Origin of the sequence: Paraburkholderia sp. WS6, from assembly GCF_030464835.1 — a bacterium.
GTDB classification, from domain to species: domain Bacteria; phylum Pseudomonadota; class Gammaproteobacteria; order Burkholderiales; family Burkholderiaceae; genus Paraburkholderia; species Paraburkholderia madseniana.
The window spans coordinates 229,742-287,412 of record NZ_JALQCK010000005.1; the positions used below are offsets into that span (position 1 = coordinate 229,742).

Below are 57,671 nucleotides of genomic sequence, written 5' to 3' on the forward strand. Positions count from 1 at the left end.
TCTTCTGCCGACAACTCGCGCACCAACTCGGCCGTGACCTTGCGGCCATCTTCGAGCTTGCCCTTCGGCGAGCGAATCCATTGCCACACTTGCGAGCGCGAAATCTCCGCGGTGGCGGCGTCTTCCATCAGGTTGTGAATCGGCACGCAGCCATTGCCCGCGAGCCACGAACCCAGGTAGTGAATGCCGACGTTAATGTTGTTGCGCAAACCGCCTTCGGTGATCGGCGCTTCCGGGCGGAAGTCCGTCAGGTCGGCCGCCGTGACGAGCACGTCGTCGCGTTGCTTGCCGATCTGATTCGGCTTGTCGCCGAGCACCTTGACGAATTCTTCCATCGCGATCGGCACGAGGCCCGGATGCGCGACCCAGCCACCGTCGTAACCGTCGCCGGCATCGCGCGCCTTGTCCGAGCGCACACCACCCATTGCCTTGTCGTTCGCGGCCGGATCGTTCTTGATCGGGATCAGCGCGCTCATGCCGCCGATTGCCGGCGCGTTGCGGCGATGGCAGGTCTTCAGCAACAGCAGCGCGTACGCACGCATGAACGGCGAGGTCATCGTAATCTGCGAACGGTCGGCGAGACAGAAATCGCGGTCGTTCTTGAACTTCTTGATCGCCGAGAAGATGTAGTCCCAGCGGCCGGCGTTCAGACCCGAGCTGTGTTCGCGCAACTCGTACAGGATCTCGTCCATTTCGAACGCGGCGACGATCGTCTCGATCAGCACAGTCGCGCGAATCGTGCCGCGCGGCACGCCGACGGCTTCCTGTGCGGCGAGGAAGATGTCGTTCCACAGGCGCGCTTCCAGATGGCTCTCCATCTTCGGCAGATAGAAGTAGGGCGCCGTGCCGCGCGCAACCTGTTCCTTCGCGTTGTGAACCATGAAGAGCGCGAAATCGAAGATGCCGCCACAGACGCGCTTGCCGTCCACCGTCACGTGCTTTTCGTCCAGATGCCAGCCGCGCGGACGCACGATCAGCGTGGCGATCTTGTCGTTCAGCGTGTACGACTTGCCGTTCTGTTCGAGCGAAATCGTGCGGCGCACTGCGTCCTTCAGATTGATGTGGCCGGTAATCTGGTTATCCCAGCTCGGCGCATTCGAATCTTCGAAGTCGGTCATGTACGAATCCGCGCCCGAATTCAGCGCGTTGATGATCATCTTGCGCTCGACCGGTCCGGTGATTTCCACGCGGCGGCATTGCAGATCTTGCGGCAGCGGCGCGATCTTCCAGTCGCCTTCGCGCACGCTTTTCGTTTCGGCGAGGAAGTCGGGGCGCTCGCCGGCATCGAGACGTTTGGTGCGTTCCACACGCGCCTGCAGCAGTTGCTGGCGGCGCGGTTCAAACGTGCGATGCAGCGCGGCGACGAGTTCGAGCGCTTCGCGGGTGAGGATCGCTTCATAGCCCGGCTTGATCTCAGCCGTGATTTCCATGCCCTGCGGCAGCGACAGCGATGATTGCGATGACAGCGGATTCGCCATGGTTTCTCCTTGGTCGGTCAGATTGCAAAGGTGCAAATGTTGAGATGCGGTTGAATTGCGTCGCGCGATCCTGGTGGTAGCCGTCATGCGCCAGGGCTGTGGCGTGTGCGGCTGCCACCGGGATCGCCGGTGTTGCCCGTGCCGCTATTGCGGCCGGGCGACGCGAGGGACTTCAGAAACGCGAGCAGATCGTTCATGCCTCCGCCCACGCCATGCGGCATGACGCCCAGTTCTTCGGCTGGTGCGTTTTGCCGGTTAAGCCAGAAAGTTGTGAAGCCGAACCAGCCCGCGCCTGCCACGTCCCAGCCGTTCGACGACACGAAGACGATCTCGCGCGGCTCTGCGTTGAAGGCTTGTGTGCCGAGCGTGTAGGCTGCGGGCGAGGGTTTGTAGGCGCGTACGGTGTCGACGGACAGGACATGGTCGAACAGGCGCGTCATGCCGGCGCTCTTCACGGCGATGTCGAGCATTTGCGGATTGCCGTTCGAGAGGATCGCGAGACCGGGCCTTGTTGAACTTGCGCTTGCCCCGGCTTTGCCGCCCGCAGGCGCGGATGCGGACCCGGACGACGCCGAAGGCGCGTCGCGCAACTGGCGCAGCGCGGGCACGGCATCGGGAAAGGCGGACAGGCACGCATATTCGTCCATCAGACGCTTCTCTGCCGCGCGTCCCAGCGTCAGATGCAGTTTCTTGGCGGCGAAGCGCAAGGCGTCGAGCGTGATGTCCCAGAACGGCCGGTAATGTGCGCCGGGCGCACCCGCAGGATCGGCGAGCGTGCGCAACTGCGTATATTCGATCTGTTTCTGGCGCCACAACTGCGAGAGCGCGTCGCCGTGGCCCGGGAACATCTGCTCCGCGGCAGCGATCACCGAATGCACGTCGAAAAGCGTGCCGTACGCGTCGAAAATCACTGCTTTGGGGAAGGGTGTCGTTGTGGCCGACATTGCCGTGCACTCCTATCAGAGGTCAGGATGGATTGTATTAGTGATGCTCCACGCTAAAAAAGAGGCTAAACATCACTTGATCTTTTACTTTCATGCACCTAATCTGACGCGCACCGACCACTTTCCCGCACGACGCTCCCAAGGGGACTTCCTTCGAGGCGTCGCGGCTCCGCTCCCTATGGATCGTTTCAAGCAGATCGAGACTTTCGTTACCGTTGCGGCCAAGGGCAGCCTGTCCGCCGCGGCGCTTGCTGAGGGCGTCGCACCCGCGATCATCGGCCGCCGCATCGATGCGCTCGAAGAGCGTCTCGGCGTCAAGCTGCTGGTGCGCACCACGCGCAAGATCACGCTGACCTTCGAAGGCTCGGCTTTTCTCGAAGATTGCCAGCGCGTCATCCACGACATGCAGAACGCCGAGGCCAGTGTGTCGGCGGGCGGCGTAAAGGCGAGCGGCCATTTGCGGCTGTCGGCGCCGGCCGGGTTCGGGCGCCGGCATGTTGCGCCGCTGGTGCCGGCCTTCACCGTCGCGCATCCGGATGTATCCATTACGCTCGACCTGTCTGACCGGTTGGTCGATCTCGTCAACGAGGGCTTCGACTGCGCCGTGCGCCTCGGCGAATTGCCGGATTCGTCGCTGGTGTCGCTCAAGCTCGGTGAGAACCGCCGCGTGTGCGTGGCTTCGCCGTCGTATCTGAGCCGGCGCGGTTCGCCGCATACGCTGGCCGATCTCGCGCATCACAACTGCCTCGCGCTCGGCGCGAGCGCCAACCAGCAGCGCGGCTGGATGTTCCAGCAGGGCGACAAGGTCGTGTCGATCAAGGTGTCCGGCACGATGGAATGCTCGGACGGCGCCGTGCTGCACGAGTGGTGCCTCGAGGGTTACGGGCTCGCATGGCGTTCGTGGTGGGAGGTCGGCACGGATATCGCGGCCGGCCGGCTGGTGAGCGTGCTCGACGAGTTCGCCGCGCCGCCGATCGGCATCCATGCGGTTTTTCCGCAGCGCCGGCATTTGCCGCTGCGGGTCCGGCTGTTTCTGGATTTTCTCAAGCATACGTACGGCCATCCTGATTACTGGGGCGAGGGCGGCTGAGTTGCGGCTGCGGCCCGGTGACCGGCGACCGGCGCAACGATCCGTATGCCGTCCTGCACAACCGCCACACACGACTCCCACGCGGACCGGCGCAGCGGGTTTCCGATATGCGGACAGACCCGCACGACGGCCTTGACCGCGTTTCTGCGACCTACAATCGATTGAAGCGGCTTTCAAGCCGCGCCTCGTGGGACGCTGACGCCGCACTGCATGCAGCCGGCGACGGAGGGCATCATGTTCAGGCACATCCTGGTTCCGACCGATGGTTCAGACCTGTCACGCAAAGCGATAGACGGCGCCATCGATCTCGCGCAGGCCGTCGGCGCTCGCGTTACTGCCTACGCGTGTCTGCCGCAATATCCGTACTCGCCGTTCTCCGACGTGGTGATCGAGCCGCCGGTCGAGTTTCTGCAGCGCAGCGAGCGTGAAGCGCAGGTGCACCTGAGAGAAGTGGAGTTGGCCGCGCGCCGCGTCGGCGTCGCGTTCGACAGTCGTACCAGCGTGCATCCGGCGCCGTACCTCGGCATCATCGAAGCGGCCGAGCAGGGCGGCTGCGACGTGATTTTCATGGCGTCGCATGGGCGGCGCGGTCTCGGTAGTTTGCTGATCGGCAGCGAGACGCAGCGGGTCCTGACGCATACGAAGATCCCGGTCATCGTGTACCGCTGAGGTGCGCACTCGCGATTCCCGTCGCGGGAAAAAACGGCATAGCAAAAAAAACGCGCCGACGATGAGGCCGGCGCGTCCTATGCTCGCCGCACAATGCGTTGTGCTGGCTTTGTTTGCACTACCGCCATCTCTCCCAGATTCCAGCCATCAGGGCAGACCGGCGTGCTTCGGCCCTGATGGCTGCTCCTCCCTGACAGCGGCTCTCTAACGGAGCCGCTTTCTTTCTGCCTTGCCGTTCCCGCGATCAGACCACAGGGTACTTAAGCGACCTTCTTGTCGAAGAACTGTTCGTCTTCCGTCGAACCGTGCAGCGCGGTCGTCGATGCATCGCGCTCGACCGTTTGCGTCACGGCGTCGAAGTAGCCGGTGCCGACTTCGCGCTGGTGCTTGACCGCGGTGAAACCCTTTTCGGCCGCAGCGAATTCAGCCTGCTGCATTTCGACGAAGGCGGTCATCTGGTTGCGGGCATAGCCGTGCGCCAGGTTGAACATCGAGTAGTTCAGCGCGTGGAAGCCGGCCAGCGTGATGAACTGGAACTTGTAGCCCATTGCGCCGAGTTCGCGCTGGAACTTGGCGATGGTTGCGTCGTCCAGGTTCTTCTTCCAGTTGAACGACGGCGAGCAGTTGTACGACAGCAGTTGATCCGGGAATTCCTTGTGGATCGCGTCGGCGAATTTCTTCGCGAACTCGAGGTCCGGCTTGCCGGTTTCGCACCAGATCATGTCGGCGTACGGTGCGTAGGCGAGGCCACGCGAGATCGCCTGTTCCAGACCCGGCTTCGTACGATAGAAACCTTCCACCGTGCGTTCGCCCGTCAGGAACGGCTTGTCGTTGTCATCCACGTCGGACGTGATCAGGTCGGCGGCTTCCGCGTCGGTGCGAGCCAGCAGCACGGTCGACGTGCCCGAGACGTCGGCGGCCAGACGCGCGGCGGTCAGCTTGGCGATGTTTTCGCGGGTCGGCACGAGCACCTTGCCGCCCATGTGACCGCACTTCTTCACCGAAGCGAGCTGGTCCTCGAAGTGCACGCCTGCGGCGCCTGCTTCGATCATGGCCTTCATCAGTTCGAATGCGTTCAGCACGCCGCCGAAACCGGCTTCCGCGTCGGCCACGATTGGGGCGAAGTAGTCGATATAGCCTTCGTCGCCCGGATTCTTGCCTTCCGACCACTGGATCTGGTCAGCGCGCGTCAGCGTGTTGTTGATGCGCTTCACGACGAGCGGCACCGAGTTCGCCGGGTACAGCGACTGGTCCGGGTACATTTCGCCGGCCACGTTCGCATCGCCCGCCACTTGCCAGCCCGACAGGTAGATCGCCTTCAGGCCGGCCTTGACCTGTTGCATCGCCTGGTTGCCGGTCAGCGCGCCGAGCGAGTTCACGAACGGCTCGTTGTTGACGCTCTCCCACAGCTTTTCCGCGCCGCGCTTGGCAAGCGTGTGCTCCACTTGCAGCGAGCCGCGCAGACGGATCACGTCTTCGGCCGTGTACGTACGCTTCACGCCTTTCCAGCGCGGATCGGTTTCCCATTGCTGTTGGAGTTGCTTGGCTTGTTGTTCGCGCGACATGGTGTGCTCCTTGGTTGCCTGTAATGAATGGATAGGTGACTCTGTCGACCAGAGTTGGCGCTTTAGCGCTTACTCTGGTCCCATGCAAGAAACTTGCGGTCTTCGTCGAAGCGGCAGGCCGTTTGAGGCGTTTCGTTTCGTGAAGTCTTATATAAGAGTCTAGGCAAATCGATCGCCGCGCAATAGCCGCCAAGGAGCGTTTTTCGAATATTTATTTTTGTTAAAAATCAAATGCTTGCATCACGCGTTTCGCATTAAGAAACGTCTTTTTCCATCTTGCAATAGGCCCTGTTGTGCCTTGCAGCACGATTTTTTACGACGCAAAAAAATTTTCCACATCGTGAAATTTCGCCGGTGCCCAAAGTGTGGACGAAAAAAAACCGGTGCCTGAGCACCGGTTTCTTTCGACTGACGGATGGCGCGGGGCCGTCCGGGTCTTTTCAGGCTGCCTTACGCGCTAAACGAGCCACGTAAGTAGGCTTGCCTGATGACTGCCAAGCAGTCGCTGCTTAGCTGCCGCGACGCGCCGTACGCGGGCCGTCGCTGCGGCGTGCGCCGTAGCCACCGTCACGCGAACCGCCGCCGAAGCCGCCTTCACGCGAACCGCCGCCAGCCGACTTGCCAGCCCAGCCGCCGCCATTGCCGCTACCGCTGCGCGAACCGCCGCCGTTACCAGCCGGCTTGCCTGCGCCGCTGCCGCTACCGAAGCGACGGCCACCGCCGTTGCCACCGCCCGGACGGCCACGGCCGCCAAAGCCAGGACGGCCACCGCCCGACGGAGCCGATTTACGCGGCTCGAAGCCTTCGACGACGTTGACCGGCAGCGGGGTGCGCACGAAACGCTCGATGCGCTTCAGCGCGCCTTGTTCCGCATGGTGCACGAGGCTCACTGCGATACCCGAGCGGCCAGCACGGCCGGTACGGCCGATACGGTGCACGTAGTCTTCAGCGAACTTCGGCAGGTCGTAGTTGAACACGTGCGTGATGCCCGGGATGTCGATACCGCGAGCGGCGACGTCCGTTGCCACCAGCACGCGCACACGGCGCTCGCGCAGAGCCTTGATCGTGCGGTTACGTGCGCCTTGCGGCAGATCGCCGTGGAGCGCTGCCGATTCGAAACCGGCGTCTGCCAGACGGCCAGCCAGTTGGTCAGCGTCCATCTTGGTCGCCGTGAAGACGATAGCCTGGTCGAGGCCCTCGTCGCGCAGCAGATGGTCGAGCAGACGATCCTTGTGATCGCGGTCGTCAACGTAGTGGACGGTTTGCGCGATGTTGGTGCGTTGTTCGAGGCGTTGAACGATCTCGATGCGTTCCGGATCCTTCAGCAGGCGGCCGGTCAGCGAGCTGATCTTGCCGTCGAGCGTAGCCGAGAACAGCATGGTTTGACGCGAAGCCGGCGTAGCGGCGACGATCGTTTCGATGTCTTCGATGAAGCCCATGTCCAGCATGCGGTCGGCTTCGTCGAGCACGAGGATCTGCAGTTGCGACAGATCGATACGGCCGCGTTCCAGGTGGTCGATCAAACGGCCCGGCGTAGCAACCAGGATTTCCGGGTTCTTTGCCAGCAGCATCAATTGTTGACCGTAAGCGACGCCGCCCAGAATGCTGACGGTGCGCAGACGCTTGAGGTGCTTGCCGTACGTGGCAGCGGCGGTGGTGACCTGCATCGCGAGTTCGCGGGTCGGCGTCAGAACCAGCATGGTCGGACGGGCAACCGGTTGCGGACGGCGCGTGCGGGCACCGTCAGCCGGACGCGGTTCACGCGGCTGGCTGGCTTGTGCTTTTTGCAGTTGCGAAAAACGTTCGATGGCGGGCAGCATGAACGCGGCGGTCTTGCCCGAACCGGTCGGGCTCGAGACCATCAGATCGCGGCCGGCGATGCCAGCGGGGATCGCGCGTTGCTGAACCGGAGTCGGGTTTTGATAACCAGCGGCGGTCAGGGCGGAGACGACATCCGCGGAGAGACCGAGCGACGCGAACGACGGGCCGGTCGGCGCTGCGGCTTCTGCGGCGACAGCTTCCGGAGCGGCAACAACTGCGGCTTGTGCGGGAGCGTCGGCGAAACCGAGAGCTTGATCGGCGATGGCGTTCAACGGGCTGCTGGGGGTATTGCTCGAAGTCATGAGAATCCTTGGTACACAGGGAATTAAAACGTCGGCGCCAATCGGCATACCCAAGTCGTCGGATTCAGCGAGCAAAGAAGCAGCGAGCAAATCGAAAAACGGGGGCAGCTCGCGACAATGAAGGCGAGCTTTTCGTTAGAAGCTGTATCGGATGCGACATGCCAACACGGCGTGCCGCCAGCCTGGGACATGATCGCCCGTAGGGGGCTAGGCAGGAGGGGACAGGTTCTAAACTGGATTGGAGCTAAACGCTACGAGGCGCTGCGCCGCAAAGGCCGCTAGAGGAAAGCCGGGCAAAGCAGTGAAGCGCAGGCAGCATTGTATAGGGTTTTGTTGCACTGCGCCACTGTTAGGAAGTTTCCTGGCGGAAAACTTTCGTTTGGCTGCCCGAATAGGCTTAAGGAGTCGGCCCGCTGGGCCTACACCTAAGGACTTGGCCGCGGGGCTGCCGCGGCCTGCCGTTCCGACGGCGGATTTAGCCGCAGGGTCAGATTCAGGCGGCGGTGCCGCTCTTGAGGGCTTCGATCAGTTCGACGTATTGCTGCTTTGCGGCGTCCGGCGCGGTGCCTTTGAGCGCGGCCCACGCATCGTACTTGTATTTGCCGACGATATCGGTGAAACCGGGTTTGTCGCCGTGGACGTCGCCGTCGATGGCCTGTTTGTAGAGGGCATAAAGGCGCAGAAGGGTAAGGTTGCCCGGACGCTCGGGCAGTTGCTTGGCATCTTCCTGAGCCTGGACGAATTGCGCGTTGATGTCTGTCATGGTGGTTTTTGCCCGGCTGGCGGGGTTGGTTCTGGCTGGGCCGATGATCATAGCAACTGCATGCGGCGGCGGGGCCGAGGGCTTATTCCAAACATTCTTGCCCGCCCGGCAGGCACACCCAAAACCGCATCTGCACGCGCCGTGCCGATTACAATACGGTCCATGACTCAAACTGTGCTTCTTGCTCTCGATACCTCGACCGAATTCTGCTCGGTAGCGCTCCTGTCCGCCGTCGGCGGCGCGGCGAGCCAGACAGCGGACCAAGGCAACGCCGAACCACGGATCTGGATGCGCCACGAGCAAACCGGCGCAGTCTCCAGCACGCGCCTCTTGCCCGCCATTCGCGAACTTTTCGACGAAGCCGGCCTGAAACTGGCGGACTGCCACGCCATTGCTTTCGGCTCCGGCCCCGGCTCATTCACAGGTCTTCGCACCGCGACCGGCGTTGCTCAGGGCCTCGCATTCGGCCTGAACCTGCCGGTCGTGCCGGTCAGCACGCTGCTGGCCTGCGCGGAAAGCGCAAGGCTGCGCGATCCGTCGGCGACCCGCGTGCTCGCCGCGCTCGACGCCCGGATGGACGAAATCTATTGGGCCGACTACGCCTGGGACGCCGCCCTTGGCGAATGGCGCACGCTACAGGCGGCTTCGCTCGACGCGCCGGAACGGCTCGTGTTGCCCGACGTCCCCTTCACCCTGGCGGGCAATGCTGCTGCGGCCTTCGGCGCGCGGCTGCCCGCTGTCGCGGCTGCGCGAACCGTCGACGGCGAAGCACTGCCGCATGCTGTGCCGCTCGCGCACGCGGCGTTGCGCGCGTTTCGCGCCGGCCGCACCGTGCCCGCGGATCAGGCCGCGCCGGAATACATTCGCGACAAGGTTGCCCAGACTACGGCGGAACGCGTCGCTGAAAAAGCCGCCAAGGCCGAGCAAGCTGCGAGGGTGGCGCATGAAGCGGATCAAGGTGAGGGCCGGCAATGAGCGGGGTGTTGCTGGCGGACCGTTATATGTCGCCGATGACCGAAGCCGATCTGGACGAGGTCGCTGCCATCGAAAAGATTGCCTACGAATTCCCCTGGAGTCGCGGCAATTTCGGCGACTCGCTGCGCAACGGCTACTTCGGCATCTGCATGCGTCACGTAACCGGCTCGCTGATCGGCTATTGCGTGCTGATGCCGGTGGTCGATGAAATGCATCTGCTCAATTTGTGCGTGACGCCCGCCGCGCAAGGTGCCGGCGCCGGGCTCGCGCTGCTGCGTGAGGCGGTGCGCGTTACGCGCGCCGAAAAACTCGACGGGCTGTTGCTCGAAGTGCGGCCCTCGAATCACCGGGCGATCCGGCTTTACGAGCGCTTCGGCTTTGCGTCGATCGGCCGGCGCAAAAACTATTATCCGGCGCGGCATCGCAGCCGGGAGGACGCCATCGTGATGCGTTTCTCGTTTGCCACGGAGGGCGCAGATGGCGCTGCATGAATCGGTACTGGAAGAGTTCGGGCTCGCGCCGCTGTGGGTGCGTCGCGGGATGTCGGCGGCGCAGGAACCCGCAGTCGAAGCCGGTGCCGAGCAGGGCGGTGCTGGGTCGGCGGACCAGATAGCGCGTCGCGACGATTCGCGGATGGCGGGGGGTGAACCATCGTCGTCCACGCTCGCTCAGGATGGCTGGGACGCTGCGCAGCCCGCGATGCGAACCGGCGAAGCTCGACAAGGCGAGCGCCTTGCTCCCCCGGCGGAGGAGCCGCAGCGACGCATGCAGGCGCCGGCCGTAGCGCGGCAGCCATCGCAGCAGGCTCGTACACCCGAGCCGCCGGCGTTCGACGCTCCACCCGACGACGATTTCGCATGGTTCGACGATCAGCCGGCCCACGCTCCCGTTGAAGCGCGCCGCGAGGCGCCCGAGCCCTCATCGATCCAGACGCTCGACTGGGACGCGTTGAGCCAGCAGGTCGCCGCGTGTGAACGCTGCCGCCTGTGCGAGAAACGCACGAACACGGTATTCGGCGTCGGCGATCGCAACGCCGACTGGATGCTGATCGGCGAAGCGCCGGGTGAGAACGAGGATCGCCTGGGCGAGCCGTTCGTCGGCCAGGCGGGCAAGCTGCTCGACAATATGCTGCGTTCGCTGACGCTCGCGCGCGACAGCAACGTCTATATCGCCAACGTAATCAAGTGCCGCCCGCCGGGTAACCGCAATCCCGAGCCGGACGAAGTCGCGCGTTGCGAGCCTTACTTGCAACGCCAGGTCGCGCTGGTCAAGCCGAAAGTGATCGTCGCGCTCGGCCGTTTCGCCGCCCAAAGTCTGCTCAGGACCGAAGCGAGCATTTCGTCGCTGCGCGGCCGCGTGCACGAATACGAAGGCGTGCCGGTCATCGTCACCTATCACCCTGCGTACCTGCTGCGCAGCCTGCCCGACAAGGCGAAGGCTTGGGCGGACCTGTGCCTCGCGCGCGACACGTGGCTCGCGGCGGGCGGCGTGCCGTCCAACGCGGCAAAGTGACGGACGCGAACGGACCGGCGGCGCGCTTCGCCGCCGCACCCGCACCCGGCACATCCGCGGCGGTCCTCGGGAACCTGCTCGATACATTGCGCGAACCGGCCGTGCGCGATCTCGCGTGGCTGCTGCTGAGCGCCGATTTGTTGCGCGCGCAACCACCGGTAGGTGCGCTTGCCAGTCCTTTCGACACGCAACAGGAAGCTGACGCAACCGTCGACTGGTTACGCGCGCTGGACGCCGATCCGGCCGACCTGCACCGCGATCTCGCCGCGACGCGTATCACGCGTCTTGGCCGCTACGCCGAACGGCTGCTCGGATGGTTCCTGCAACATGGACCGGCGGCGCGGCTGGTCGCGGCCGGCGTGCCGTTGCGACGCTCGGGCGTCACGCTCGGTGAATGCGATTTTCTCGTGCAGAAGCAGCAGGGCACGCGTCTGCATTGGGAGCTGGCGGTGAAGTGCTATCTGCATGCGGGCGAAAGCCGTGCGCAGTTGACCACGCAGTCGGTGGCGCGCCTGGCCGACTACGTCGGCCCGAATCTCAAAGACCGCTTCGATCTGAAGCTCGCGCATGTGCTGAATCATCAACTGCCGTTGAGCGCACGGGAAGAGTTCGCATCGGTCGGTCATGCAGGGCCGTGGACGCCGCAGATGTTCATCAAAGGCTGGCTGTTCTATCGTGCTGGCGAGACGCCGGTCGATCCTGCGGAGCTCGATCCGTCGCATGGACGTGGCTGGTGGGTGACCCGCAGCGAATGGACAGACTTTGCCGAGGCGCATGCGCAAATGTGGCGTGTGTTGCCACGGTTGGAATGGCTCGCGCCGCGGCGGCATAAAGAGAGTGAAGCCCAGGCCGCAGGGTTTGCTTTCGTCGCTCAACAGATGCTTGCTGAACAGACATCACATCAGCATGGACCAACGATGGTCGCGGCGTTCGCCAGCGACGGCGTGGGCACGGTTGCAGAACTTTCGCGCGGCTTCATCGTGCCGGACGATTGGCCAGAACAGGCGCAGATCTACGCGCGGAAGTAGCATAGCCATGCGCGCCCCTGTCTCAACCCCTCACCACCACCGATAAAAATGATGAACCGGCCCGACGCCGCTACCGACGTCCAGCCGGTCGCTCGCCTGCAACGCGCCGGTCAGATAGAGCTTGGCGTCGGCGACCGCGCTCGCCAGATCGGCGCGCTGCGGAATCAGTGCAGCAATCGCCGACGACAACGTGCAGCCCGTCCCATGCGTATTCTTCACCGGCACGCGCGGGCCGCCCAGGCGCAGCGTGCCGCTGTCCTCTACGAGCCAGTCCGGACTGTCCGCCGCGCTCAAATGGCCGCCCTTCATCAGCACCGCCCGCGCGCCAAGCGCACGCAACGCTTCGCCTTGTTCGACCATGCCGGCTTCGTCGGTGGCAGCTTGCACGCCTAGCAGGGCCGCGGCTTCCGGCAGATTCGGCGTCAGCAGATCGGCGAGCGGCAGCAACTCGTCGCGCACCGCAGCGACCGCATCCGGCAGCAGCAGCGCGTGATTGCTCTTCGAAATCATCACGGTGTCGAGCACGACGTGCTTCGGCTTGTGCCGCCGCAACGCATCGGCGACCGCACGCGCGATGCCTGCATTCGCCAGCATGCCGATCTTCACGGCATCGATACGGATGTCGTCGAACACCGCATCGAGTTGCGCGGTAATGAAGGCGGGCTCCGGCGCATGAATCGCCGTGACGCCACGCGTGTTCTGCGCGGTGAGCGCGGTGATCACGCTTGCGCCGTAAGCGCCGAGCGCCGAGAAAGCCTTCAGATCGGCTTGAATGCCGGCGCCGCCGCCGGAATCGGAACCGGCGATCGTCAGCACATTGGGAATGGGTTGAGTCATGGCAAAGCGAGGAAAGGGGGAAGGCGCGGGCACTACTAAGAACAGTGCCCGCCGCGGGTCAGTGCTTGACTTCGCCGATCAGCGCAACCGAGTCGAACGCGCGCTGATTCGCCTGGTGGCGGCGCATCACGAACCACATCATCACGCAGACGAAGGTGCCGAATAGCACGATCACCGCCGTGACCGGCACGTCGAGCCACACCAGCACGGCGTACAGGCACAGCATCACGAGCACCGAGAGATTTTCGTTGAAGTTCTGCACGGCGATCGAGTGCCCCGCCGACAGCAGCACGTGGCCACGATGCTGGAGCAACGCATTCATCGGTACGACGAAAAAGCCCGACAGGCCGCCGACGACCATCAGGAAGATATACGCGACTATCAGATAGCCCGGCACATGCACGCGGCCGAAATACAGGCCCCAATGCGTGGGGAAGAGATCGCGTGTATAGAAGGCCATCAGCATGACAGCGATGCCCATCATGATGCCGACCGGAAGCACCGACAGCGACTTCCTCAACGGCACGCGCGAGGCTGCGTAAATCGCACCGACCGCCACACCCACTGCAACCACCGCCTGCAGAATCGCGGCTTCCGAAAGCGACATGTTCAGCGACACCTCGGCCCACTTCAGCACGATGAATTGCAGCGTCGCGCCGGCGCCCCAAAAAAGCGTGGTGACGGCGAGCGAGATCTGGCCGAGCTTGTCGCGCCACAGCACGAGAAAGCAGTCGGCGAAATCGGTGACCAGCTTGATCGGCCCGCGTTCCTGTTTCGGATAGCGCGCGCCGGTGTCGGGAATGCGCAGATTGAAGAGCGCCGCGATCACGTAGATGGCCATGATCACCAGCATCGCCGCTTCAGCGGGCGTGTTGACCGTGGGGATGTGGTGCCTGAGGATCGGTGCGGCAATGTGCGGGCTGATGAGCGCGCCGCCAAGCACGGTGCCGAGAATGATCGAACCGACCGTGGTGCCTTCGATCCAGCCGTTCGCGGCGACCAGCCGCTCAGGCGGCAGCAGTTCGGTGAGAATCCCGTACTTGGCCGGCGAGTAGGCCGCCGCGCCAAAGCCGACGATGCCATAGGCGAGCAACGGATGCGCGCCCACCAGCATCGTGATGCAACCGACTACTTTGATGGTATTGGTGACGAACATCACCTGTCCCTTTGGACGGGAGTCGGCGAAGGCACCCACGAAGGCGGCCAGAACGACGTACGACAGCACAAAGAACAACTTGAGCAGCGGCGTCATCCAGTTCGGGGCGTGAAGATCTTTCAGCAGTGCGATAGCAGCGATCAGAAGCGCATTGTCGGCCAGCGACGAAAAAAACTGCGCGGCCATGATGGTGTAAAAACCTTTTTTCATCTGATGCGATGCTGTCCTCGCTGCGGTCTGTCCGCCCCGGCCGTGTGCAAAGCGTCCGGGCTTATACCGTTCGAAATGGGTTGTGCGCACGGCTTTATATCATGAAAATAGCTGGATTCGGACTAGCAGAATCCTTGATCGCACCGCCCAGCGGGCTGCCGAGCACTGAAAACGCCCTGTAAGCTCCTGATTCGCAAGCGTCTTTACGAAAATTACCCATGCCGCGCCCCCTCTCAGCCACGATTCACACTGCCGCACTCGCCAATAACCTCGCCGTCGCCCGGCGCTACGCACCAAAATCCAAGATCTGGGCCGTGGTTAAGGCAAACGCCTATGGGCACGGCCTCGCGCGTGCTTTTCCCGGCTTGCGCGCAACCGACGGCTTTGGTCTTCTCGACCTCGAAGAAGCGGTGAAGTTGCGTGAATTGGGCTGGGCCGGCCCGATTCTGCTGCTCGAAGGCTTTTTTCGTCCGACCGATATCGACGTGATCGACCGCTACAGCCTGACCACGGCGCTGCACTCGGACGAACAGCTACGCATGCTCGAAATGGCGCGCCTGTCCAAGCCCGTCAATATCCAGCTCAAGATGAACACCGGCATGAACCGCCTCGGTTACACGGTGGAAAAATTCCGCTCCGCGTGGGAGCGCGCGCGGGCCTGCCAGGGCGTCGGCCAGATCACGTTGATGACCCATTTCTCGGACGCGGACGGCGAACGCGGCGTCGCCCATCAGCTCGAAGCGTTCGAGCGCGGCGCGCAAGGCATTGCCGGCGCGCGCAGCCTGTCGAATTCGGCGGCCACGTTGTGGCATCCCGAAGCCCACTTCGACTGGGTCCGCCCGGGCATCATCATGTACGGCGCGTCGCCCTCGGGCGTGACGGCCGCGATCGCCGGCACTGGCCTGCAACCGGCCATGACGCTCGCCTCCGAACTGATCGCCGTGCAGACGCTCGCCGAAGGTCATACGGTCGGTTATGGTTCGGCGTTCAAGGCGCGCGGCGCGATGCGCATCGGTGTGGTGGCCTGCGGTTACGCGGACGGTTATCCGCGGGTCGCGCCGGAAGGCACGCCGGTGATCGTCGACGGCGTGCGTACGCGGATCGTCGGACGGGTGTCGATGGACATGTTGACTGTCGACCTGACGCCAATCCCGACCGCCAACGTCGGCTCGCGCGTCGAGCTGTGGGGCACGTCACTACCGATCGACGACGTTGCCCAGGCGTGCGGGACGATCGGCTACGAGCTGATGTGCGCGGTGGCGCCGCGCGTGCCGGTGCGCGCGGAGTAAGGCGGCACTGACGTGCGGGCCGCCGTGCTGGCATGCTGGCCAGCCGTGCTGGCGGTCTCAATGACGCTGCAAAGACAATCCCAAAGACGGTCGCAGTGAGGTCCCCGGCGAGCTGGAGCTGCTCAGCGAGGACCCCAGCGAGCGCATCAATCCAAAGAACAGCAACACAGGCAAGGGCGCGTGGCTAAACAGAAGACGTTGTACATCTGCAGTGAATGTGGCGGGCAGTCGCCGAAGTGGGCCGGGCAGTGCCCGTCATGCAACGCGTGGAACACGCTGGTGGAATCGGTCGCGGAGGCGCCGTCCACGCATCGCTTCCAGTCGCTCGCGAAGAGCGCGCCGGTGCGGCGTCTCGCCGATATCGACGCGTCCGACGTGCCGCGCTTTTCGACCGGCGTCAGCGAGTTCGACCGTGTGCTGGGCGGCGGTCTCGTGCCGGGCGGCGTGGTGCTGATCGGCGGCGATCCGGGTATCGGCAAATCGACGCTGCTGCTGCAGTCGCTCGCGGAAATTGCAGCGGACAAACGCGCGCTTTATATCAGCGGCGAAGAATCGGCCGCGCAGATTGCGTTGCGTGCGCAACGACTTTCGTTGCTGGAGCCCGGCTCGAAGGCGAGCGAGCTGCAACTGCTGGCGGAAATCCAGCTCGAGAAAATTCAGGCAACCATCGCCGAGCAGCGGCCGGACGTCGCGGTGATCGACTCGATTCAAACCGTTTATTCCGACGCGCTGACCTCAGCGCCGGGTTCGGTCGCGCAGGTGCGCGAGTGCGCGGCGCAATTGACGCGCATCGCCAAACAGTCGGGCACCACGATCATCATGGTCGGCCACGTGACCAAGGAAGGTGCGCTCGCCGGGCCGCGCGTGCTCGAGCACATCGTCGATACGGTGCTGTACTTCGAGGGCGACACGCATTCGTCGTTCCGGTTGGTGCGGGCGATCAAGAACCGCTTCGGCGCGGTCAACGAACTGGGCGTGTTCGCGATGACCGAGCGCGGTCTGCGCGGCGTGGCCAATCCGTCGGCGTTGTTTCTGTCGCAGCACGAGCAATCCGTGCCGGGGTCGTGCGTGCTGGTGACGCAGGAAGGCACGCGGCCACTGCTGGTCGAAGTGCAGGCGCTGGTGGATGCGGCCAACGCGCCGAATCCGCGGCGCCTGGCGGTGGGGCTGGAACAGAACCGCCTCGCGATGTTGCTGGCGGTGCTGCACCGGCACGCCGGCATCGCCTGTTTCGACCAGGACGTGTTCCTGAACGCGGTGGGCGGCGTCAAGATCACCGAGCCCGCCGCCGACCTCGCCGTGCTGCTCGCGATTCATTCTTCGATGCGCAACAAGCCGCTGCCCAAGGGGCTGGTCGTATTCGGCGAAGTGGGCCTCGCCGGCGAAATCCGGCCGTCGCCGCGCGGTCAGGATCGTCTTAAGGAAGCGGCCAAACTGGGCTTTTCGGTCGCGGTCATTCCGAAGGCCAATGCACCGAAACAGCCGATTGAAGGCTTACAAGTTGTTGCGGCGGAACGGATCGAACAGGCCATCGATCGGGTCCGCACGCTTGACTAGACGGGGTTCCGGCGCCTGCGGGCGCCTGTCCGTCCGTAATGGCCAGTAAATATCTCCATATTGGCTGTAACCTACCCGACATTCCTTTTTCCTAAGCTGGCAGGGTATTGCATCCCTTCTGATGCCCGAAAAAGGATCGCGCCTTGAAACAGTCATACGAAACCACGGCCGAGCGGCCCATGCAGGTGCGCGGCTGCCGCGTCTCCGAGCCGATTCGCCAGCCTTGGGGTGGTGCCTGCCGGATTGTCGAGTGGATCGACACGACCGGGCAGATTTCGCGCCGGGTGGTGGCCGAAGATGTTACCGCCGCCGAAGTGCGCGCAACGATCAACCGTCACGTGGAAGGCCGCAAGCATGTCCTGTACGACGACGAAAAAACGCCGCGCCAGGTTTTGCCGCGTCAAACGGCGGTGCGGCGCTGAGGTTTTGCACGGCGGGGTAGCGCTTAACCGTTCTGGCCTTCGGTCATCGCCGCGTACGCCTCGCGGTTGAACAGCGGATGCTGCGCGGCTTCCGCCGGCGTCAGCACCGGCGAGACGCAGCAGTCCAGCGATTCCAGCAGCAACACCCATTCCTCCAGCGGCCGCTTGACGATCAGCTCGGCCAACTCCTGCGTCAGCGCGGCGGCGTCCGGGCCGCCGATTGCCTGGCCGAGGCTCCAGTGCCGCGTCGCCCATTCGGGCCGGTCCAGCGCCATGCACAGCGTTTCCCAGAATTTCAGCTCGAGCGCGCCGACCGCGAGCCAGCGATTGTCGAGCGTCCGATACAGGTTGTAGCAGGGCACGCCGCCGTTCAGCAGACTGGCGCCGGCCGCAGGCGCGGCGCCCTCATTGGCGAGCGCCACTTGCGCGACGACGTTGTGCGCATAGGTGGCGTGCGTCATCGATACGTCGACGAAGCGGCCTTCGCCGCCACGCGACACATGCCATAGCGCGGCGAGAATCTGCGTCACCGCGCTCAACGCGCCGCCAAGCAGGTCGGCAATCTGGAAATTCGGCAGGATCGGTGTGCCGTCGCGGCTCGCCAACTGATCGAGCACGCCCGCGTAGCCGATGTAGTTCAGATCGTGACCGGCATGGTCGACAAACGGACCGCTGGCGCCGTAACCGCTGATCGCGCAGTACACCAGCCTCGGATTGAGCGCGCGCAGGGTTTCGTAGCCGACGCCGAGGCGCTCCATCACGCCGGGCCGGAAACTTTCGATCAGCACATCCGCTTCGGCCGCCAGCGCGCGCAAGACATTGCGTCCCGCATCCGATTTGAGGTCGAGGCGCGTCTCGCGCTTGCCGCGATTCACCAGCCGGTAAAACGCGCCGGGGCGGCCTGCCACGCGGTCGCCGGACGACTGCATCATCGTGCGGGTGGGGTCGCCTGCGCCGGGCGCTTCGATCTTCAGCACGTCGGCGCCGAGTTCCGCTAGCCGCAACGCGGCGACCGGACCCGGCAGCAGGCGCGTCAGGTCCAGCACGCGCAGCCCTTGCAGCGGAGCAGGTGCTGCCGCGGATGACGGCGCAACCGATGGCGCGGCTGAAGCAGCAGATGACGACTCAGTTGAAGACGCAGATGTGGACGCAGACGAGCTCACGGGTGACAAGGGCTACCTCCGATCGATGCCGGCGCGGACCGCGAACAGCCTGCCGCTAGCCGATTTGTTCGAGTTCCTCATGAGTCTCGAGCCATTCGGCTTCGAGCGTTTCGAGGCGCGCGTTCACATCTGCCTGACGGCGGATCGCCTCCGTCAGTTTGCTCTTCTGCTCGGGCTCGTAACTGGCCGGATCGACGACGAACGCATCTAGCGTCGCCTTTTCCGCGTTGAGCGCGTCCATTTCCTTTTCGATCTTCGTGATGCGGCTTTGCAGCGGCTTTTTCAGGTGCGCGAGCTTCTGACGCGTTTCCGCTTCCAGACGGCGTTGCTCCTTGCGATTGACGCCGCCGTCTGTGCTATCCGCACCGTTCGATGCCGTGCCCGCCTTGAGCGCCGCGCGCTGGTCGGCGGCATGTTGCAGCAGCCAGTCGCGGTAGTCGTCGAGATCGCCGTCGAACTCTTGCAGACGATGCTTGGCGACCAGCATGAACACGTCGGTGGTGGCGCGCAGCAGATGCCGGTCGTGCGACACCAGAATCAGCGTGCCCTCGAATTGCGCGAGCGCCATGGTCAGCGCGTGACGCGTTTCGAGATCCAGGTGGTTGGTCGGCTCGTCGAGCAACAACAGATTCGGCTTTTGCCAGATGATCAGCGCGAGCGCCAAACGGGCTTTTTCGCCGCCCGAGAAGGGCGCGATTTTCGCGGTCGCCATCTCGCCGGAAAAGTTGAAACTGCCGAGGAAGTCGCGCAATTCCTGTTCGCGCGTATCCGGTGCGAGACGCGCCAGATGCTGTAGCGGCGTGTCGTCCGGACGCAGCGTTTCGAGCTGATGCTGCGCGAAGTAGCCGATGCGCAGGCCTTTGCCTTCGCGCACATGGCCGCCGAGCGCTTCGAGCGTGCCGGCGAGCGTCTTGATCAGCGTGGATTTGCCCTGACCGTTCGCGCCGAGCAGGCCGATGCGCTGACCGTTCTGGATCGACAGCATCACATGGTCGACGATGGGAATTTCGCCATCTTCACCGCGATAGCCGCAGCGCACGTCTTCCATCACCATCATCGGATTCGGTGCGGAATCGGGCGTGCGGAATTCGAACGTGAATGGCGAGGACGCATGCGCCGGCGCGATCATCTCCATCTTTTCGAGCGCCTTCACGCGGCTTTGCGCCTGCCGTGCCTTGGTGGCCTGCGCCTTGAAACGATTGATGTAGCTCTGCAGATGTTCGACCGTGCGCTGTTGTTTCTCATACGCGCTTTGCTGCAAGGCGATCTGTTGCGCGCGCAGGATTTCGAACTGCGAGTAGTTGCCGCCATAACGCTTGATCTGCTGATGCTCCAGATGCAGCGTGACGTTGCAGACAGAATCGAGAAATTCGCGGTCGTGCGAGATCACGATCAGCGTGCCCGGATAACGGTGCAGCCAGTCTTCGAGCCAGACGATCGCGTCGAGATCCAGGTGATTGGTTGGTTCGTCGAGCAGCAGCAGGTCGGAGCGGCACATCAGCGCCTGCGCCAGATTCAGCCGCATGCGCCAGCCGCCCGAAAAGCTGCTGACCGGTTCGCGCGTTTGTTCGAGCGTGAAGCCGAGGCCGAGCAGCAAGGCCTCGGCGCGGGCGGGCGCGGTGTAGCCGTCGGCGTCCGCGAACGCGGCGTGCGCTTCGCCTTCCGCGGCGCCGTCATGCGCGGCGGAGGCTTCGGCGATGCACGCTTCAATCGCACGCAGGGCAGCGTCGCCGTCGAGCGTGTAGGCGAGGGCGGTCTTGTCCGCGGCGGGCGTTTCCTGCGCCACGTGGGCGATCTGCCAGTTCGGCGGGATAGAGAAATCGCCGCCGTCGGCGTGCAGTTCGCCGAGCAGAACGGCAAACAGCGTCGACTTGCCCGCGCCGTTCGCCCCCACCAGGCCGGCTTTCTCGCCGGGGTTGAGGGTGAACGTGGTGTTTTCGAAGAGCGGCTTGGTGCCGCGCGCGAGGCTGAACTGGTTAAAGCGGATCACGAAGAGGCCGACTGAAGAAAAACGCTATTTTAGACTGCCGGGGCTGACACCGGGCGGAGACCCAGGATCGGCCATTCGGCCGACTGTACCGGCGCGGCTTTTGGCATAGACTGACGGCTTTCAGGGGGAGAGCATATGACATCGATTTATTCGTTTTCCGCACGTACGCTTGGCGGCGAGGAAGTGAGCCTCGAGCGCTATCAGGGCAAGGTCTTGCTGATCGTCAATACGGCGAGCGAATGCGGCTTCACGCCGCAGTACGCGGGTCTGCAGAAGGTTTATGACACTTACGCAGCGCGCGGCCTCGCGGTGCTCGGTTTTCCGTGCAATCAGTTCGGCAAGCAGGAACCGGGTGATGCTACGCAGATCGGCAGTTTCTGCGAAAAGAATTACGGCGTGACCTTTCCGATGTTCGACAAGATCGATGTGAACGGCGCCAATGCGCATCCGCTGTTCCGCTATCTGACGGGCGAGGCGCCGGGCTTGCTGGGGCTCGAAGCGATCAAATGGAACTTCACCAAGTTCCTGATCGGCCGCGACGGCAACGTGGTGAAGCGCTATGCGCCGCTGACCAAGCCCGAGGCGATTGTCGAGGATATCGAAAAGCAGTTGTAACGCGCGGCGCGGTAGCAGGGGCGCTACAGGATCGGCGAGAACAACCGCGCCACGTGCATCAACACGCGCCGCAGCGCGCTCGCGTTGCGGTACTCGGTGCGGTCGATTTCGAGCGATTCCGCGAAGTCTTTGAGCAGCATTGCTTCGACATCTCTCGCGAAGCCGCGGTCCACGGTCAGCACCATGATCTCGAAGTTCAACCGGAACGAGCGGTTGTCGAGATTGGCGCTGCCGATGGCCGCCGCCGCGCTGTCGATCAGCACGACCTTCTGATGCAGGAAGCCCGGCTGGTAGCGGAAGATCCGGATGCCCGCGCGCAGCGAGTCGTACGCATACAGTTTCGAGGCGGCGAACACCACGCGGTGATCGCGCCGGCACGGAATCAGAATACGCACATCCACGCCGCGTAGCACGGCCAGTCGCAACGCGGCGAATACGGCTTCGTCGGGGATGAGATAAGGCGTGGTGATCCAGATCCGCTCGCGTGCCGCATTGATCGCCTCGACGAAGAAGAGCGAGCAGGTCTCCTGTTTGTCGGCGGGACCGCTCGGTACGACGAGGCAGTGCATACCCTCGTCGGCTGGCTGGAAAGCCGGCATGGCGAACTCGGGTAACTGCTGGGTCGCCCAGTGCCAGTCCTCGGTGAATACGAACTGGATGCTGGCGACAGCCGGGCCGCGCACTTCGATATGCGTATCGCGCCATGGCGACAGGGGTGGCTTGCTGCCGAGATATTCGACACCGACGTTGTGTCCGCCGACAAACGCGCGCTCACCGTCCACCGAGACGATCTTGCGGTGATTGCGGAAGTTCAACTGCAAGCGGTTCACAAAGCGGCGATTGGTGGCGAACGGGTGCGTCTCCACGCCGGCCGCGCGCAGCGCCGCCACGTAGCGGTGGGGCAGATCGAAACTGCCGATGCTGTCGTACAGGAAATAGACGCGCACGCCTTGCTGCGCTTTCGCGATCAATGCGTCTTTAAGCAGTTCGCCGAGCGCGTCGTCACGCACGATAAAGAACTGCACGATAACGTAATTGCGTGCACCTTCGATCGCCTCAAAGATCGCCTCGAAAGTGGCGGCACCGTTTACCAGCGTGCGCACGGAATTGCCGGGCAGGAACGGCATGCCACCCAGGCGCGTGAGCGAATGCACGAGTCTCGTGCCAAGTTCCTTGGTAGGCAGCCCTGCGGAGGAGGCTTGCGTATCCCATATCTGAGGATGCGCGCGCGTGCGCAGCAATTCGTTTTCGATGCGGCGAGCGTCCGCGTAACCCTGGAATTTGCTGCGGCCGAGGAACAGGTACGGCACCACCGTCAGATACGGCATGGCGACCAGCGACACGGCCCATGCGATCGCGCCTTGCGATGTGCGGGTGTTCAGAATCGCGTGGCAGGCAGCAATCACGCCGAGAACATGGGCGAGGGCGACCAGCGGGCCGACGTGAAGCAGGTCGAATTCCATAGGCGGGCGAAGGGTTGGCAAGGCGCCGCCGCTGCTGCCTGACGGCGCAGCGTGTGGCTGACCGCGCCCATCTTACCGAACGTGCGTGCGTTGGGGGGGCGTGACGGTCCAGCTTCCTCAGGGATTCCGCGAATGCGGGGTGTGCGGGCGGGGGAGAGACGGGTGGCGCTGGCGTGTGCGGGCGGTGAGAGACGGGCGGTGCTGGCGTGTGCGCTATGAGCTGCGACACGCGCGGCAGGCAATGAACGTCTGCCGCGCGTGTCACGCAATAAAGCGGTCCGGTGGTCCTGCAATCGACAACCGGTGGTCCAGCAACCGGCGATCCGGCGATCCGGCGATAAAACGTTATACCGGCAGATCCGCGGCCTGAATCAGGAACACGTTGTCGTCGCCGGCGCTCGTCGACAGCCAGACCAGATCGAGGCCGCCGAAGGCCGCTTCGACGTTCGCGCGCTCGTTGCCGATCTCGACCACCAGCACGCCGTCTTCGGTCAACCAGTTGCGCGCTTCGGCGATGATCCGGCGCACGATGTCCATGCCGTCCGTGCCGCCAGCTAAAGCCATGTCCGGCTCGTGCTTGTACTCGGCGGGCAGTTCCTGCATGGAAGCGGCGTTTACATACGGCGGATTGCTGATGATCACGTCATAGCGGCGCTCGGCGAGCGGCGCGTACAGGTCGCCTTCGAAGAGAGCGACGCGGTCGTCGAGCCGGTAGTCCGCGACGTTGCGCGTGGCGACTTCGAGAGCAGGGGCAGAGAGATCGACTGCGTCGATGTCCGCGTTCGGGAAGGCGTGCGCCGCGAGGATCGCAAGGCAGCCGGAGCCCGTGCACAGTTCCAGCACGGCGCTCACCTGTTCGGGATCTTCGACGTAAGGCTGCAGACCGTCCTGCAGCAACTCGCCGATGAACGAGCGCGGCACGATCACGCGTTCGTCCACGTGGAAGCGAAAGCCATGCATCCACGCTTCCTGCGTGATGTATGCCGCCGGCACGCGCTGGCCGGCGCGGCGCTCGATCACGTTCAGCACGGCGTCGACCTCGGCCGGGGAGAGACGCGCGTCGAGGAACGGCTCCAGCAGATCGAGCGGCAGATGCAGCGTGTGCAATATCAGATAAGCGGCTTCGTCGTAGGCGTTGGCCGAGCCGTGGCCGAACGATAGTTCGGCCTGGTTGAAGCGCGACACCGCGAAACGCAGCAGGTCGCGGACAGTGGAAAACGGGAGCGTCATCGCAGAAATTCCTTGGTCAGGCGATCAGTTGTTCGAGCACGCGGCGATACACGTTCTTCAGCGGCTCGATGTGTGCGACTTCGATATGTTCGTCGATCTTGTGGATGCTGGCGTTCAGCGGGCCGAATTCGATCACCTGCTCGCAGATGCGGGCGATGAAGCGGCCATCCGAGGTGCCGCCGGTGGTCGACAGTTCGGTCGTCACGCCGGTTTCGTCCTTGATGGCTTTAGCCAGCGCGTTCGACAGATCGCCGCGCGGCGTGAGGAACGGCAGGCCGCTCACGGTCCATTGCAGGTCGTATTCGAGATTGTGTTTGTCGAGGATCGCATGGACGCGAGCCTGCAAGCCTTCCACCGTGCTCGCCGTCGAGAAGCGGAAGTTGAACATCACGTCCGCGTGGCCCGGAATCACGTTGGTCGCGCCGGTGCCGCTATGGATGTTCGACACCTGCCAGGTGGTGGGCGGGAAGTACTCGTTGCCGTCGTCCCAGCGTTCGGCGACCAGCTCGGCCAGCGCGGGCGCCAGCAGATGCACCGGATTTTTCGCCAGATGCGGATAGGCGATATGGCCTTGCACGCCCTTGACGATCAGCTTGCCCGACATGGAACCGCGCCGGCCATTCTTCACCATGTCGCCGAACTGCGCGCTCGACGTCGGTTCGCCGACGATGCAGTAGTCCATGCGCTCGCCGCGTGCCTGCAGCGCTTCGACGACCTTGACGGTGCCGTCGGTGGCGGGGCCTTCTTCGTCGCTCGTAATCAGGAATGCGATCGAGCCGCGATGCGCCGGGTGCGCCGCGACGAACTCCTCGCTTGCCACCACGAAGCCGGCGATCGACGACTTCATGTCCGCCGCGCCGCGGCCGTAGAGCTTGCCGTCACGATGGGTCGGCTCGAACGGCGCCGAGTGCCATTGTTCGAGCGGGCCGGTCGGCACGACGTCCGTGTGGCCGGCGAACGCGAGCAGCTTGCCGCGCGTGCCTTCGACGCCGCGTTTGACGGCCCACAGGTTGGTCACGCCGTTCGATTCGATCGTCTCGTGCTCGAAGCCGAGCGCGGACAGGCGCTCGATCAGGAGGCGCTGGCAATGCTGGTCGTCGGGCGTGACGGACGCGCGCGCGATCAGTTGTTCGGTAAGGGCGAGGGTGCCGGACATGGATTCAGTACAAGCCACTTTGAAATGAAAAAATGCCGGCTGGCGGTTGGACACCGCAGCCGGCAACAGCTTTTAAGCAACGCGGCGAGGCCACGTTTTACTACCTGTTGCGTTCGATCGCGGCGCTGAGCCTGGCGTTCAGTCCCGTGCGTCTAGCCACGCGAGCGGGAGTGCGCGTCAGCAAACAGCGTACGCCGGGACAAACAGCGTCAGGCAAACAGCGCCGTATATTCGTCCACGGAAAAACCGAGCGACTTGACCTTCCCGTTGACCACCAGCACAGGCCGCTTGATCACCGACGGCTTGTGAATCATCAACGCGATCGCGCCCGACTGCGTGTCCGCCGCCGCCTTCATGTCGTCGGACAGGCCGCGCCAGGTCGTGCCGCGACGATTCAGCAATGCGTCGAGTTTCACGTCTTTCAGCCAGTCCTGAACCAGCGGCTCGGTTACGCCGTGCTTCTTGAAGTCGTGGAACTCGAACTCGACGTTATGTTCTTCCAGCCACACACGGGCCTTCTTCACGGTGTCGCAGTTCGGGATGCCGTAGACGACGGTCTTGGTGCCGCGTGCCATCAGTCGCCTCGCAGCAGCTCGTTCAGGCCGACCTTCGCACGCGTCTTGGCGTCGACCTTCTTGACGATCACGGCGCAGTAGAGGCTGTGCGAGCCGTCCTTCGACGGCAGGTTGCCCGCCACCACCACCGAGCCCGCCGGAATGCGGCCGTACGTGACTTCGCCGGTTTCGCGGTCGTAAATCTTGGTGCTTTGGCCGAGGTACACGCCCATCGAGATCACCGAGTTTTCTTCGACGATCACGCCTTCCACCACTTCCGAACGCGCGCCGATGAAGCAGTTGTCTTCGATGATGACCGGGTTCGCCTGCAGCGGCTCCAGCACGCCGCCGATGCCTACGCCACCCGACAGGTGGACGTTCTTGCCGATCTGCGCGCACGAACCGACGGTCGCCCACGTGTCGACCATCGTGCCTTCGTCGACATAGGCGCCGATGTTGGTGTACGACGGCATCAGCACGACGTTCTTCGCGATGAACGAGCCGCGGCGCGCGATGGCGGGCGGCACCACGCGGAAGCCGCCGGCGGCGAAGTCTTCAGCGGTGTAGTTGGCGAACTTCGACGGCACCTTGTCGTAGAACTGCGAGTAGCCGCCAGCCGGTTGCACCACGTTGTCTTCCAGGCGGAACGACAGCAGCACGGCTTTCTTCAGCCATTGATTGACGACCCAGTCGCCGTCCTTCTTTTCGGCCACGCGCAGCGCGCCCTTGTCCAGTTGCTCGATGGCGTGGGCGACGGCTTCGCGCACCTCGGCCGGGGCGGCCTTCGGCGACAGGTCGGCGCGGTTTTCCCAGGCGGTATCAATGATCTGCTGAAGTTGTTGCGACATATGCGTGCTTTTCTGAAGAGTTGAAGTCTGAAGAAGGGAATGCGGTGCGCGGGGTTGCCGAATATGAAAATTCGCGAAAACTCAACCCGCGAGCGCGCGGCAAAAATCGACGATTCGTTGTGCGCCCTGCGTGCATTCGTCGACATCGGCGACGAGCGCCATGCGCACGAAATTGCGGCCGGGGTTCACGCCATGCGCAGTGCGCGCGAGGAACGAGCCCGGCAGAACCGTCACATTATAGTCGGCGTAGAGGCGCTGGGCGAACTCGGTGTCCGACAGGCCCGTGCGCGAGACGTCCGCCCACAGGTAGAACGCGGCGTCCGGCAGGCGTACGTCGAGCACCTCGGCGAGCATAGGCGTCACGGTGGAAAACTTCTGCACGTACTTCGCGCGGTTCTCGCGCACGTGCGTTTCGTCATTCCAGGCCGCGATGCTGGCACTCTGGAACACCGTCGACAAGGCCGTGCCGTGGTATGTCCGGTATAGCAGGAAGTCTTTCAGGATCGCCGCGTCGCCGGCCACAAAGCCCGAGCGCATGCCCGGCACGTTCGAGCGCTTGGACAGGCTGGAGAGCATCACGAGGCGCTCGAAGCCGCGGCCGAGCTTGTGAGCCGCTTCCAGGCCGCCGAGCGGCGGATTGGCTTCGTCGAAGTAGATTTCCGAGTAGCACTCGTCCGAGGCGATCACGAAGCCGTAACGGTCCGACAGCGCGAACAGCTCGCGCCAGTCGTCGAGCGTGAGCACGGCGCCGGTGGGATTGCCGGGCGAGCACACGTACAGTAGCTGCGTGCGCGCCCAGATGTCGGCCGGCACCGCCGAATAGTCGCAGGCGAAGTTGCGCGCCGGGTCGCTATTTACGAAGTACGGTTGCGCGCCGGCGAGAAGCGCGGCGCCTTCATAGATTTGGTAGAACGGGTTCGGACAGAGTACGATCGCAGGCTCGCCGTCAGCGTTTCGCTTGGGGTCGATGACCGTTTGGGCGAGCGCAAACAGCGCCTCGCGCGAGCCCGCCACAGGCAGCACCTGGGTGGCCGGATCGACCGGGGGCAGGTTGTAGCGCTGCGTCGCCCATTTCGCAATCGACTCGCGCAGTGCCGGTGAACCGATGGTGGCCGGATACGCCGACAAACCGCCAAGCGAGGCGATCACCGCGTCGCGAATCAGCGCGGGCGTGGGATGTTTCGGTTCGCCGATGCCGAAGCTGATGTGCGCGAGGCCGGCCGGCGGCGTGACGTCCTTGAAAAGTGCACGCAGCTTTTCGAACGGATAGGGCTGGAGGGAGTCGAGTAGCGGGTTCACTGGGCGGATCGAGCCTGATCGAAGATGGGCGCAGAGGAATGCTGGCACGCATGCTGACCGTAAAACGCATGAAACACGCGAAAAGGGCGGCAGCGGCGGCGAGCGAATGATTATAGCGTGGCGGCGCGCACGGGAAATTCATGGCGGCGCCCGGCGTGTAAGGCGCGGCGCAACCCGCCAGGCGGCGCAGGCAATGCGACGCAGCGGGAACGACGCGAACCGCAGACGGTTCGCGCAAAAAAGAAGCAGGAGCAGCAATGTATGTAGCAGCAACGGAGACATCCGCACTATTCGGACGAAGCGGGCGCAAGAACGCCGCCGTCGGCAAAGTCAGCAACATCGCCCGCAGGACCAGCAACCGTCGCGGGAGCCTTACATCATGACCAACTGGCTTCGCAACGGCTGGCCGACGCTCGCGATCATGCTTGGCGCCTCGGTATGGGGGATGATCTGGTACCCGCTGCGCATGCTGAATGCGCTCGGCGTGACCGGCACGGCGGCAAGCGCACTGACGAGCGCCGCCGGTTGCCTGTTCGTTCTGCTGGTGCGCCATCGTGCGCTTAAGACGGTGCGCTGGCACTGGCTGCTGCCGGCGCTTGCGCTGGCAGCCGGCATTACCAATCTCGGTTTCGTGTGGGGCTCGATCCACGGCGAGGTGATGCGCGTATTGCTGCTGTTCTATCTCACCCCCGCGTGGACCGCGCTCTTTGCGCACTTCATCCTGCACGAACGCCTGACCTGGTCGGGCGCAGGCCTTGCCGCGCTGTCGCTGGCCGGCGCGATGACCATGCTGTGGTCGCCGCAACTGGGCCTCCCGGTGCCCGGCAACCTCGCTGAATGGGCTGGCCTCGCGGGTGGCATGGGTTTCGCGATGAGCAACGTTCTGATCCTCAAGACGAGCCGCGTGCTGCCTGAGATGAAGCCCGAAATGCGCACCGCGACGATCTTCGGCGGCGCGGCGATTTTCAGCGCCTGTGCCTCGCTGTTCGAGGCGATGCCCGCACCACCCACCGGCGCGTATCTCGGCACGGCCGCGTTACTAGTGCTCGGCCTCGGTTTTCTGCTGGCGTCGAACAATATGCTCGTGCAGTATGGACTCGCGCGCGTGCCGGCCAATCGGGCCTCGATCATCATGCTGTTCGAGATCGTGGTGACGGCCTTGTCCGCATGGCTGTTCGCCGGCGAGTCGCCGGGCCCGCGCGAATGGGCAGGCGGCGCGTGCATCGTGCTGGCGTCGGCATTATCCAGCTGGGTGCACCGGACAAAGGCTTTACCGCCCGATCCGGCCAATCAGGATGCGGGTCTTGATGTCGACCGAGATGCCGACCTCGCTGCGGACCGTAAGGACGCTAAGAACCGCTCGCGCGCGATGGTATGATTGCCCCTCATTAGCCGGCTCATGCTTCATCGCATACAGTTGGCGCCCGTGTCGCGGGGGTTCGCGGGCCGTTTCGCTGCATCGGCGAACGGCTGGCGCGGCCTTCACGAGCCACCTTTTATTTTCCCTTTTCAAACAGCGAAATCGCCGTGCGTCTGACCTCGATCAAACTCGCTGGCTTCAAGTCATTCGTCGATCCCACGCATTTCCAGGTCCCGGGCCAGCTCGTTGGCGTGGTCGGACCGAATGGGTGCGGCAAGTCCAACATCATCGACGCCGTGCGCTGGGTGCTCGGCGAATCGCGCGCTTCTGAGCTGCGCGGCGAGTCGATGCAGGACGTGATCTTCAATGGCTCGACCGCGCGCAAGCCAGGTAGCCGCGCCAGCGTCGAACTCGTGTTCGACAACGCCGACGGCCGCGCCGCCGGGCAGTGGGGGCAGTATGCCGAAATCGCCGTCAAGCGCGTGCTGACGCGCGACGGCACCTCGAGCTACTACATCAACAACCTGCCGGCGCGCCGCCGCGACATTCAGGACATCTTCCTCGGCACCGGCCTCGGGCCGCGTGCGTACGCGATCATTGGGCAGGGCATGATCGCCCGCCTGATCGAGGCGAAGCCGGAAGAGCTGCGGGTGTTCCTTGAAGAGGCCGCGGGCGTGTCGAAGTACAAGGAACGCCGCCGCGAGACGGAGAACCGTCTGCACGACACGCGCGAGAATCTGATCCGCGTCGAAGACATCGTCCGCGAACTTAGTGCCAACCTCGAGAAGCTCGAGGCGCAGGCGATCGTCGCGACCAAGTACAAGGATTTGCAGGCCGACGGCGAAGAGAAGCAGCGTCTGTTGTGGCTGCTGCGCAAGAACGAAGCCGGCGGCGAGCAGGAACGCCAGCAACGCGCGATCGAACAGGCGCAGATCGACCTCGAAGCGCAAACCGCGAAGCTGCGCGAAGTCGAAGCCCAACTCGAAACGCTGCGCGTCGCGCATTACTCCGCCAGCGACGCGATGCAGGGTGCGCAAGGCGCGTTGTACGAGGCGAATGCCGAGGTCAGCCGCCTCGAGGCCGAGATCAAGTTCATCGTCGAATCGCGTAACCGCACGCAGGCGCAGATTGCCGCGCTGACCGCGCAGCGCGAGCAGTGGCAGTCGCAAGCGCAGAAGGCGCAAGACGATCTGGCCGACGCTGAAGAACAACTGGCCGTCGCCGACGAAAAGGCCGCGCTGGCCGAAGACGAGGCCGCCGCCAAGCACGATGCGATGCCGGCGCTCGAAGCGCGCTGGCGCGATGCGCAGACCGAACTGAACGCCGAGCGCGGCGGTATCGCGCAGACCGAACAGGCACTCAAGCTCGAAGCCGCGCATCAGCGCAATGCCGATCAGCAATTGCAGCAGTTGCAGCAGCGTCACGAACGGCTGAAGTCGGAAGCGGGCGGTCTGGATGCCCCTGACGAAGCGCAGCTCGAAGACATGCGCGCGCAGCTCGCCGAGCACGAAGAAATCCTGCACGACGCGCAGGCCCGTCTTGCCGACGCGCAGGAAACGCTGCCGCGTCTCGACGGCGAACGGCGTGTGGCCCAGGAACGCGTGCAGTCGGAAAGCGCACAGATTCATCAGCTCGACGCACGCCTTGCCGCGCTCAAGCAACTGCAGGAAAACGTTCAGACCGAGGGCAAGATCCAGCCGTGGCTCGAAAAGCACGAGCTGAGCGGCTTGCCGCGTCTGTGGAAGAAGCTGCATGTCGAAGCCGGTTGGGAAGCCGCGCTCGAAGCGGTGCTGCGTGAGCGGCTCGCCGCCCTGGAAGTGTCGAACCTGGACTGGGTCAAGGCGTTCGCCACTGACGCGCCGCCCGCCAAGCTCGCGTTCTACGCGCCGCCCGCAGCCGGTCAGCCGGCTGCTGCGCCGGCGGGCTTGCGTCCGTTGCTATCGCTGGTTCGTATCGACGACGCAGGCATTCGCGCCGTGCTGAATGACTGGCTCGGCCTCGCCTTCGTTGCTGACGATCTGCAGCAGGCGCTCGCCATGCGCGCGCAATTGCCGGAAGGCGGCTCGTTCGTCGTCAAGGCCGGCCATGTGGTGACGCGCGTCGGCGTCCAGCTATATGCCGCCGATTCCGAACAGGCCGGCATGCTGGCCCGTCAGCAGGAAATCGAAAACCTGGGCCGTCAGGTGCGCGCGCAGGCCTTGCTCGCCGATGAGGCGAAGGCCGCCGCGATCCGCGCCGAAGCCGCGCACACGCAAGCCGCGCAAGCGTTGACCGATGTGCGTCAACAGTCGGAGCGCGCGACTCAACGTGTGCACGCCTTGCAGATGGACGTGCTCAAGCTCGCGCAAGCGCATGAGCGTTACACGCAGCGCAGCACGCAAATCCGCGAAGAGCTGGAAGAAATCACCGCGCAGATCGAAGAGCAGCGCGCTTTGCGTGGCGAATCGGAAGCCAACTTCGAGCGTCACGACTCCGAACTCGCCGAATTGCAGGCGCGTTTCGAAGATCACCAGATGGCCTTCGAAGCACTCGACGAATCGCTCACCGCCGCGCGCGCCCAATCGCGCGATCTCGATCGGGCCGCCACCGACGCGCGCTTCGCCGCACGCAACATGGCGAACCGTATCGACGAGTTGAAGCGCAGCATCCAGGTCTCGCACGAGCAGAGCGAGCGCGTCGCCGCGTCGCTGGAAGATGCGCGCGCCGAGCTGGAAACGATCAACGAGCAAACCGCGCATACCGGCTTGCAGGACGCACTCGATATCCGCGCGGTCAAGGAAGAAGCGCTGCACGCCGCGCGTCTGGAACTGGACGACCTGACGGCCAAGCTGCGTGCTGCCGACGAAACCCGTCTGACCGCCGAGCGTGCGCTGCAACCGCTGCGCGACCGCATCAACGAATTGCAGTTGAAGGAACAGGCCGCGCGCCTGAACGGCGAGCAGTTCATCGAGCAACTGGCGGCAGCCGGCGTCGATGAGGCGGAATTGCAGGCCAAGCTCACGCCGGACATGAAGCCGTCCTACCTGCAAGGCGAAGTCACGCGGATCAACAACGCGATCACCGCGCTCGGTCCGGTCAATATGGCCGCGTTGGACGAACTGAAGGCGGCGACCGAGCGCAAGACGTTCCTCGATTCGCAGTCGGCCGACCTGAACAACGCGATCGAAACGCTGGAAGACGCGATCCGCAAGATCGACGGCGAAACGCGCACGCTGCTGCAAGGCACCTTCGACGAAGTGAACCGTCATTTCGGCGAGCTGTTCCCGCGTCTCTTCGGCGGTGGCCAGGCCAAGCTGATCATGACCGGCGACGAGATTCTCGACGCCGGCGTGCAGGTGATGGCGCAGCCGCCGGGCAAGAAGAATTCGACGATTCACCTGCTGTCGGGCGGCGAGAAGGCCTTGACCGCCACCGCACTGGTGTTCGCGATGTTCCAGTTGAATCCCGCGCCGTTCTGTCTGCTCGACGAGGTGGACGCGCCCCTCGACGACGCCAACACGGAACGTTTCGCGAACCTCGTGCGCGCGATGTCGGACAAAACGCAGTTCCTGTTCATTTCGCACAACAAGATCGCGATGGAAATGGCGCAGCAACTGATCGGCGTGACCATGCAGGAGCAGGGCGTATCGCGGATCGTCGCGGTCGACATGGAAACGGCGGCGGGTTTCGCCCAGAATATCGTTTAAGTTTTCGTTTAGGTTGATCATCGCGGGCGCCCGCATTCAGCGCAGCGGCCATCGGCCGCGCGACACGTGGGGCGGGCGCAAAGCCGCGCAGACAGAAGAATTGCTGATGGAGCATGCATGGACGAGTTGACACTCGGTTTGATCGGCGCGGGTGCCGTGGTGGTCGGGGGCGTGGTCGTGTACAACGCATGGCAAGGCGCGAAGGTGCGCCGCAAGATGCCGCGTCCTATGCCGGCCGATACCGCTGAAAGTTATGCGCGGGACGATCAGGAGGAGCAGAGCCCGTTTATCGAACCGGCCCGGCCGACCACGCGGCGCGAGCCGGTAGTGGGTTCGGAGCAGGCGGCGGAAACCTCGGCGGCGCGCGTCGAACCGACTTTTGGCGCGACCGCCGCGCCGCTCGATACGCCGGCCGATATTCAGGCCGAGACGACGACGCCGAATGGCTATCCGGAAGCAGAAGGCATTGCGGAAGCCGAAAGCGGCCATGCCGCGACGGCCGATGAGCCGATCCTGCCCGCTGCCACGACGATTTCGTCGGCGCCGCCGGCTATCGTCGATCGCCGCATCGACTGCATCGTGCCGATTCGTTTGAACGGCCCGGTGGCCGGCGACAAGGTGATTCCGCTCGCGCAGCGTCTGCGCCGCGCCGGCAGCAAGCCGGTGCATATCGAAGGCAAGCTCGAAGGCGGCGCGTGGGAATTGCTGCAAAACGGCGCGCGCTATGAAGAGCTCCGCGCGGCCGCGCAACTGGCCAATCGGAGTGGCGCGCTCAACGAACTGGAGTTCTCCGAGTTCGTGACCGGCGTGCAGCAGTTTGCCGACGCGCTCGACGCGTCGCCGGAATTTCCCGACATGCTCGAAACGGTCGCGATGGCGCGAGAGCTCGACGGCTTCGCCGCGCAGTGCGATGCGCAACTGTCGATCAACGTGCTCTCCGATGGGGCGCCGTGGTCGGCCAATTATGTCCAGGCCGTCGCGTCGCAGGACGGCTTGCTCCTCTCGCGCGACGGCACGCGCTTCGTCAAGCTCGACGCGAAGCAGAGCCCGGTCTTCATGCTGCAATTCGGCGACACCAATTTCCTACGCGACGACCTGACTTACAAGGGCGGCCAGATGATCACGCTGGTGCTCGACGTGCCGGTCGCGGACGAAGACATCCTGCCGTTCCGCCTGATGTGCGACTACGCGAAATCGTTGGCTGAGCGTATCGGTGGACGGGTGGTCGACGATGGGCGCCGTCCGCTGCCGGAAACCGCGCTGCTGGCGATCGAAAAGCAGTTGATGACGCTTTACGCGAAGCTCGAGCAGGCGGGTATTCCGGCTGGTTCGCCGGCCACGCGGCGTCTGTTCAGCCAGTAACGGCTTCGCAATTGCGCAGTATTCGACGGCCGCACACTGTGCGGCCGTTGGCGTTTGGGGCGGAATAACGAACGCACGAAACTGGCCATTCGGCCGATGTAAAGGGGCACGCTTCCTGCGATAATCCAATGTCTGAATTTCACTGAAGAACCTTCCGACAGCATGGCCCGAACCTCCGTCTCAAACCCTGCAACCAGCGCTCCGGCAGAGCGGGCCGCGTGGCTGCGCGCGGAACTCGAACGCGCCAATTACGCGTACTACGTACTCGATCAGCCGGACTTGCCGGACGCGGAGTACGACAAGCTCTTCAAGGAGCTGGAGCGAATCGAGACGGAGCACCCGGACCTGGTGGTGCCGGATTCGCCCACCCAGCGTGTGGGCGGCGAGGCGTCGAGCGGCTTCGAGCCGGTTGTGCACGATCAGCCCATGCTTTCGCTGAACAATGGTTTTGCCGACGAAGACATCGTTGCGTTCGACAAGCGCGTCGGCGACGCGCTCGGCAAGAACGCGAGCGAACCGCCGGTGCCGGTGGATTACGCCGCTGAACTGAAGTTCGATGGCCTTGCCATCTCGTTGCGTTACGTCGACGGCGCCTTCGTCCAGGCGTCCACGCGCGGCGACGGCGCCACTGGCGAGAACGTTACCGAAAACGTCCGCACGATCCGATCCATTCCGCTCAAGCTCAAGGGCAAACGCGTGCCGAATGTGCTCGACGTTCGCGGCGAAGTGCTCATGTTCAAGCGCGATTTTGAACGCCTGAACGAACGCCAGCGGGCTGCTGAGCAGAAGGAATTCGCTAATCCGCGTAACGCTGCCGCGGGCAGTTTGCGGCAGCTCGACTCGAAAATCACTGCGCAGCGGCCGCTGTCGTTCTTCGCTTATGGAATCGGTGTGGTCGAAGGTATCGAAATGCCGGCTACGCATAGCGAACTGCTCGACTGGTACAAGGAACTCGGCTTGCCGGTGAATGGCGAGCGCGCGGTGGTGCAGGGCGCCGAAGGCTTGCTGGGGTTCTTTCACGCGGTGGGCGAGAAGCGCGATACGCTGCCTTACGATATCGACGGCGTCGTCTACAAGGTCAACCGGCGCGATGAGCAGGACGCGCTCGGCTTTGTCTCGCGCGCGCCGCGTTTTGCTCTCGCGCACAAATTCCCCGCGCAGGAAGCGCTGACCAAGCTCGTTGCGATCGACGTGCAGGTCGGCCGCACCGGCGCGATTACGCCGGTTGCGCGGCTGGAACCGGTGTTCGTCGGCGGCGCGACGGTCACGAACGCAACGTTGCATAACGAAGACGAAGTGCGCCGCAAGGATATCCGCATCGGCGACACGGTGATCGTGCGGCGCGCCGGCGACGTGATTCCCGAAGTGGTGAGCGCGCTGCTCGACCGCCGCCCGGACGACGCCCGCGAGTTCGTCATGCCCACGCAGTGTCCGGTGTGCGGCTCGAGCATCGAACGGCTGCCGGACGAGGCGATTGCGCGCTGCACGGGTGGCCTGTTCTGCCCGGCGCAGCGCAAGCAGGCGCTGTGGCACTTCGCGCAGCGGCGAGCGCTGGATATCGACGGGCTCGGCGAAAAGATCATTGATCAGCTCGTCGAGCAGAACTTGGTGCGCACGCCAGCCGATCTGTTCAACGTCGGCTTTGCGACGCTCGCTGAACTCGACCGCTTTGCCGAAAAGTCCGCTCAGAATTTGCTCGACTCGCTTGAAAAGGCCAAGCACACCACGCTGGCGCGCTTCATTTACGCGCTCGGTATCCGGCATGTGGGCGAATCGACGGCGAAAGATCTGGCCAAGCATTTCGGCTCGCTGAATCCGATCATGGATGCCTCGGTCGAAGAATTGCTGGAAGTGAACGACGTGGGTCCTGTGGTGGCCGAGTCGATTCATCAGTTTTTCGCCGAAGAGCACAACCACACGGTGATCGAGCAATTACGGGCTCCAGGGAAGGTCACCTGGCCGGAAGGACCGCCCGCGCCGAAGGCGCCGCAAGGCGCGCTGACCGGCAAGACGGTCGTCCTGACCGGCACCTTGCCGACGCTCGCCCGCGAAGAGGCGAAAGAAATGCTCGAAGCGGCTGGCGCGAAAGTGGCCGGATCGGTGTCGAAGAAAACGGACTACGTGGTGGCCGGAGCCGAAGCGGGCAGCAAGTTGGCGAAGGCCGAGGAACTCGGCGTCCCCGTACTCGACGAAGATGGTATGCGTAAGCTCCTGGAGGGGCAGTTATGATCCGCGAAATTCTCAAGATGGGCGATCCGCGCCTTTTGCAAATTGCCGATCCGGTCGATCACTTCGACACCCCCGAACTGCATGAGCTCATCAAGGACATGTTCGAGACCATGCACGACGCGAACGGCGCGGGGCTCGCCGCGCCGCAGGTCGGCGTCAACCTGCAGGTGGTGATCTTCGGCTTCGGGCACAACGAACGCTATCCGGATGCGCCGCCGGTGCCGGAGACGGTGCTGATCAACCCGACCATCACGCCGGTGTCGCTGGATATGGAAGAGGGCTGGGAAGGCTGCCTGTCGGTGCCGGGCCTGCGCGGCGCGGTGAGCCGGTTTTCGATGATCAAGTATCACGGCTTCGACCAATACGGCAAGCCGATCGACCGCGTCGCCGAGGGCTTTCACGCGCGTGTCGTGCAGCATGAGTGCGATCATCTGATCGGCAAGCTGTACCCCATGCGGATCAACGATTTCGCGAAGTTCGGCTTCACGGAAGTCCTGTTTCCGGATATGGACCCGAATAGCGACGACTGACGTCGCTGTATTCTGGCCTGCGGCGGACGAATTGACGGCTGCGCCGCCGGCATAAAAAAAGCCCACGTTTTTACGTGGGCTTTTTGTTGGGCGAGCGTCACGGTGCGCGGGCACCCTGAGTCTCTAGCTATTTAAGCGTCAAGCTCCCGGCATCAGAACGACTCGTCCGCCGACAGATAGCGCCATTGACCCGGCGGCAGTGCGCCCAGCATCACTTGACCCATCCGTACACGCTTCAGGCCGATCACTTCGAGGCCGACCAGTTCACACATCCGGCGGATCTGGCGTTTCTTGCCTTCGCGCAGTACGAAACGCAGTTGCTCGCCGTTTTGCCAATTGACCTGTGCGGGTTTCAGTGGCACGTCGTCGAGCGAGAGGCCGTGGCATAAGAGCGCAAGGCTTTCCGGCGGGAAGTGGTTTTCGACGTCGGTGGTGTGCTCGCCGAACGCCACGCGCACCAGATACTCCTTGTCGATCTCCGAATGGCCGCCAATCAGCTGCTTGGCAATGCGGCCGTCCTGCGTCAGCACCAGCAAGCCCGTCGAGTCGATGTCGAGGCGCCCGGCCGGCGCGAGTTGGCGCAGATGCGAGACCGAGAAGCGGATGTCCGAACTGTCGCCTTCCCAGCGATTTTCCGGCGTAACCAGCGTGATCGCCGGTTGATAGCCGTCTTCCGCCTGGCCCGATACGAGGCCCACGGGCTTGTGGATCAGGACTGTCACCTGGCTCGCTTGCGCCGCTTCGGCGGCGGGGTCGATCTCGATGCGCTGGTCCGGACGAACCTTGGTGCCGAGCGTGTCGATCCGCTCGCCGTCGACCAGCACCCAGCCTTTTTCGATCCACTCGTCGGCTTCGCGGCGTGAGCACAGGCCGAGTTCCGACATCAGCTTGGACAGGCGCAGCGTGCCCGGTGCGTCTTCGTAATCGCGGCGCGGCGTGCGCGGAGCGACATCGGCGTCATTGTCGCGTTCGGCTCTGGCTGCGGGCGCCGGGCCACGCGGCTTGTCGGCACGGGCGGGGCGGTTGTCGTCGCCAAAGCGGCGGCCGGCAGCCGGCAGCGCCTTGTCGAAGCTGCGGGCAGGGCGTTCGCCCCGGTCACTACGTTCGTTACGTTCGCCGGCACGCGGCGGACGATCGCCGAATTCACGTTTGGCTGGGGCGCGTTCGCCGCGGTCGTCGCGCGGTGCGCGCGCCGGACGGTCCGTGCGGTCACCGTAGCCGCTTTTGACGGGCTTCGCGAAAGTGCGCTCGCCACGCTCGGAGGCGCCACGTTCGCCTTCAAAACGGCGCGGTGCTGCGCTGTCGCTGCGGCGCTCCTGAGGGGCGCCACGGTCGCTGCCGAAGCGGGGCCGATCCGAGGCGTCACGTCCCGGACGCTCGCCACGCGGTCCACCTTCCGATGGGCGGCCTGCACCCGGGCGCGGACCACTGAACGAGCGGCGTTCGCCGTCGTCACGGCGCGGGGCGCCGTTGCCTTCGAAGCTGCGTGGTGCGCGTTCGCTGCGATCTGTGCTGCCTTCGAAGCGGCGGGGTGCACGTTCGCCGCGATCGCCAGTACCTTCAAACCGGCGCGGGGCGCCTTGGCTGCGTTCACCGTCAGCGCGACGCGGAGCACGTTCACTGCGATCACCACCGCCTTCAAACTTGCGAGGTGCACGCTCACTATCGTCCCGACGCGGCGGACGGTCGTTGCCCTCAAATCGACGCGGAGCGCTTTGGCTACGTTCGCCGTCAGCACGGCGCGGTGCGCGTTCGCTGCGATCAGCGCCACCTTCAAACTTACGGGGGGCACGAGCGCCCTCGTCCCGACGTGGCGCACGATCGCCGCCGCCCTCAAACCGGCGCGGAGCGCCTTGAGGGCGTTCACCGTCAGCGCGGCGCGGAGCGCGTTCGCTGCGATCAGCGCCACCTTCAAACTTACGGGGCGCACGAACGCCCTCGTCCCGACGCGGCGCACGATCGCCGCCGCCTTCAAATCGGCGTGGAGCGCCTTGACTACGTTCGCCGTCAGCGCGGCGCGGAGCACGTTCGCTACGATCGCCACCACCTTCAAACCGACGTGGCGCACGTTCACCATCGTCCCGACGCGGAGCGCGATCACTGCTGCCTTCGAAGCGACGTGGCGCACCACCGGCCCCTTCACGCCGCGGCGGCCGATCCGACGGCGCCCGGCGCGCAGCGCCAGCATCCCGCTCGCGGGAAAACGATCCTTCAGCCCGTGGCGCACGCGCCCCGGCGCCTGCCGGCTTGCCCGCACCCGCCGGCCGCTTGCCACCACCCGCTGCGCCAGCGCCTTCACCCCGCGCCCCGTTAAACCCGGCCGTCGGCGTAGACGGCCTTGGCCCGGTCGGGCGCGTCGGCTTACGCGCCGAATTGCTTCCGGTACGGACAGGGGCGCGTTCGGACGAAGCCGGCCGCGGGTGCTTGGCTGTTAATTTGACTCGCATGAAATCTCACACTGCAATCGCGCGCAGCAGTTCGGTCTCGACCTGAATTTGCAGGCGGTTGTCCGACAGACCGTGTCCATCCAGCAGGAACACGTCTTCGACACGTTCGCCGAGCGTATTGATCCGCGCCGACGCAACGCCGACCCGGTGCTCGGCCAGCACGCGCGCGATTGAATAAAGAAGGCCTGGCCGGTCGTTCGCAGACACGGACAGGATGTAATATTGGCCGCGCTCGTCGGCCCGAAGATCGACGCGCGGCGTAACAGGGAAGGTCCGCGACAGCCGTGACAAACGGCCTTTCGACGGTCCCGGAAGCAGGGTGCCGTCACCGGTCAGGCGTGCGGTCAGTTCCTGTTCGACCAGATTGGCAATATCGCGATAATGCACGTCTTCTTCGGTATGCGCGACGAGGAAATTATCGAGCGCGTACCCGTGGCGGGTCGTGCTGACCCGCGCATCGAGCACCGACAAGCCATTGCGGTCGAAATACGCGCAAATGCCGGCGAACAGATCGGGCTGGTCTTTCACATACACCAGCACCTGAAGCGCTTCGCCAATCGGTGAAGGACGCGCCCGCACGATCGGGGTCGCGGTTTCGACGTGCCGGTACAGCACACGGGTCTGCCACGCGATATCCGCGGCGTCGTGGCGCAGGAAGTAGCCGATGTCCAGCTTGTCCCACAGCGCCTTTTGCGCGCCTTCCGGCACGGTTTCGAGGCGCAGCAGCGCAAGCGCCTCTTCCTGGCGCGATTTCAGTTCCGAATGCGCGTCAGGCCGTGCGCCGCCGAGCACCGCCAACGTTGCGCGGTAGAGGTCCTCGAGCAGCTTGCCTTTCCACGTGTTCCAGACTTTCGGGCTGGTGCCGCGAATGTCGGCCACGGTCAGCAGGTAAAGCGCGGTGAGCCGGCGCTCGTTGCCGACCAGTTCGGCAAAGCGCTTGATGACTTCGGGGTCGCTCGTATCCTGCTTCTGCGCGACCTGGCTCATGGTCAGATGCTGCTGAACCAGCCAGACGACCAGTTCGCCGTCCTCGCCCTCGATGCCATGGTTACGGCAGAAGCGCCGCGCGTCGGCCATGCCGAGCGTGGAATGGTCGCCGCCGCGGCCCTTGGCGATGTCGTGAAACAGCGCCGCCACGTACAACACCCACGGCCGGTCGAAATTGGCGATCAACTGGCTGCAGAACGGATATTCGTGCGCGTGCTCGGCGACCGCGAAGCGGCGCAGATTACGCAACACCATGAGGATGTGCTGATCGACCGTGTAGACGTGATACAGGTCGTGCTGCATCTGCCCGACGATGCGCCGGAAGTTCAACAGATAGCGCCCGAGCACGCTGGTCTGGTTCATCAGCCGCAGCGCGTGCGTGATGCCGGCAGGCTGCTTCAGGATGTCCATGAACAGGCGCCCGTTTTCCGGATCGCGCCGCCAATGCTGATCCATCACGTCGCGGGCGTTGTAGATCGCGCGCAGCGTGCGCGCCGACAAACCCTTCACGCCCGGCGTCTGTTCGTAGAGCAGAAAAGCTTCGAGGATCGCGTTCGGCTCGCGCTGGAAGACGTCATCGCTGGCGATCTCCAGCATGCCCTGCTTCTCGACGAAACGGTCCGACAGCACGCGCGTGATGCCGCTTGTGTTCGGGAAGAGCTGCGCTTCGATGTTCTGGATCAGGATGGTGGCGAGCTGCGTGACGGCTTTGGCGGACCAGTAATAGCGGCGCATCAGTTGTTCGCTGGCGCGCTTCGTGGCCGTCGGTTTATAGCCGAAGCTTTCGGCCACCGGCGTTTGCAGGTCGAACACCAGAATGTCCTGGCGGCGGCCGGCGATCACATGCAAGCGGGCACGCAGCGTTTTCAGGAAGCCTTCGTTGCGGCGCAGTTCGCGCGCTTCGCGCTCGGTGATCAGGCCGCGTGCTTCGAGCTCGCGCCAACTGCTGCCGAAGCCGGCCGCCTGGGTAATCCACAGAATCAGTTGCAGATCGCGCAGGCCGCCCGGGCTTTCCTTGATGTTCGGCTCGAGCGCATACGGCGTGTCCTGAAACTTGGCGTGCCGCTGGCGCATTTCCAGTACTTTGGCCTGGAAGAACGCGCGCGGGTCGAGCGTTTCGCGGTAGCGCTTCGCAAAGTCGTCGAAGAGCAGGGTGCTGCCCGTAATGCGCCGCGCTTCGAGCAGCGAGGTGCGCACGGTGACGTCGTTGGCGGCTTCTTCGACACACTGCACCACGCTGCGCACGCTGCTGCCGAGTTCGAGCCCCAAATCCCACGCGAGGCTGATAAAACGTTCGATGCGCGCTTCGAGATGCGCGATCGGCGCGTCGGGCAGCAGGACCAGAATGTCGATGTCGGAGTGCGGCGCGAGTTCGCCCCGCCCGTAGCCGCCGACCGCGAGCAGCGCCAGCTCGGGCGGCAGCTCACAGGTATTCCAGGCGGCGCGCAGCGACTCGTCCGTGGCGCGCGCCAGCGCGGCCATCAGCGAGTCGACGTTGGAGGCGGTCTTGAAGCGTTCCAGCAACTGGGCTTTGGCCACTTTGTAGTCCGCCTTGAGCGACGTGGCATGGGATTGGGCGACGGCTGGAACACTACTCATTGGCAGGCGGGCGGGTGGGGGCGGAAGTCGTTCAGGCCGTGGCCGCGACAACCGGCGGACGCGCGGGCGTGCCGGCCGAGACAGTCAGCACGTCGTAACCGGTTTCGGTGACGAGCACGGTGTGTTCCCACTGTGCCGACAGGCTGCGGTCCTTGGTTTTGACGGTCCACTGATCCGGCATGGTGCGGATGTCGCGCCGACCGGCGTTGATCATCGGTTCGATCGTAAAGATCATGCCGGTCTGCAGCTCGAGCCCGGTGCCGGGACGGCCGTAGTGCAAAATCTGCGGGTCCTCGTGAAACACCGTGCCGATGCCGTGGCCGCAATATTCGCGCACCACGCTGTAGCCTTGCCCTTCAGCATGCTTCTGGATGGCGTAGCCGATGTCGCCGAGATGGGCGCCCGGGCGCACCTGATCGATGCCGAGCCACATGCATTCGAAGGTGGTCTGCACGAGGCGCTTGGCCATGATCGAGCCTTCGCCGACGATGAACATCCGGCTGGTGTCGCCGAAATAGCCTTCCTTGATCACCGTGACGTCGATATTCAGTGCGTCGCCGTTTTTCAGCGTCTTGTCGCCCGGAATACCGTGACAGATCACGTCGTTCACGGAAATGCAGGTGGCTTTCGGGTAAGGCGGATAGCCGGGCGGCTGATAATTCAGCGGCGCTGGAACCGTGCCTTGCACCTGGAGCATGTATTCGTGACACAGCCGGTCGAGTTCGCCGGTCGTGATGCCCGCCGTGACGAACGGCGTGATGTAGTCGAGCACTTCGCTAGCGAGCTTGCAGGCGACGCGCATCTGCGCGATATCGTGTTCGTTTTTGAGCGTAATAGCCATGAGTCGGGCCTGAAATGCGATTTATTGCAAGATTATCGCACCATATTCCCGCTGCCGCAGGGTTTTGCCACGGTTTTGCAATAAGGGGGTGGGCGCGCAGGTGCAACCCGCCTGCGGCAAACGGGAGCTACCGCGCAGGTTGAGTCGGCCGATAGTCACGTGCTATAATCTTTGGCTAAGTCGATCTCTGTCTTATTTTGTTGCTCTATTAGTCACTCTGATGAGTCTGATGAGCGCAAACTGGCAGGAAAGGCGCCTCGTAGCGATAGTTGCCTGCGCTACAGGTCAGGCAGTACCAAGGCAGCAGACTCGCAAGCCGGCGCACCCAGGGTGTCCGTCGCGTTCAGCCAAAAAAGGCAGCGCGGCAGATACGGCAGCCGGCTTAAGACCCAACCCTCGCGGAGATTTTCATGGCAGTTACCATGCGTCAAATGCTGGAAGCCGGTGTCCACTTCGGTCACCAAACGCGCTTCTGGAACCCGAAGATGGCCCCCTTCATTTTCGGCCATCGCAACAAGATTCACATCATCAACCTCGAAAAGACGCTGCCGATGTACAACGACGCGCTGAAGTACGCGCGTCAACTGGCAGCGAATCGCGGCACGATCCTGTTCGTCGGCACGAAGCGTCAATCGCGCGACACGATCGCTGAAGAAGCGCAACGCGCTGGCATGCCTTACGTCAACGCACGCTGGCTCGGCGGCATGCTGACCAACTTCAAGACGCTGAAGGTCTCGATCAAGCGCCTGAAGGACATGGAAGCATCGCTGGAAGCTGGCGAAACCGAACGCATGAGCAAGAAGGAAGCGCTCCTGTTCGAACGCGAAATGGCCAAGCTGCAAAAGTCGATCGGCGGCGTGAAAGACATGGGCGGCATTCCGGACGCGATCTTCGTGGTCGACGTCGGCTACCACAAGATTGCCGTGACCGAAGCTAACAAGCTCGGCATTCCGGTCATCGCCGTGGTCGATACGAACCACTCGCCGGAAGGCATCGACTACGTGATCCCGGGTAACGACGACGCTTCGAAGGCTGTCGCTCTGTACACGGCTGGCGTGGCTGACGCAATCGTCGAAGGCCGTGCTAACGCGGTTAACGAAGTGGTGCAAGCTGCTCGCGGTGGTGACGGCGACGAGTTCGTCGAGGTCAACCCGGAAGCGTAAAGCTGCCCCGTGTCCGGCAAAAAAGGGGGCTTTCTACAGGCCCCCTTTTTTTAAGCCGCGACAAAGTAGTGGTGCGCTGTGAGCAGTGCCTGAAACATAGTCCGTAGAAAATACGTGCGATGTTGAAACGAATTCTTGCCGCCGGTATCGAAGTCCGGGCGGCGTGTGACAGACGGAACTCAAGGAGCAAATGATGGCGGCAATTACCGCAAGCATGGTTGCAGAACTGCGCGCAAAGACCGACGCGCCGATGATGGAATGCAAGAAGGCGCTGACGGAAGCCGAAGGCGACATGGCGCGCGCTGAAGAGCTGCTGCGCGTGAAGCTGGGCAACAAGGCCAGCAAGGCAGCGTCGCGCGTGACGGCTGAAGGCGTGGTCGCATCGTTCATCGGCGGCAACGCTGGTTCGCTGGTCGAACTGAACTGCGAAACCGACTTCGTCTCGAAGAACGACGACTTCCTGGCATTCTCGAAGACGGTCGCTGAACTGGTCGCTACGCAAAACCCGGCTGACGTCGCTGCCCTGTCGGCACTGCCGCTGGACGGCTCGACGGTCGACGCAGTGCGCCTCGCGCTGGTCGGCAAGATCGGTGAAAACCTGTCGATCCGCCGTTTCGTGCGTTTCGAAACCTCGAACAAGCTGGCAGCATACCTGCACGGCACGCGTATCGGCGTGCTGGTCGAGTACACCGGCGCGGACGAGCAGGTCGGCAAGGACGTGGCAATGCACATCGCCGCCATGAAGCCGGTCTCGCTGTCGTCGGACGACGTCCCGGCGGATCTGATCGCGAAGGAACGTAGCATTGCTGAGCAGAAGGCTGCTGAATCGGGCAAGCCGGCTGAAATCGTCGCCAAGATGGTCGACGGCAGCGTGCAGAAGTACCTGAAGGAAGTGTCGCTGCTGAACCAGACGTTCGTTAAGAACGACAAGCAGACGATCGAACAGATGCTGAAGGCTGGCAACGCAAGCGTGCAGAAGTTCGCGCTGTTCGTGGTCGGCGAAGGCATCGAGAAGAAGCAGGACGACTTCGCAGCCGAAGTGGCCGCTCAAGTCGCTGCTGCAAAGCAACAATAAGTATCGCTTAAGCTTCAGTTAGTACCGTTGGACCCGCGGCGGAGCAAGACTTTGCCGCGGTCGGCGGCGCCGCAAGGCTGCGCGCGGGTGACCCTCGTGGCGCACGCCGCTGGCGGACCCCAGGGTTCGTCAATTTGGCGGCGCTTGCCCGAATCAGCATTTCACCCCTACATTAGTCCCTTGTTGTTGCCCTGTTCTGCGCGATCTGGATACCTCTATGCCCACTGCCTATAAACGCGTCCTGCTCAAACTCTCCGGTGAAGCTCTGATGGGCGACGATGCCTTCGGCATCAATCGCGCGACCATCGAACGAATGGTAGCGGACGTGGCCGAAGTGGTCCGTCTCGGAACGCAGTTGGCCGTGGTGATCGGCGGCGGTAATATTTTCCGCGGCGTCGCGGGCGGCGCGGCCGGTATGGATCGCGCCACGGCCGACTACATGGGCATGCTGGCCACCATGATGAACGCGCTGGCGCTGCAGGACGCAATGCGCCACGCCGGTATCGAAGCGCGCGTGCAATCCGCGCTGCGCATGGACCAGGTGGTCGAGCCTTACATCCGTCCGCGTGCGATTCGCCAGCTCGAAGAAGGCAAAGTCGTGATTTTCGCGGCCGGCACGGGCAATCCGTTCTTCACGACCGATACGGCCGCCGCGCTGCGCGGTTCGGAAATCGGCGCGGAAGTCGTGTTGAAAGCCACCAAGGTGGACGGCGTTTATTCGGCCGACCCCAAGAAAGACCCGAGCGCGACCCGTTACACCACGATCAGCTTCGACGAAGCCATCGGCCGCAATCTGCAGGTGATGGACGCCACGGCATTCGCGCTGTGCCGCGATCAGAAGCTGCCGATCCGGGTGTTTTCGATCGTCAAGCCGGGTGCGCTCAAGCGCATCGTATTAGGCGAGGACGAGGGCACCCTCGTCCACGTGTAAACTCTCGTTCACATAACGTGGGCTTTAACGCGAGCCCAGGCCGCCGCATAGTGCGCGCGCTGGCCGGCTCGCACCGTTTTGAAGGTTCGGAGGTTTAAAAATGTCTGTGGCTGATATCAGGAAGGGCGCTGAACAAAAGATGCAGCGTTCCATCGACGCGTTCAAGAACGACTTGTCGAAGATCCGCACGGGCCGTGCACACACGGGCCTGCTCGATCACATCCAGTGCGATTACTACGGTTCGCCGGTGCCGATTTCGCAGGTCGCGAATCTGACGCTGATCGACGCACGCACGATCGGCGTGCAGCCGTGGGAAAAGAAGATGGTCCAGGTCGTCGAAAAGGCGATCCGCGAGTCGGACCTCGGTCTGAACCCGGCGACGCAAGGTGACGTGATCCGCGTGCCGATGCCCGCGCTGACCGAAGAACGCCGCCGCGAACTGACCAAAGTGGTCAAGAGCGAGGCGGAAACGGCCAAGGTCGCTGTTCGTAACCTGCGCCGTGATGCAAACGAGCAACTGAAGAAGCTTGTGAAAGACAAAGAAATTTCTGAAGATGACGAGCGCCGTGCAGGTGACGACGTTCAGAAACTGACGGACAAGTTCGTCACGGAAATCGACAAGCTTGTAGTGACCAAAGAAGCCGAGATCATGACGGTCTGAGGCCGGTTGGCTCAGCACCTTTAAGATCTCCACTTCTTTTTTTGCAGTCACTGTCCCGACGGCCATGACCTATACCAGCTCAACCGTGCGCGTGCCTGATGTCGCCGCGGTGCCGCGACATATCGCGATCATCATGGACGGCAACGGCCGTTGGGCGACCCAGCGCCGTCTGCCGCGCGTGGCCGGCCATACGCGCGGCGTCGACGCAGTGCGTGCGGCCGTCGAGGCCTGCGCCCGGCAGGGCGTCGAATACCTGACGCTGTTTGCCTTCAGTTCGGAAAACTGGCGCCGCCCGAACGACGAAGTGTCGTTCCTGATGCGCCTGTTCGTCACCGCGCTGGAGCGCGAGATCGGCAAGCTGCACGCAAACGGCATCCGTCTGCGCGTGGTTGGCGATCTGTCCCGATTCGATACGCGCATCCGCGACCTGATCCGGCGCGCGGAAACCAAAACCGCGCGCAATACCCGCCTCACGCTCACCATTGCCGCCAACTACGGCGGCCGCTGGGACATCATGCAGGCCACCCGCAAGCTCGCCGAACAATCGGCGCTGGCGGGCAAGGCGGTCGAGGTGAACGAGGATTCGTTCGCCGAACACCTGTCGATGGCCTATGCGCCGGAGCCGGACCTCTTTATCCGCACCGGCGGCGAGCGCCGCGTCAGCAACTTCCTGCTGTGGCAACTCGCTTACACCGAGTTCTACTTCACCGACACGTTCTGGCCGGATTTCGACGCCGACGCGCTCGGCCACGCCATCGCATCCTACGCGGAGCGTGAGCGACGCTTCGGCCGCACCAGTGCTCAACTCGAGCCGCAATCGCAGAACGTCGATTCGCTTCCATGCTAAAAACCCGTGTCATCACGGCGATCATCCTGCTGGCGATCTTCCTGCCGGTCACGCTGTTCGCGCCGGTGGGCGCGTTCGGCGCGCTGATCGCCTTCGTCGTCGTGTTCGCCGCGTGGGAGTGGGCGCGTCTGCTGAAGCTCGGCGGCGCGGGCCCGGTCATTTACGCGCTGGTTGCTGCGGTGGCGCTGGTCGCGAGCACGCGGCTCGGCACCGGCGTCGAGGAGCCCCGGCCGCTCTTTCAGGCGGCCGCCATTTTCTGGGTGATCGCGGGGCCGTATGTGCTCCTGCGCAAGCCGACTCTCGCGCAAGGCGCCTGGCGCGCGTTTCTCTTTCTTGCCGGCATTGTGGTATTCGTCGCGTGCTGGCATGCTCTCGTCGCCGCGCGCATGCAGGGCGTGGCCTTCGTGCTGTCGCTGCTCCTATTGGTATGGCTGGCCGATATCGGCGCATACTTCTCTGGAAAAGCTTTCGGAAAGCACAAGCTGGCGCCTGCCATCAGCCCGGGTAAGACTTGGGAAGGCGCGATCGGCGGCTGGCTGGTGGTGATGATCGTCGCGGCGGCGGCGGTCTTTTTGCACGCGTTCGAGCCGACCCTGTATTCTGCGCTGCTGGCGCAATGGGGCGCCGTACGTACGCTGCTCGCCCTGACCCTGCTGGTGGTATTCAGCGTGGTGGGCGACCTGTTCGAATCCATGATGAAACGCCAGGCCGGAGTGAAAGATTCAAGCGGCCTGTTGCCTGGGCACGGTGGCGTACTCGACCGCATCGACGCATTGTTGCCGGTGCTGCCGCTTGCCATGCTGCTGCTCGGCTAGAGAAAGAGATATGCAAAAACGTCTGACATTGCTCGGTTCCACGGGCTCGATTGGAGACAGCACGCTCGACGTCGTCGCGCGTCATCCCGAGCGCTTTTCGGTGTACGCGCTCACGGCGCATCGCAACGGCGACAAGCTCGTCGAGCAATGCCTGCGCTTTCAGCCTGAAGTCGCGGTAGTCGGCGATGCCGATACCGCTGCGCAGGTCGCGGCGAAGTTGCGCGAAGCCGGCTGCAAGACCGAAGTCACGTATGGGCCGCAAGCGCTCGTCGACGTGTCGAAGAGTGACGGCTGCGATACGGTCGTAGCGGCGATTGTCGGCGCGGCAGGCCTCGCGCCGAGCCTCGCTGCCGCGCGTGCCGGCAAGCGTATCCTGCTCGCCAACAAGGAAGCGCTGGTGATGTCCGGCGCGATCTTCATGGACGCGGTGCGTGACAACGGCGCCGTGCTGCTGCCGGTCGACAGCGAACACAACGCGATTTTCCAGTGTCTGCCGCGCGAAGCCGCACAGCATGGCGGCGTGTCGAAGATCATCCTGACCGCGTCAGGCGGCCCGTTCCGCACGCGCGAACCGGCCACGCTGGTCGACGTCACGCCGGACGAAGCATGCAAGCATCCGAACTGGGTCATGGGCCGCAAGATTTCGGTCGACTCGGCCACGATGATGAACAAAGGCCTTGAAGTGATCGAGGCGCACTGGCTCTTCGATCTGCCGGGCGAGCGCATCGAAGTGCTGATTCACCCGCAAAGCGTGATCCATTCGATGGTGTCATACGCCGACGGCTCGGTGCTCGCACAACTGGGCAATCCCGACATGCGCACGCCGATCGCGCATGCGCTGGCATTTCCGGACCGCGTCGATTCGGGCGTGGCGCAACTGGATCTGCTGCAGGTCGCATCGCTGTCGTTCGAAAAACCGGATTACACGCGCTTCCCGTGTCTCGCGCTCGCGGTGAAAGCGCTGGCCGAGGGAGGCCTCGCGAGCGCGGCGCTCAATGCCGCGAACGAAGTCGCTGTTGAAGCGTTCCTGTCGCGCCAGATCGGTTTCATGACGATCGCTCAGGTAGTCGACGCCGTACTCAACGCGTTGCCGAACCGCAGCGCGCACGCGCTGGAAGACGTGATCGAAGCGGATGCGGCCGCGCGCCGCGCCGCTGCCGACTTCATCGCGCGCCTGCCGGTCAGCGCCCGTCGCACGGAACGCGCCGTCCAGTGAGGCGCCTATGAACCTGCTGATCGAACTGCTTGCCTTCGCGGTCGCGATTGGCGTACTCGTGGTTGTCCACGAGTACGGGCATTACAGCGTGGCGCGTTTGTGCGGCGTCAAGGTGCTGCGTTTCTCGATCGGCTTCGGCAAGCCGCTGTTCCAATGGGTGAGCCCGAAGACGGGCACCGAATGGACGATTGCCGCACTGCCGCTCGGCGGCTACGTGAAGATGCTCGACGAGCGCGAAACCGGCGGGGCGCCGATTCCCGTTGAAGCCTTGCCGCATGCGTTCAACCGGCAGTCAGTGTGGCGCCGCTTCGCGATTGTCGTCGCCGGGCCGGTCGCGAATTTCCTGCTTGCCATCGTGCTGTTCGCCCTTGTGTTCGCCACGGGCGTGACGGAGCCGGCGGCTGTGGTGGCGGCACCCGCGCCGAATACGCCGGCCGCGCTGGCCGGTTTCGACGGTGGCGAAACGATTGTTGCCGTGCGTGCGGAAAACGCCGGCGAATCCGAGCGAGTGCGTTCGTGGTCCGACCTGCGCTGGAAACTGCTGGGCGCGGCATTCGATCACAAGCGCGTCGTGCTGAGCGCGAAAGACGCGCACGGCACCTCGGATTTCCAGCTGGATCTGCGTGGTATCACCGAGAAAGACGTCGACGACGACTTTATGTCGCGTCTCGGTTTCGAGCCGGGTGGTGGCAAGCTGACCGTCGCCGGGGTGCAGCCGGGTAGCGCGGCGCAAAAGGCAGGCCTTGGGGTGGGCGACCGTCTGCGCGCGATCAACGGTATCCCTACCGACAATGCCACGGCCTTCATCGCTTATGTAAAATCGCACGCCGGCACGCCCGTGACGCTGCAGGTTGAGCGTGGTGGGCAAGCCGCGGGCAAGCTGGAAGACGTTCGCATCGTCCCGCAGTCGCAGCGGGATGACGCGACGGGGCAGCAGATCGGCCGTATCGGTGCGGAACTCGCCACCCAGGTGCCGTCGATCGACGTGCGTTACGGGCCGGTCGAAAGCTTGCAACTAGGCGCGCGCCGTACGTGGGATCTGGCTGTTTATTCGGTGCGCATGTTTGGACGGATGATCGTTGGCGAGGCTTCGCTGAAGAATCTTTCCGGCCCCGTGACGATCGCCGATTACGCAGGAAAGAGCGCACGTCTAGGTCCTTCTGCATTCCTGTCGTTCCTGGCCCTTGTCAGTATTAGTCTCGGCGTACTGAACCTGTTACCAATTCCGGTATTGGACGGGGGTCATCTGTTATATTATTTGGTTGAAGCTGTAACCGGCAAAGTTGTCTCCGATCGCTGGCAACTCGTTTTTCAGAGGGCGGGTCTCGCCTGCATCGTCGCGTTGTCGGCGATTGCGCTGTTCAACGATCTGGCTCGTTTAATCCATTTTTAAAGTGTCTGGCGGCGTTCACGATGGCGACCGCCCGACCTGATGCAGCTATACACACTGGGGAAGCACGTTGTTTAAACCTCATCGCTTTGTTCCAAAGACGGTTATAGCCGCGGCGTTTGCCGCGCATGGGCTGGTTGCTCACGCAACGACGCCCTTCGTGGTGCAAGACATCCGGATCGAGGGATTGCAACGCGTCGAACCCGGTACCGTGTTCGCGTACCTGCCCATCAAGCAAGGCGACACCTTTAGCGACGACAAGGCTTCCGAAGCCATTCGCGCGCTGTACGCCACGGGCTTCTTCAATGACGTCAAGATCGCGACGGAAGGCAGTGTCGTCATCGTCCAGGTGCTGGAACGTCCGGCTATCGGCACGATCGACTTCGCCGGCATTCACGAGTTCGACAAGGAAAACCTGACCAAGGCGCTGCGCGCGGTCGGTTTGTCGCAAGGCCGTTACTATGACAAGGCACTCGTCGACAAGGCCGAGCAGGAACTGAAGCGCCAGTACCTGACGCGCGGTTACTATGCCGCGGAAGTCACCACCACGATCACGCCGATCGACCGCAACCGCGTGTCGGTGCTGTTCTCGGTGGCTGAAGGTCCGAGCGCGAAGATCCGCCAGATCAACTTCATCGGCAACAAGGCGTTCAGCACGGGTACGCTGCGCGACGAAATGCAGTTGTCCACGCCGAACTGGTTCTCGTGGTACACGAAGAACGACCTGTACGCGAAAGACAAGCTCACCGGCGACCTCGAAAACGTCCGCTCGTATTACCTGAATCGCGGCTACCTCGAGTTCAACATCGACTCGACCCAGGTGTCGATCTCGCCGGACAAGAAGGACATGTATCTGACGGTCACGCTGCACGAAGGCGAGCCGTACACGATCAACAGCATCAAGCTGGCTGGTAACCTGCTCGACCGCGAGCCGGAGCTGAACAAGCTCATCAAGATCAAACCAGGCGACCGTTTCTCGGCTGAAAAGCTGCAAGCCACCACCAAGGCGATCGTCGACAAGCTCGGCGAATACGGCTATGCGTTCGCTACTGTCAACGCGCAGCCGCAGATCGATCAGGAACATCACAAGGTCGACCTGACGCTGCAAGTGGACCCGAGCCGCCGTGTGTACGTGCGCCGCATCAACGTGGTCGGCAACACGCGCACTCGCGACGAAGTGGTGCGCCGCGAAATGCGCCAGCTCGAAAGCTCGTGGTTCGATTCGAACCGCCTCGCGCTGTCGAAAGACCGGATCAACCGTCTCGGCTACTTCACGGACGTGGACGTGACCACGGTGCCGGTGGAAGGCACGCCGGACCAGGTCGATGTGGACGTCAAGGTGGCTGAAAAGCCGACCGGCGCGATCACGTTGGGCGCGGGCTTCTCGTCGACGGACAAGGTGGTGCTCTCGGCCGGCGTGTCGCAGGACAACGTGTTCGGTTCGGGTACGAGTCTCTCGGTGAACGTGAATACCGCCAAGACGTACCGTACCTTGACGGTTACGCAGGTCGACCCGTATTTCACGGTCGACGGCATCAAGCGGATTACCGACGTCTACTACCGTACGTACCAGCCGCTGTACTACTCGACGGATTCGAGCTTCAAGATCGTCACGATCGGTGGTGACCTGAAGTTCGGTATTCCGTTCTCCGAAGTCGATACGGTGTATTTCGGCGCCGGCCTCGAGCAAAACCAGCTGGACGTCGACGCGAACACGCCGCAGAGCTACAAGGACTACGTAGCCGCCTTCGGCCGTGTGTCGAATAACGTGCCGATCACGGTGGGTTGGTCGCGCGACGCGCGTGACAGCGCACTGGTGCCGAGCCGCGGCTACTTCACGCAGGCGAACGCCGAATACGGCACGCCGATCGGCGGCACGCAGTACTACAAGGCCGACATCAACGCGCAGTACTATTATTCGTTCTCGCGCGGGTTCGTGCTGGGCTTCAACTTCCAGGGCGGTTACGGTAACGGTCTCGGCGGCAAGCCATATCCGATTTTCAAGAACTACTACGCGGGCGGTATCGGTTCGGTGCGGGGCTACGAGCCGAGTTCGCTGGGTCCGCGCGATGCGAAGACGAACGACCCGATCGGCGGCTCGAAGCTGCTGGTGGGTAACATCGAGTTGACGTTCCCGCTGCCGGGTACGGGCTACGACCGCACGCTGCGTGTCTTCACGTTCCTCGACGGCGGTAACGTCTGGGGTACGGAAGGTAACAGCATCGGCGCGAACGGCCTGCGTTACGGCTACGGTGTCGGTCTTGCGTGGATCTCGCCGATTGGCCCGCTCAAGCTCAGCCTGGGCTTCCCGCTCACGAAGCACACCGGCGACCAGTATCAGAAGTTCCAGTTCCAGATCGGGACGGCATTCTGATCCGGCGGAGGGCGACCCGGGCCTTTACGGGTGGCTTCCGGCGGTGGGCCCGGCCAAACTACAGTATCGAGAGGATGACTTTGCGAACCGGTATGTTTTCGAAACGTGTGGCTTGCGCGTTGGCGCTGGCAATGACGCTGGGTGTCGGCGTAGCGGGGGTCGCGCACGCCCAGGAAGCCAGGATCGCCGCGGTGAATTCGGACCGTATCCTGCGTGAATCGGCTGCCGCGAAGGCTGCACAGGTCAAGCTCGAGGCGGAGTTCGCCAAGCGCGACAAGGACCTGGCCGATATGGCGCAGAAGCTGAAGTCGATGTCCGACTCGCTCGACAAGAACGGTGCGTCGATGTCGGCCGCCGATCGCGCGCAGAAGCAGCGCGATCTGTCGCAGTTGGATACGGACTTCCAGCGCAAACAACGCGAGTTTCGCGAGGACCTGAACCAGCGCCGTAACGAAGAGCTGGCGGCGGTGCTCGACCGGGCCAACAAGGTGATCAAGCAGATCGCGGAGCAGCAGCATTACGACCTGATCGTTCAGGAAGCGGTGTACGTGAGCCCGCGCATCGACATTACCGATCAGGTGCTCAAGGCACTGGCGGCATCGGGCAACTGAACGCGCGCGCCGGGCACCGGCCGGGTTGCAGCGCAGGGTCGTAGAACTGACAAGTTGGACTGATTGTGCAGCAACCATCTCGCATGGGATCGGAGACAGAGGATAGGCATGGCATTTACGCTTGAGGACATCGTCCAGCAGTTCGGCGGTGAAGTAGTCGGAGAAGGTTCGCAGCGCGTCGGCAGTCTGGCGCCGCTCGACCAGGCAGGCCCGGACCAACTGGCGTTCCTCGCCAATCCGAAGTACCTGTCGCAGGTCGAGACGACCCGTGCGGGCGCGGTGTTGATCAATGCCGACGACCTCTCGAAACTCAGCTCCCTTACAGGCCGTAACTTCATCGTCACGCCGAATCCGTACGCTTACTTCGCGCGCGTCGCGCAGACATTCATCGACATGGCAGCGCCCAAGACCGTGCCCGGTGTGCATTCGAGCGCGACGATCGACCCGTTGGCCCAGATTGCCGCGAGCGCGGTGATCGGTCCGCACGTCACGGTGGAAGCGGGCGCGGTGATCGGCGAAAACGTGCGTCTGGACGCCAACGTGGTGATCGGCCGCGGCACGCGAATCGGTGCGGGCTCGCATCTGTATCCGAACGTCGCGGTGTATTACGGCTGCAAGCTCGGCGAGCGCGTGATTGTGCACGCCGGCGCGGTGATCGGTTCGGACGGTTTTGGCTTCGCGCCGGATTTCGTCGGTGAAGGCGATGCGCGTACCGGCAGTTGGGTGAAAATTCCGCAGGTCGGCGGTGTGTCGATCGCGGCGGACGTCGAAATCGGTGCGAACACCACCATCGACCGCGGCGCCATGGCCGACACGATCATCGAGGAGTGCGTGAAAATCGACAACCTCGTGCAGATCGGCCACAACTGCAAGGTCGGCGCTTACACCGTGATCGCCGGCTGTGCGGGCATTGCCGGCAGCACCACGATCGGCCGTCATTGCATGATCGGCGGCGCGGTTGGGATCGCCGGACACGTCACGCTGGCTGACTATGTGATCGTCACGGCGAAGTCGGGCGTCTCGAAGTCGTTGCTGAAGCCCGGCCTGTACACCAGCGCATTCCCGGCTGTGAACCATGCCGACTGGAACAAGAGTGCCGCTTTGCTGCGTAACATCGACAAACTTCGCGATCGTATCAAGGCGCTCGAAAATGCCGCTTCGGCAGGCAAGCCAGCCGGCGCGGCAAGCAATTCCGCGGGCGACGAAGCCTGAGAAGTATCGCGCTGACCTGCGGGTCAACCCGCACAACAATCCGCGGGCCAACCGGCCGGTACCGCGTAAAATAGCGGGCAAGCATCAGGAAGCAAAGTCGGTTGCCGTGACCGGGTGGCATGGCCGCCTGGTTTCGACAAGCGCCGGCAGCACGCGTTACCAACCCACCTGCACCAGCATCCGCAGTCATCATCGCGCAGTCAATGCGTGAGTAGAAACACCATGAGCACCGAAAAAATCAATCTCGACATTCATAAGATTCTCACGCTGCTGCCCCATCGTTACCCGATCCTGCTGGTCGACCGGGTGCTCGAACTCGAGCCGCATAAGAGCATCAAAGCGTTGAAGAACGTGTCGATCAATGAGCCGTATTTCCAGGGTCACTTTCCGACCCGTCCGGTGATGCCCGGCGTGCTGATCCTCGAAGCGCTAGCGCAAACGGCAGCCCTGCTGACGTTTTCGGAAGAGCCGAGCGATCCGTCGAACACGCTGTATCTGTTCGTGGGCATCGACAACGCGCGTTTCAAGCGCGTGGTGGAACCGGGCGATCAGCTGATCCTGAACTGCACGTTCGAGCGTCATATGCGCGGCATCTGGAAGTTCAAGGCGCGCGCCGAAGTGGATGGAGCCGTAGCGGCGGAAGCCGATCTGATGTGCGCGGTGCGGCACACGGACAAAGACGCTTGAAGCCGGTGTCCGGACGGTCAGCGGCTTATCCCGAGCGCTGCGAACTCCGGCTACGCCCATCCAGACAACGCAACAGAATCAGAAGCGAGGACGCATGAGCAGGATTCATCCCACTGCGATCGTCGAGCCGGGCGCACAAGTCGACGAATCCGTCGAAATCGGACCGTATGCCGTCATCGGCGCACATGTGACGATCGGCGCACGGAGCAAGGTCGGTTCGCACAGCGTGATCGAAGGTCACACCACGATCGGCGAAGACAACCGCATCGGCCACTATGCATCGGTCGGCGGCCGTCCGCAGGACATGAAGTACAAAGACGAGCCGACCCGGCTCGTGATCGGCAATCGCAACACGATCCGTGAATTCACCACGATCCACACCGGCACGGTGCAAGACGCAGGCGTCACCACGCTGGGCGACGACAACTGGATCATGGCCTACGTGCACATCGGGCACGACTGCCACGTCGGCAACAACGTGATTCTGTCGAGCAATGCGCAGATGGCCGGCCACGTGACGATTGGCGACCATGCGATTGTCGGCGGCATGTCGGGCGTGCATCAATTCGTGCGCATCGGCGAGCATTCGATGCTGGGCGGCGCGTCGGCGCTCGTGCAGGACATCCCGCCGTTCGTGATCGCTGCCGGCAACAAGGCCGAGCCGCACGGTATCAATGTCGAAGGTCTGCGCCGCCGTGGTTTCTCCGCAGACGCGATCTCGGCGCTGCGCTCGGCGTACCGCCTGCTGTACAAGAACGGCCTGTCGCTTGAAGAAGCGAAGCTGCAGTTGCGCGAACTCGCATCCGCGGGTGGCGATGGCGATGCGCCGGTACAAACGCTGCTCGCGTTTGTCGAAGCGTCGCAACGCGGCATCATCCGCTAACCGATGGCTTTGAACCCGAGTCCCCTGCGCGTTGCGATGGTGGCAGGCGAGCCGTCCGGCGACCTGCTGGCGGCGTCGCTGCTCGATGGCCTCGCGAGCCGTCTACCCGCCGGCACCCAGTATTACGGGATCGGCGGCCCGCGCATGATCGCCACGGGTTTCGACGCCCACTGGCCAATGGAGAAGCTGACGGTGCGCGGCTATGTCGAAGCACTGCGGCATATTCCAGAAATCCTCGGCATCCGCAACGAACTGAAGCGCCAACTGCTGGCCGAGCCGCCGTCGGTGTTCGTCGGCGTGGACGCGCCCGATTTCAACTTCGGACTCGAGCATCCGTTGCGCGACGCGGGTATTCCGACCGTGCACTTCGTTTGCCCGTCGATCTGGGCGTGGCGAGGTGGGCGCATCAAGAAGATCGCCAAAGCGGTCGACCACATGCTGTGCGTGTTCCCGTTCGAAACGGCGCTGCTGGAAAAGGCCGGCATCGCGGCTTCGTACGTGGGCCATCCGCTTGCCGACGAAATTCCTCTGGTACCCGACACGCTTGGCGCGCGCCGCACGCTCGGCCTTGCCGAAAGCGGTCCGATCATCGCGGTGCTGCCGGGCAGCCGGCGCTCGGAGATCGATCTGATCGGTCCGACGTTCTTTGCCGCGATGGAAATGATGCAGCACCAGGAGCCCAGTTTGCGTTTCGTGATGCCGGCGGCCACGCCCGCATTGCGCGAAATGCTACGGCCGCTGGTCGATGCGCATCCTGGTCTCGCGCTGACCATTACCGACGGCCAGGCGCAAATCGCGATGACGGCGGCCGATGCGATCCTCGTCAAGA

47 protein-coding genes (2 of these 47 running past the window's edge) are annotated in these 57,671 nt (G+C 63.6%); 29 read left to right on the plus strand and 18 right to left on the minus strand.

Annotation, left to right across the window (positions count from 1 at the left end):
- Window positions 1-1,478: the 5' portion of a malate synthase A gene (gene aceB, locus M0D64_RS08860; RefSeq protein ID WP_266257348.1), read on the minus strand. Its footprint begins 133 nt before the window's first position; only the first 1,478 of its 1,611 coding nucleotides appear in the window; it begins with the start codon at window positions 1,476-1,478; the stop codon falls past the left edge of the window.
- A gap of 83 nt (window positions 1,479-1,561) precedes the next feature.
- Window positions 1,562-2,422 carry a (S)-2-haloacid dehalogenase gene (locus tag M0D64_RS08865; protein ID WP_266257349.1) on the minus strand — a complete coding sequence of 287 codons (861 nt, stop codon included), beginning with the start codon at window positions 2,420-2,422 and terminating at the stop codon, window positions 1,562-1,564.
- A 178-nt stretch (window positions 2,423-2,600) separates the two neighbouring features.
- Between M0D64_RS08865 and M0D64_RS08870 the strand changes: the two genes are divergently transcribed.
- Window positions 2,601-3,512 (plus strand): LysR family transcriptional regulator, encoded by a 912-nt coding sequence (locus M0D64_RS08870; protein ID WP_093633358.1) that lies wholly within the window; start codon window positions 2,601-2,603, stop codon window positions 3,510-3,512.
- A 234-nt stretch (window positions 3,513-3,746) separates the two neighbouring features.
- Window positions 3,747-4,181, plus strand: coding sequence for a universal stress protein (locus M0D64_RS08875; RefSeq protein ID WP_097389632.1), 435 nt, complete (start codon window positions 3,747-3,749; stop codon window positions 4,179-4,181).
- Between the two features lie 260 nt (window positions 4,182-4,441).
- Here the strand turns inward: M0D64_RS08875 and aceA are convergent, their stop codons facing one another.
- The 3 genes from aceA to M0D64_RS08890 form a co-directional block, all read right to left on the minus strand.
- Window positions 4,442-5,746 carry an isocitrate lyase gene (gene aceA, locus M0D64_RS08880; RefSeq protein ID WP_054041024.1) on the minus strand — a complete coding sequence of 435 codons (1,305 nt, stop codon included), beginning with the start codon at window positions 5,744-5,746 and terminating at the stop codon, window positions 4,442-4,444.
- Window positions 5,747-6,255: 509 nt separating this feature from the next.
- A complete protein-coding gene (locus M0D64_RS08885) occupies window positions 6,256-7,869 on the minus strand; it encodes a DEAD/DEAH box helicase (protein WP_171925505.1) in 1,614 nt (537 codons plus the stop codon).
- A gap of 493 nt (window positions 7,870-8,362) precedes the next feature.
- Window positions 8,363-8,632 (minus strand): acyl-CoA-binding protein, encoded by a 270-nt coding sequence (locus tag M0D64_RS08890; protein WP_054041059.1) that lies wholly within the window; start codon window positions 8,630-8,632, stop codon window positions 8,363-8,365.
- 162 nt (window positions 8,633-8,794) lie between these two features.
- Here M0D64_RS08890 and tsaB point away from each other — a divergent pair, with 162 nt between their 5' ends.
- From tsaB to M0D64_RS08910, 4 genes are read left to right on the plus strand one after another with little or no spacing between them, the layout of a single operon-like run.
- The gene (tsaB, locus tag M0D64_RS08895) at window positions 8,795-9,607 is read left to right on the plus strand and encodes a tRNA (adenosine(37)-N6)-threonylcarbamoyltransferase complex dimerization subunit type 1 TsaB (RefSeq protein WP_266257350.1); all 813 of its coding nucleotides are present in this window, start codon (window positions 8,795-8,797) and stop codon (window positions 9,605-9,607) included.
- Window positions 9,604-10,098 carry a ribosomal protein S18-alanine N-acetyltransferase gene (rimI, locus tag M0D64_RS08900; RefSeq protein ID WP_154567298.1) on the plus strand — a complete coding sequence of 165 codons (495 nt, stop codon included), beginning with the start codon at window positions 9,604-9,606 and terminating at the stop codon, window positions 10,096-10,098. Before tsaB ends, rimI begins: the two co-directional genes overlap by 4 nt.
- Entirely contained in the window at window positions 10,085-11,119 is a 1,035-nt protein-coding gene (locus M0D64_RS08905; protein WP_266257351.1) for a uracil-DNA glycosylase, read from the plus strand. The genes rimI and M0D64_RS08905 overlap by 14 nt, the downstream gene beginning before the upstream one ends.
- Window positions 11,116-12,147, plus strand: a complete 1,032-nt coding sequence (locus tag M0D64_RS08910; RefSeq protein WP_266257352.1) for a DUF1853 family protein — start codon at window positions 11,116-11,118, stop codon at window positions 12,145-12,147. Before M0D64_RS08905 ends, M0D64_RS08910 begins: the two co-directional genes overlap by 4 nt.
- 30 nt (window positions 12,148-12,177) lie before the next feature.
- Here the strand turns inward: M0D64_RS08910 and thiD are convergent, their stop codons facing one another.
- Together thiD and lplT are read right to left on the minus strand one after the other, a co-directional pair.
- Complete coding sequence (gene thiD, locus M0D64_RS08915; protein WP_266257353.1) at window positions 12,178-12,984, minus strand: bifunctional hydroxymethylpyrimidine kinase/phosphomethylpyrimidine kinase; 807 nt, start codon at window positions 12,982-12,984, stop codon at window positions 12,178-12,180.
- 58 nt (window positions 12,985-13,042) lie between these two features.
- Window positions 13,043-14,350 carry a lysophospholipid transporter LplT gene (gene lplT, locus M0D64_RS08920; protein ID WP_154567295.1) on the minus strand — a complete coding sequence of 436 codons (1,308 nt, stop codon included), beginning with the start codon at window positions 14,348-14,350 and terminating at the stop codon, window positions 13,043-13,045.
- Window positions 14,351-14,568: 218 nt separating this feature from the next.
- On the opposite strand from lplT, the gene alr reads away from it, so the two are divergent.
- The 3 genes from alr to M0D64_RS08935 all read left to right on the plus strand — a co-directional run bounded on the left by alr (window position 14,569) and on the right by M0D64_RS08935 (window position 17,618).
- Window positions 14,569-15,639 (plus strand): alanine racemase, encoded by a 1,071-nt coding sequence (gene alr / locus M0D64_RS08925; RefSeq protein ID WP_154567294.1) that lies wholly within the window; start codon window positions 14,569-14,571, stop codon window positions 15,637-15,639.
- 180 nt (window positions 15,640-15,819) lie between these two features.
- Window positions 15,820-17,196 (plus strand): DNA repair protein RadA, encoded by a 1,377-nt coding sequence (gene radA, locus M0D64_RS08930; RefSeq protein ID WP_266257354.1) that lies wholly within the window; start codon window positions 15,820-15,822, stop codon window positions 17,194-17,196.
- Window positions 17,197-17,339: 143 nt separating this feature from the next.
- The gene (locus M0D64_RS08935) at window positions 17,340-17,618 is read left to right on the plus strand and encodes a DUF2866 domain-containing protein (RefSeq protein ID WP_266257355.1); all 279 of its coding nucleotides are present in this window, start codon (window positions 17,340-17,342) and stop codon (window positions 17,616-17,618) included.
- A 23-nt stretch (window positions 17,619-17,641) separates the two neighbouring features.
- On the opposite strand, the gene M0D64_RS08940 is transcribed toward M0D64_RS08935, so the two are convergent.
- Both M0D64_RS08940 and M0D64_RS08945 read right to left on the minus strand, forming a co-directional pair.
- Window positions 17,642-18,679, minus strand: coding sequence for a CaiB/BaiF CoA-transferase family protein (locus M0D64_RS08940; RefSeq protein ID WP_266257381.1), 1,038 nt, complete (start codon window positions 18,677-18,679; stop codon window positions 17,642-17,644).
- Between the two features lie 157 nt (window positions 18,680-18,836).
- On the minus strand, window positions 18,837-20,771 hold the full coding sequence (locus M0D64_RS08945; protein ID WP_266257356.1) for an ATP-binding cassette domain-containing protein: 1,935 nt from the start codon (window positions 20,769-20,771) through the stop codon (window positions 18,837-18,839).
- 135 nt (window positions 20,772-20,906) lie between these two features.
- Between M0D64_RS08945 and M0D64_RS08950 the strand changes: the two genes are divergently transcribed.
- Window positions 20,907-21,386 carry a glutathione peroxidase gene (locus M0D64_RS08950; RefSeq protein ID WP_054041016.1) on the plus strand — a complete coding sequence of 160 codons (480 nt, stop codon included), beginning with the start codon at window positions 20,907-20,909 and terminating at the stop codon, window positions 21,384-21,386.
- 23 nt (window positions 21,387-21,409) lie between these two features.
- On the opposite strand, the gene cls is transcribed toward M0D64_RS08950, so the two are convergent.
- The 6 genes from cls to dapC all read right to left on the minus strand — a co-directional run bounded on the left by cls (window position 21,410) and on the right by dapC (window position 27,936).
- The gene (gene cls, locus M0D64_RS08955) at window positions 21,410-22,849 is read right to left on the minus strand and encodes a cardiolipin synthase (protein ID WP_154567291.1); all 1,440 of its coding nucleotides are present in this window, start codon (window positions 22,847-22,849) and stop codon (window positions 21,410-21,412) included.
- A 345-nt stretch (window positions 22,850-23,194) separates the two neighbouring features.
- Window positions 23,195-24,079 (minus strand): 50S ribosomal protein L3 N(5)-glutamine methyltransferase, encoded by an 885-nt coding sequence (gene prmB, locus M0D64_RS08960; RefSeq protein WP_266257357.1) that lies wholly within the window; start codon window positions 24,077-24,079, stop codon window positions 23,195-23,197.
- A gap of 16 nt (window positions 24,080-24,095) precedes the next feature.
- Entirely contained in the window at window positions 24,096-25,235 is a 1,140-nt protein-coding gene (gene dapE / locus M0D64_RS08965) for a succinyl-diaminopimelate desuccinylase (protein ID WP_266236979.1), read from the minus strand.
- A gap of 209 nt (window positions 25,236-25,444) precedes the next feature.
- A complete protein-coding gene (locus M0D64_RS08970; RefSeq protein WP_266257358.1) occupies window positions 25,445-25,810 on the minus strand; it encodes an ArsC family reductase in 366 nt (121 codons plus the stop codon).
- Window positions 25,810-26,637: a 2,3,4,5-tetrahydropyridine-2,6-dicarboxylate N-succinyltransferase gene (dapD, locus tag M0D64_RS08975; protein WP_054041009.1), complete on the minus strand. Its 828-nt coding sequence runs from the start codon at window positions 26,635-26,637 to the stop codon at window positions 25,810-25,812. Before dapD ends, M0D64_RS08970 begins: the two co-directional genes overlap by 1 nt.
- A gap of 81 nt (window positions 26,638-26,718) precedes the next feature.
- On the minus strand, window positions 26,719-27,936 hold the full coding sequence (gene dapC / locus M0D64_RS08980; RefSeq protein ID WP_266257360.1) for a succinyldiaminopimelate transaminase: 1,218 nt from the start codon (window positions 27,934-27,936) through the stop codon (window positions 26,719-26,721).
- 379 nt (window positions 27,937-28,315) lie between these two features.
- Between dapC and M0D64_RS08985 the strand changes: the two genes are divergently transcribed.
- The 5 genes from M0D64_RS08985 to def all read left to right on the plus strand — a co-directional run bounded on the left by M0D64_RS08985 (window position 28,316) and on the right by def (window position 37,103).
- Window positions 28,316-29,314 carry a DMT family transporter gene (locus M0D64_RS08985; protein ID WP_266257361.1) on the plus strand — a complete coding sequence of 333 codons (999 nt, stop codon included), beginning with the start codon at window positions 28,316-28,318 and terminating at the stop codon, window positions 29,312-29,314.
- A 149-nt stretch (window positions 29,315-29,463) separates the two neighbouring features.
- Window positions 29,464-32,982 carry a chromosome segregation protein SMC gene (gene smc / locus M0D64_RS08990; protein ID WP_266257362.1) on the plus strand — a complete coding sequence of 1,173 codons (3,519 nt, stop codon included), beginning with the start codon at window positions 29,464-29,466 and terminating at the stop codon, window positions 32,980-32,982.
- Window positions 32,983-33,099: 117 nt separating this feature from the next.
- Complete coding sequence (locus tag M0D64_RS08995; RefSeq protein ID WP_266257363.1) at window positions 33,100-34,344, plus strand: cell division protein ZipA C-terminal FtsZ-binding domain-containing protein; 1,245 nt, start codon at window positions 33,100-33,102, stop codon at window positions 34,342-34,344.
- A gap of 162 nt (window positions 34,345-34,506) precedes the next feature.
- Window positions 34,507-36,573: an NAD-dependent DNA ligase LigA gene (gene ligA, locus M0D64_RS09000; protein WP_266257364.1), complete on the plus strand. Its 2,067-nt coding sequence runs from the start codon at window positions 34,507-34,509 to the stop codon at window positions 36,571-36,573.
- Window positions 36,570-37,103, plus strand: a complete 534-nt coding sequence (gene def / locus M0D64_RS09005; RefSeq protein WP_266257365.1) for a peptide deformylase — start codon at window positions 36,570-36,572, stop codon at window positions 37,101-37,103. Before ligA ends, def begins: the two co-directional genes overlap by 4 nt.
- Before the next feature lie 152 nt (window positions 37,104-37,255).
- Here def and M0D64_RS09010 read toward each other — a convergent pair whose 3' ends face one another.
- From M0D64_RS09010 to map, 3 genes are read right to left on the minus strand one after another with little or no spacing between them, the layout of a single operon-like run.
- Complete coding sequence (locus tag M0D64_RS09010) at window positions 37,256-39,550, minus strand: pseudouridine synthase (RefSeq protein ID WP_266257366.1); 2,295 nt, start codon at window positions 39,548-39,550, stop codon at window positions 37,256-37,258.
- Window positions 39,551-39,556: 6 nt separating this feature from the next.
- Entirely contained in the window at window positions 39,557-42,136 is a 2,580-nt protein-coding gene (locus M0D64_RS09015) for a [protein-PII] uridylyltransferase (protein ID WP_266257367.1), read from the minus strand.
- A 31-nt stretch (window positions 42,137-42,167) separates the two neighbouring features.
- Window positions 42,168-42,977 carry a type I methionyl aminopeptidase gene (map, locus tag M0D64_RS09020; RefSeq protein WP_266257368.1) on the minus strand — a complete coding sequence of 270 codons (810 nt, stop codon included), beginning with the start codon at window positions 42,975-42,977 and terminating at the stop codon, window positions 42,168-42,170.
- A 410-nt stretch (window positions 42,978-43,387) separates the two neighbouring features.
- Here map and rpsB point away from each other — a divergent pair, with 410 nt between their 5' ends.
- The 14 genes from rpsB to lpxB form a co-directional block, all read left to right on the plus strand.
- Entirely contained in the window at window positions 43,388-44,140 is a 753-nt protein-coding gene (gene rpsB, locus M0D64_RS09025; protein ID WP_154566005.1) for a 30S ribosomal protein S2, read from the plus strand.
- A 193-nt stretch (window positions 44,141-44,333) separates the two neighbouring features.
- Window positions 44,334-45,215 carry a translation elongation factor Ts gene (gene tsf / locus M0D64_RS09030; protein ID WP_097389605.1) on the plus strand — a complete coding sequence of 294 codons (882 nt, stop codon included), beginning with the start codon at window positions 44,334-44,336 and terminating at the stop codon, window positions 45,213-45,215.
- 217 nt (window positions 45,216-45,432) lie between these two features.
- On the plus strand, window positions 45,433-46,146 hold the full coding sequence (pyrH, locus tag M0D64_RS09035) for a UMP kinase (RefSeq protein WP_006048674.1): 714 nt from the start codon (window positions 45,433-45,435) through the stop codon (window positions 46,144-46,146).
- Between the two features lie 100 nt (window positions 46,147-46,246).
- A complete protein-coding gene (gene frr / locus M0D64_RS09040; RefSeq protein ID WP_054035184.1) occupies window positions 46,247-46,807 on the plus strand; it encodes a ribosome recycling factor in 561 nt (186 codons plus the stop codon).
- Between the two features lie 64 nt (window positions 46,808-46,871).
- Window positions 46,872-47,654 carry a polyprenyl diphosphate synthase gene (gene uppS, locus M0D64_RS09045; RefSeq protein ID WP_154566004.1) on the plus strand — a complete coding sequence of 261 codons (783 nt, stop codon included), beginning with the start codon at window positions 46,872-46,874 and terminating at the stop codon, window positions 47,652-47,654.
- On the plus strand, window positions 47,648-48,469 hold the full coding sequence (locus M0D64_RS09050; RefSeq protein ID WP_266257369.1) for a phosphatidate cytidylyltransferase: 822 nt from the start codon (window positions 47,648-47,650) through the stop codon (window positions 48,467-48,469). Before uppS ends, M0D64_RS09050 begins: the two co-directional genes overlap by 7 nt.
- 10 nt (window positions 48,470-48,479) lie before the next feature.
- The gene (locus tag M0D64_RS09055; protein ID WP_266236943.1) at window positions 48,480-49,685 is read left to right on the plus strand and encodes a 1-deoxy-D-xylulose-5-phosphate reductoisomerase; all 1,206 of its coding nucleotides are present in this window, start codon (window positions 48,480-48,482) and stop codon (window positions 49,683-49,685) included.
- A gap of 7 nt (window positions 49,686-49,692) precedes the next feature.
- Window positions 49,693-51,078, plus strand: a complete 1,386-nt coding sequence (gene rseP, locus M0D64_RS09060; protein WP_266257370.1) for an RIP metalloprotease RseP — start codon at window positions 49,693-49,695, stop codon at window positions 51,076-51,078.
- Window positions 51,079-51,145: 67 nt separating this feature from the next.
- Window positions 51,146-53,449, plus strand: coding sequence for an outer membrane protein assembly factor BamA (gene bamA, locus M0D64_RS09065; protein WP_154566000.1), 2,304 nt, complete (start codon window positions 51,146-51,148; stop codon window positions 53,447-53,449).
- Window positions 53,450-53,523: 74 nt separating this feature from the next.
- Window positions 53,524-54,060 carry an OmpH family outer membrane protein gene (locus tag M0D64_RS09070; RefSeq protein ID WP_171925998.1) on the plus strand — a complete coding sequence of 179 codons (537 nt, stop codon included), beginning with the start codon at window positions 53,524-53,526 and terminating at the stop codon, window positions 54,058-54,060.
- Between the two features lie 108 nt (window positions 54,061-54,168).
- Window positions 54,169-55,272, plus strand: coding sequence for a UDP-3-O-(3-hydroxymyristoyl)glucosamine N-acyltransferase (lpxD, locus tag M0D64_RS09075; protein WP_266257371.1), 1,104 nt, complete (start codon window positions 54,169-54,171; stop codon window positions 55,270-55,272).
- A gap of 222 nt (window positions 55,273-55,494) precedes the next feature.
- Window positions 55,495-55,959 carry a 3-hydroxyacyl-ACP dehydratase FabZ gene (fabZ, locus tag M0D64_RS09080; protein ID WP_020065638.1) on the plus strand — a complete coding sequence of 155 codons (465 nt, stop codon included), beginning with the start codon at window positions 55,495-55,497 and terminating at the stop codon, window positions 55,957-55,959.
- 94 nt (window positions 55,960-56,053) lie between these two features.
- Window positions 56,054-56,842: an acyl-ACP--UDP-N-acetylglucosamine O-acyltransferase gene (gene lpxA / locus M0D64_RS09085; protein ID WP_266257372.1), complete on the plus strand. Its 789-nt coding sequence runs from the start codon at window positions 56,054-56,056 to the stop codon at window positions 56,840-56,842.
- 3 nt (window positions 56,843-56,845) lie between these two features.
- Window positions 56,846-57,671, plus strand: partial view of a lipid-A-disaccharide synthase gene (gene lpxB / locus M0D64_RS09090; protein WP_171925999.1) — the 5' portion only. It continues 344 nt past the right edge of the window; only the first 826 of its 1,170 coding nucleotides appear in the window; it begins with the start codon at window positions 56,846-56,848; the stop codon falls past the right edge of the window.

What these genes read in the sequence shown, in the direction of transcription:
- M0D64_RS08865 (WP_266257349.1), bottom strand. Translation starts at nt 2,422, where the DNA reads ATGTCGGCCACAACGACACCCTTCCCCAAAGCAGTGATTTTCGACGCG.
- M0D64_RS08870 (WP_093633358.1), top strand. Translation starts at nt 2,601, where the DNA reads ATGGATCGTTTCAAGCAGATCGAGACTTTCGTTACCGTTGCGGCCAAG.
- M0D64_RS08875 (WP_097389632.1), top strand. Translation starts at nt 3,747, where the DNA reads ATGTTCAGGCACATCCTGGTTCCGACCGATGGTTCAGACCTGTCACGC.
- aceA (WP_054041024.1), bottom strand. Translation starts at nt 5,746, where the DNA reads ATGTCGCGCGAACAACAAGCCAAGCAACTCCAACAGCAATGGGAAACC.
- M0D64_RS08885 (WP_171925505.1), bottom strand. Translation starts at nt 7,869, where the DNA reads ATGACTTCGAGCAATACCCCCAGCAGCCCGTTGAACGCCATCGCCGAT.
- M0D64_RS08890 (WP_054041059.1), bottom strand. Translation starts at nt 8,632, where the DNA reads ATGACAGACATCAACGCGCAATTCGTCCAGGCTCAGGAAGATGCCAAG.
- tsaB (WP_266257350.1), top strand. Translation starts at nt 8,795, where the DNA reads ATGACTCAAACTGTGCTTCTTGCTCTCGATACCTCGACCGAATTCTGC.
- rimI (WP_154567298.1), top strand. Translation starts at nt 9,604, where the DNA reads ATGAGCGGGGTGTTGCTGGCGGACCGTTATATGTCGCCGATGACCGAA.
- M0D64_RS08905 (WP_266257351.1), top strand. Translation starts at nt 10,085, where the DNA reads ATGGCGCTGCATGAATCGGTACTGGAAGAGTTCGGGCTCGCGCCGCTG.
- thiD (WP_266257353.1), bottom strand. Translation starts at nt 12,984, where the DNA reads ATGACTCAACCCATTCCCAATGTGCTGACGATCGCCGGTTCCGATTCC.
- lplT (WP_154567295.1), bottom strand. Translation starts at nt 14,350, where the DNA reads ATGAAAAAAGGTTTTTACACCATCATGGCCGCGCAGTTTTTTTCGTCG.
- alr (WP_154567294.1), top strand. Translation starts at nt 14,569, where the DNA reads ATGCCGCGCCCCCTCTCAGCCACGATTCACACTGCCGCACTCGCCAAT.
- M0D64_RS08950 (WP_054041016.1), top strand. Translation starts at nt 20,907, where the DNA reads ATGACATCGATTTATTCGTTTTCCGCACGTACGCTTGGCGGCGAGGAA.
- cls (WP_154567291.1), bottom strand. Translation starts at nt 22,849, where the DNA reads ATGGAATTCGACCTGCTTCACGTCGGCCCGCTGGTCGCCCTCGCCCAT.
- prmB (WP_266257357.1), bottom strand. Translation starts at nt 24,079, where the DNA reads ATGACGCTCCCGTTTTCCACTGTCCGCGACCTGCTGCGTTTCGCGGTG.
- dapE (WP_266236979.1), bottom strand. Translation starts at nt 25,235, where the DNA reads ATGTCCGGCACCCTCGCCCTTACCGAACAACTGATCGCGCGCGCGTCC.
- M0D64_RS08970 (WP_266257358.1), bottom strand. Translation starts at nt 25,810, where the DNA reads ATGGCACGCGGCACCAAGACCGTCGTCTACGGCATCCCGAACTGCGAC.
- dapD (WP_054041009.1), bottom strand. Translation starts at nt 26,637, where the DNA reads ATGTCGCAACAACTTCAGCAGATCATTGATACCGCCTGGGAAAACCGC.
- M0D64_RS08985 (WP_266257361.1), top strand. Translation starts at nt 28,316, where the DNA reads ATGACCAACTGGCTTCGCAACGGCTGGCCGACGCTCGCGATCATGCTT.
- M0D64_RS08995 (WP_266257363.1), top strand. Translation starts at nt 33,100, where the DNA reads ATGGACGAGTTGACACTCGGTTTGATCGGCGCGGGTGCCGTGGTGGTC.
- ligA (WP_266257364.1), top strand. Translation starts at nt 34,507, where the DNA reads ATGGCCCGAACCTCCGTCTCAAACCCTGCAACCAGCGCTCCGGCAGAG.
- def (WP_266257365.1), top strand. Translation starts at nt 36,570, where the DNA reads ATGATCCGCGAAATTCTCAAGATGGGCGATCCGCGCCTTTTGCAAATT.
- M0D64_RS09010 (WP_266257366.1), bottom strand. Translation starts at nt 39,550, where the DNA reads ATGCGAGTCAAATTAACAGCCAAGCACCCGCGGCCGGCTTCGTCCGAA.
- M0D64_RS09015 (WP_266257367.1), bottom strand. Translation starts at nt 42,136, where the DNA reads ATGAGTAGTGTTCCAGCCGTCGCCCAATCCCATGCCACGTCGCTCAAG.
- map (WP_266257368.1), bottom strand. Translation starts at nt 42,977, where the DNA reads ATGGCTATTACGCTCAAAAACGAACACGATATCGCGCAGATGCGCGTC.
- rpsB (WP_154566005.1), top strand. Translation starts at nt 43,388, where the DNA reads ATGGCAGTTACCATGCGTCAAATGCTGGAAGCCGGTGTCCACTTCGGT.
- tsf (WP_097389605.1), top strand. Translation starts at nt 44,334, where the DNA reads ATGGCGGCAATTACCGCAAGCATGGTTGCAGAACTGCGCGCAAAGACC.
- pyrH (WP_006048674.1), top strand. Translation starts at nt 45,433, where the DNA reads ATGCCCACTGCCTATAAACGCGTCCTGCTCAAACTCTCCGGTGAAGCT.
- frr (WP_054035184.1), top strand. Translation starts at nt 46,247, where the DNA reads ATGTCTGTGGCTGATATCAGGAAGGGCGCTGAACAAAAGATGCAGCGT.
- uppS (WP_154566004.1), top strand. Translation starts at nt 46,872, where the DNA reads ATGACCTATACCAGCTCAACCGTGCGCGTGCCTGATGTCGCCGCGGTG.
- M0D64_RS09050 (WP_266257369.1), top strand. Translation starts at nt 47,648, where the DNA reads ATGCTAAAAACCCGTGTCATCACGGCGATCATCCTGCTGGCGATCTTC.
- M0D64_RS09055 (WP_266236943.1), top strand. Translation starts at nt 48,480, where the DNA reads ATGCAAAAACGTCTGACATTGCTCGGTTCCACGGGCTCGATTGGAGAC.
- rseP (WP_266257370.1), top strand. Translation starts at nt 49,693, where the DNA reads ATGAACCTGCTGATCGAACTGCTTGCCTTCGCGGTCGCGATTGGCGTA.
- M0D64_RS09070 (WP_171925998.1), top strand. Translation starts at nt 53,524, where the DNA reads ATGACTTTGCGAACCGGTATGTTTTCGAAACGTGTGGCTTGCGCGTTG.
- lpxD (WP_266257371.1), top strand. Translation starts at nt 54,169, where the DNA reads ATGGCATTTACGCTTGAGGACATCGTCCAGCAGTTCGGCGGTGAAGTA.
- fabZ (WP_020065638.1), top strand. Translation starts at nt 55,495, where the DNA reads ATGAGCACCGAAAAAATCAATCTCGACATTCATAAGATTCTCACGCTG.
- lpxA (WP_266257372.1), top strand. Translation starts at nt 56,054, where the DNA reads ATGAGCAGGATTCATCCCACTGCGATCGTCGAGCCGGGCGCACAAGTC.